General features: G+C 62.0%; 46 protein-coding genes (1 of these 46 only partly in view). 11 read left to right on the forward strand and 35 right to left on the reverse strand.

Annotated elements, in window-relative coordinates:
* The 9 genes from FGL95_RS22695 to drmD all read right to left on the reverse strand — a co-directional run.
* Positions 1-764 carry the 5' portion of a hypothetical protein gene (locus tag FGL95_RS22695; RefSeq protein WP_169591043.1) on the reverse strand. Its footprint begins 1,267 nt before the window's first position, so only the first 764 of its 2,031 coding nucleotides appear in the window; the start codon lies at positions 762-764; its stop codon lies off the left edge, out of view.
* Positions 765-1,332: 568 nt separating this feature from the next.
* Positions 1,333-3,597 carry a GmrSD restriction endonuclease domain-containing protein gene (locus tag FGL95_RS22700; protein WP_169591045.1) on the reverse strand — a complete coding sequence of 755 codons (2,265 nt, stop codon included), beginning with the start codon at positions 3,595-3,597 and terminating at the stop codon, positions 1,333-1,335.
* A gap of 21 nt (positions 3,598-3,618) precedes the next feature.
* Complete coding sequence (locus FGL95_RS22705) at positions 3,619-5,709, reverse strand: UvrD-helicase domain-containing protein (protein WP_169591048.1); 2,091 nt, start codon at positions 5,707-5,709, stop codon at positions 3,619-3,621.
* Between the two features lie 43 nt (positions 5,710-5,752).
* Positions 5,753-6,514, reverse strand: a complete 762-nt coding sequence (drmC, locus tag FGL95_RS33185) for a DISARM system phospholipase D-like protein DrmC (RefSeq protein ID WP_169591051.1) — start codon at positions 6,512-6,514, stop codon at positions 5,753-5,755.
* Positions 6,511-8,424 carry a DrmB family protein gene (drmB, locus tag FGL95_RS22715; protein WP_169591053.1) on the reverse strand — a complete coding sequence of 638 codons (1,914 nt, stop codon included), beginning with the start codon at positions 8,422-8,424 and terminating at the stop codon, positions 6,511-6,513. Before drmB ends, drmC begins: the two co-directional genes overlap by 4 nt.
* Positions 8,421-12,299, reverse strand: a complete 3,879-nt coding sequence (gene drmA, locus FGL95_RS22720; protein ID WP_169591056.1) for a DISARM system helicase DrmA — start codon at positions 12,297-12,299, stop codon at positions 8,421-8,423. Before drmA ends, drmB begins: the two co-directional genes overlap by 4 nt.
* The gene (locus tag FGL95_RS32055) at positions 12,272-12,922 is read right to left on the reverse strand and encodes a type IIL restriction-modification enzyme MmeI (protein ID WP_338079981.1); all 651 of its coding nucleotides are present in this window, start codon (positions 12,920-12,922) and stop codon (positions 12,272-12,274) included. Before FGL95_RS32055 ends, drmA begins: the two co-directional genes overlap by 28 nt.
* Positions 12,923-13,075: 153 nt before the next feature.
* Entirely contained in the window at positions 13,076-16,324 is a 3,249-nt protein-coding gene (locus FGL95_RS22725; RefSeq protein ID WP_206072191.1) for an Eco57I restriction-modification methylase domain-containing protein, read from the reverse strand.
* Positions 16,321-19,479 (reverse strand): DISARM system SNF2-like helicase DrmD, encoded by a 3,159-nt coding sequence (gene drmD / locus FGL95_RS22730; protein WP_169591059.1) that lies wholly within the window; start codon positions 19,477-19,479, stop codon positions 16,321-16,323. Before drmD ends, FGL95_RS22725 begins: the two co-directional genes overlap by 4 nt.
* Before the next feature lie 478 nt (positions 19,480-19,957).
* Here drmD and FGL95_RS22735 point away from each other — a divergent pair, with 478 nt between their 5' ends.
* Complete coding sequence (locus FGL95_RS22735; RefSeq protein WP_240963227.1) at positions 19,958-20,683, forward strand: EcsC family protein; 726 nt, start codon at positions 19,958-19,960, stop codon at positions 20,681-20,683.
* Positions 20,684-20,915: 232 nt separating this feature from the next.
* On the opposite strand, the gene FGL95_RS22740 is transcribed toward FGL95_RS22735, so the two are convergent.
* Positions 20,916-21,194 carry a hypothetical protein gene (locus tag FGL95_RS22740; RefSeq protein ID WP_169591064.1) on the reverse strand — a complete coding sequence of 93 codons (279 nt, stop codon included), beginning with the start codon at positions 21,192-21,194 and terminating at the stop codon, positions 20,916-20,918.
* A gap of 29 nt (positions 21,195-21,223) precedes the next feature.
* Entirely contained in the window at positions 21,224-21,922 is a 699-nt protein-coding gene (locus FGL95_RS22745) for an NrtR DNA-binding winged helix domain-containing protein (RefSeq protein ID WP_169591066.1), read from the reverse strand.
* Positions 21,923-21,984: 62 nt separating this feature from the next.
* Between FGL95_RS22745 and FGL95_RS33000 the strand changes: the two genes are divergently transcribed.
* On the forward strand, positions 21,985-23,898 hold the full coding sequence (locus FGL95_RS33000) for an O-acetyl-ADP-ribose deacetylase (protein WP_169591068.1): 1,914 nt from the start codon (positions 21,985-21,987) through the stop codon (positions 23,896-23,898).
* 66 nt (positions 23,899-23,964) lie between these two features.
* Positions 23,965-24,432: a 5' nucleotidase, NT5C type gene (locus FGL95_RS22755; protein WP_169591071.1), complete on the forward strand. Its 468-nt coding sequence runs from the start codon at positions 23,965-23,967 to the stop codon at positions 24,430-24,432.
* Here FGL95_RS22755 and FGL95_RS22760 read toward each other — a convergent pair.
* The 6 genes from FGL95_RS22760 to FGL95_RS22785 all read right to left on the reverse strand — a co-directional run bounded on the left by FGL95_RS22760 (position 24,415) and on the right by FGL95_RS22785 (position 28,740).
* A complete protein-coding gene (locus FGL95_RS22760; protein WP_169591207.1) occupies positions 24,415-25,344 on the reverse strand; it encodes an arginase family protein in 930 nt (309 codons plus the stop codon). The genes FGL95_RS22755 and FGL95_RS22760 overlap by 18 nt on opposite strands.
* A 238-nt stretch (positions 25,345-25,582) precedes the next feature.
* Positions 25,583-25,834 (reverse strand): hypothetical protein, encoded by a 252-nt coding sequence (locus FGL95_RS22765; RefSeq protein WP_169591074.1) that lies wholly within the window; start codon positions 25,832-25,834, stop codon positions 25,583-25,585.
* Between the two features lie 24 nt (positions 25,835-25,858).
* The gene (locus FGL95_RS22770) at positions 25,859-26,341 is read right to left on the reverse strand and encodes a hypothetical protein (RefSeq protein ID WP_169591076.1); all 483 of its coding nucleotides are present in this window, start codon (positions 26,339-26,341) and stop codon (positions 25,859-25,861) included.
* 12 nt (positions 26,342-26,353) lie between these two features.
* Positions 26,354-27,082, reverse strand: a complete 729-nt coding sequence (locus FGL95_RS22775) for a hypothetical protein (RefSeq protein WP_169591078.1) — start codon at positions 27,080-27,082, stop codon at positions 26,354-26,356.
* Positions 27,083-27,798: 716 nt separating this feature from the next.
* A complete protein-coding gene (locus FGL95_RS22780) occupies positions 27,799-28,503 on the reverse strand; it encodes a PE-PGRS family protein (protein WP_169591081.1) in 705 nt (234 codons plus the stop codon).
* A gap of 24 nt (positions 28,504-28,527) precedes the next feature.
* Positions 28,528-28,740: a hypothetical protein gene (locus FGL95_RS22785; RefSeq protein ID WP_169591083.1), complete on the reverse strand. Its 213-nt coding sequence runs from the start codon at positions 28,738-28,740 to the stop codon at positions 28,528-28,530.
* Between the two features lie 69 nt (positions 28,741-28,809).
* Between FGL95_RS22785 and FGL95_RS33280 the strand changes: the two genes are divergently transcribed.
* From FGL95_RS33280 to FGL95_RS22795, 3 genes are all read left to right on the forward strand, one after another.
* Entirely contained in the window at positions 28,810-29,088 is a 279-nt protein-coding gene (locus tag FGL95_RS33280; RefSeq protein ID WP_476726945.1) for a ScoMcrA-related endonuclease, read from the forward strand.
* A 71-nt stretch (positions 29,089-29,159) separates the two neighbouring features.
* The gene (locus FGL95_RS22790) at positions 29,160-31,589 is read left to right on the forward strand and encodes an AAA family ATPase (RefSeq protein ID WP_169591086.1); all 2,430 of its coding nucleotides are present in this window, start codon (positions 29,160-29,162) and stop codon (positions 31,587-31,589) included.
* On the forward strand, positions 31,586-31,933 hold the full coding sequence (locus FGL95_RS22795) for a hypothetical protein (RefSeq protein WP_169591088.1): 348 nt from the start codon (positions 31,586-31,588) through the stop codon (positions 31,931-31,933). Before FGL95_RS22790 ends, FGL95_RS22795 begins: the two co-directional genes overlap by 4 nt.
* Here the strand turns inward: FGL95_RS22795 and FGL95_RS22800 are convergent.
* Positions 31,907-33,049 (reverse strand): TY-Chap domain-containing protein, encoded by a 1,143-nt coding sequence (locus tag FGL95_RS22800; RefSeq protein WP_169591091.1) that lies wholly within the window; start codon positions 33,047-33,049, stop codon positions 31,907-31,909. The two genes, FGL95_RS22795 and FGL95_RS22800, sit on opposite strands and share 27 nt — an antisense overlap.
* 127 nt (positions 33,050-33,176) lie before the next feature.
* Here FGL95_RS22800 and FGL95_RS22805 point away from each other — a divergent pair, with 127 nt between their 5' ends.
* Both FGL95_RS22805 and FGL95_RS22810 read left to right on the forward strand, forming a co-directional pair.
* A complete protein-coding gene (locus FGL95_RS22805; protein WP_169591093.1) occupies positions 33,177-33,371 on the forward strand; it encodes an FmdB family zinc ribbon protein in 195 nt (64 codons plus the stop codon).
* A 106-nt stretch (positions 33,372-33,477) separates the two neighbouring features.
* The gene (locus FGL95_RS22810; protein WP_169591095.1) at positions 33,478-33,798 is read left to right on the forward strand and encodes a hypothetical protein; all 321 of its coding nucleotides are present in this window, start codon (positions 33,478-33,480) and stop codon (positions 33,796-33,798) included.
* 7 nt (positions 33,799-33,805) lie between these two features.
* Here the strand turns inward: FGL95_RS22810 and FGL95_RS22815 are convergent, their stop codons facing one another.
* Genes FGL95_RS22815 through FGL95_RS22830 form a run of 4 tightly spaced genes read right to left on the reverse strand, consistent with a single transcriptional unit; the run spans position 33,806 to position 41,938 of the window.
* Positions 33,806-34,978: a DUF2399 domain-containing protein gene (locus tag FGL95_RS22815; RefSeq protein WP_169591098.1), complete on the reverse strand. Its 1,173-nt coding sequence runs from the start codon at positions 34,976-34,978 to the stop codon at positions 33,806-33,808.
* Entirely contained in the window at positions 34,975-39,132 is a 4,158-nt protein-coding gene (locus tag FGL95_RS22820; protein WP_169591100.1) for a TIGR02680 family protein, read from the reverse strand. The genes FGL95_RS22815 and FGL95_RS22820 overlap by 4 nt, the downstream gene beginning before the upstream one ends.
* Complete coding sequence (locus FGL95_RS22825; RefSeq protein WP_169591103.1) at positions 39,129-40,460, reverse strand: TIGR02678 family protein; 1,332 nt, start codon at positions 40,458-40,460, stop codon at positions 39,129-39,131. The genes FGL95_RS22820 and FGL95_RS22825 overlap by 4 nt, the downstream gene beginning before the upstream one ends.
* Positions 40,457-41,938, reverse strand: coding sequence for a TIGR02677 family protein (locus FGL95_RS22830; protein ID WP_169591210.1), 1,482 nt, complete (start codon positions 41,936-41,938; stop codon positions 40,457-40,459). Before FGL95_RS22830 ends, FGL95_RS22825 begins: the two co-directional genes overlap by 4 nt.
* Positions 41,939-42,002: 64 nt before the next feature.
* Between FGL95_RS22830 and FGL95_RS22835 the strand changes: the two genes are divergently transcribed.
* Positions 42,003-42,287, forward strand: a complete 285-nt coding sequence (locus tag FGL95_RS22835; RefSeq protein ID WP_169591106.1) for a putative quinol monooxygenase — start codon at positions 42,003-42,005, stop codon at positions 42,285-42,287.
* Here the strand turns inward: FGL95_RS22835 and FGL95_RS22840 are convergent.
* The 5 genes from FGL95_RS22840 to FGL95_RS22860 all read right to left on the reverse strand — a co-directional run bounded on the left by FGL95_RS22840 (position 42,284) and on the right by FGL95_RS22860 (position 46,900).
* The gene (locus FGL95_RS22840; RefSeq protein WP_169591108.1) at positions 42,284-42,619 is read right to left on the reverse strand and encodes a 4Fe-4S binding protein; all 336 of its coding nucleotides are present in this window, start codon (positions 42,617-42,619) and stop codon (positions 42,284-42,286) included. The genes FGL95_RS22835 and FGL95_RS22840 overlap by 4 nt on opposite strands.
* Positions 42,616-44,214, reverse strand: a complete 1,599-nt coding sequence (locus tag FGL95_RS22845) for an FAD-dependent oxidoreductase (RefSeq protein ID WP_206072193.1) — start codon at positions 44,212-44,214, stop codon at positions 42,616-42,618. The genes FGL95_RS22840 and FGL95_RS22845 overlap by 4 nt, the downstream gene beginning before the upstream one ends.
* A gap of 182 nt (positions 44,215-44,396) precedes the next feature.
* On the reverse strand, positions 44,397-45,638 hold the full coding sequence (locus FGL95_RS22850) for an MFS transporter (RefSeq protein ID WP_169591110.1): 1,242 nt from the start codon (positions 45,636-45,638) through the stop codon (positions 44,397-44,399).
* Complete coding sequence (locus FGL95_RS22855) at positions 45,625-46,167, reverse strand: flavoprotein (protein WP_169591113.1); 543 nt, start codon at positions 46,165-46,167, stop codon at positions 45,625-45,627. The genes FGL95_RS22850 and FGL95_RS22855 overlap by 14 nt, the downstream gene beginning before the upstream one ends.
* A 259-nt stretch (positions 46,168-46,426) precedes the next feature.
* Positions 46,427-46,900, reverse strand: coding sequence for a cupin domain-containing protein (locus FGL95_RS22860; RefSeq protein WP_169591115.1), 474 nt, complete (start codon positions 46,898-46,900; stop codon positions 46,427-46,429).
* Between the two features lie 389 nt (positions 46,901-47,289).
* Between FGL95_RS22860 and FGL95_RS22865 the strand changes: the two genes are divergently transcribed.
* Together FGL95_RS22865 and FGL95_RS22870 are read left to right on the forward strand one after the other, a co-directional pair.
* Positions 47,290-48,405, forward strand: a complete 1,116-nt coding sequence (locus FGL95_RS22865) for a protein kinase domain-containing protein (protein WP_169591118.1) — start codon at positions 47,290-47,292, stop codon at positions 48,403-48,405.
* Positions 48,402-48,776, forward strand: a complete 375-nt coding sequence (locus tag FGL95_RS22870; protein WP_169591120.1) for a YchJ family metal-binding protein — start codon at positions 48,402-48,404, stop codon at positions 48,774-48,776. The genes FGL95_RS22865 and FGL95_RS22870 overlap by 4 nt, the downstream gene beginning before the upstream one ends.
* Here FGL95_RS22870 and FGL95_RS22875 read toward each other — a convergent pair.
* From FGL95_RS22875 to FGL95_RS22905, 8 genes are all read right to left on the reverse strand, one after another.
* Positions 48,768-49,331: an NADAR family protein gene (locus FGL95_RS22875; protein WP_169591123.1), complete on the reverse strand. Its 564-nt coding sequence runs from the start codon at positions 49,329-49,331 to the stop codon at positions 48,768-48,770. The genes FGL95_RS22870 and FGL95_RS22875 overlap by 9 nt on opposite strands.
* Positions 49,332-49,349: 18 nt before the next feature.
* Positions 49,350-50,537: a TY-Chap domain-containing protein gene (locus FGL95_RS22880; protein ID WP_169591126.1), complete on the reverse strand. Its 1,188-nt coding sequence runs from the start codon at positions 50,535-50,537 to the stop codon at positions 49,350-49,352.
* A 40-nt stretch (positions 50,538-50,577) separates the two neighbouring features.
* Positions 50,578-50,835, reverse strand: coding sequence for a DUF6188 family protein (locus tag FGL95_RS33190; protein ID WP_420838076.1), 258 nt, complete (start codon positions 50,833-50,835; stop codon positions 50,578-50,580).
* Positions 50,741-51,022, reverse strand: coding sequence for a colicin immunity domain-containing protein (locus FGL95_RS22885; protein ID WP_169591128.1), 282 nt, complete (start codon positions 51,020-51,022; stop codon positions 50,741-50,743). The genes FGL95_RS33190 and FGL95_RS22885 overlap by 95 nt, the downstream gene beginning before the upstream one ends.
* Positions 51,019-51,402: a type II toxin-antitoxin system VapC family toxin gene (locus FGL95_RS22890; protein WP_169591131.1), complete on the reverse strand. Its 384-nt coding sequence runs from the start codon at positions 51,400-51,402 to the stop codon at positions 51,019-51,021. Before FGL95_RS22890 ends, FGL95_RS22885 begins: the two co-directional genes overlap by 4 nt.
* On the reverse strand, positions 51,399-51,620 hold the full coding sequence (locus FGL95_RS22895) for an antitoxin (RefSeq protein ID WP_169591134.1): 222 nt from the start codon (positions 51,618-51,620) through the stop codon (positions 51,399-51,401). Before FGL95_RS22895 ends, FGL95_RS22890 begins: the two co-directional genes overlap by 4 nt.
* Before the next feature lie 190 nt (positions 51,621-51,810).
* Positions 51,811-52,500 (reverse strand): biuret amidohydrolase, encoded by a 690-nt coding sequence (biuH, locus tag FGL95_RS22900; protein ID WP_169591136.1) that lies wholly within the window; start codon positions 52,498-52,500, stop codon positions 51,811-51,813.
* Complete coding sequence (locus FGL95_RS22905) at positions 52,497-53,810, reverse strand: purine-cytosine permease family protein (protein WP_169591139.1); 1,314 nt, start codon at positions 53,808-53,810, stop codon at positions 52,497-52,499. The genes biuH and FGL95_RS22905 overlap by 4 nt, the downstream gene beginning before the upstream one ends.
* Between the last annotated feature and the right edge of the window lie 128 nt (positions 53,811-53,938).

Here is a 53,938-nt window from a genome sequence, read left to right on the forward strand (position 1 = left end):
CGATCCCAAGTAGAAGCCAGGCTGCCAAGGATAGGGCCAATGAGCTCCGCCGCCAGCCCGCTCGCCAGGGTCGTGGCGAATGCCGACGAGAAGCCCCTGTTCCTCGTGCACCAAAGGCGCAACGCATCGAGTAGTTGCTTCACGTGGGGAACGTCCTGCGGATCCAAATCGATTGCTTCAAAGAACGAGGTCAGCATGGCCCGGTCACCACCGCGGACGACAGCCTGAGATAGCGAATACCCGATCCTATTCAGGTGCGGATGGTTCTGTATCTTTAGCGGTCCGAACTCGCTAGGGCGCGACGCCATCCAAGCTCTGAGCTCCTCCCACATAGCGGGGAGCGAGCCGTACGAATGCGATAATTGTGTCGGATCCACCTTATGGCCGATTGAACTGAAAATAGCTTGGAGACGAGGATAATAAGCGCTTGCGGTCGCGGTTCGATCCCACTCCATTCTCGACGCCGCTAGTACGCTGAGAACAAGCACGGGCAGTGTTGGCGGCGGATTTGCCCGGTCGCCGAGCCGCCAGCGCGCCTGGCGTCGCTCGATGGAACTGAACAAGTCGTAGAGTTTGTTCCAATCGAGCTGTGATGCGACCGCCCGGGCGAGTGAAATGACAGGCTGCGGTTGCGATTTTCCGAAGGCCCTCTGAAGCTCCTGATCGTCCACGAAGAGCATGATTGGAGCCTTCGAGTTGGTTGGTCGCAGGTAAACAGACGCGAGCTCGGCCTGCCACCGATCGTAATGCCAGAGCTCGGTCATGCTGTTCCCCTTCGGCGCTCCGACAGCCTAGTAACCTATTGTTGTCATGCAACTTTGGCTGCCAGCGATAAGTCTCAACGGGCAGCGTTCGCTATCCGCTTTGCTGACCGACTTCAGTCGTGACCCCCCGGCGTCACCGATGGTAAAGCACTTTGCGCCTGGACATGTTCGACACGCTAAATGACGCACAGACGCCATGCCGTTCGCTTGGCCGCACGCCAGCGCGCAAGTAATCACGCTCGCTGAAATTCCCCGCTGATACTCACTGAAATTCCTCACCTGTGTGGCTCAGGGACGAGGGCGGGCCTTCTTCGATGGTGGCGGAGCTCTTACCCGCGCGGCGGATCCGCGCGACTTCCTATGGTGAGACCTGCGGCGTAGCTGATCGCGTAATTCTCCACGAACAGCACGATGTCGCCACACCTTCTCGGTCTAGTCGTACGATTAGGCTAGCTCGGTATCGAATGGAGGCTTCGTTCCGCCAGCAGGCTTCTTCTGCACGTACCGGCTTTCTCGGCGTTCGAGAAATGCACCTCGGTACTGTTCAGCCATGTCCGGCGGTTGTGTGTTAGACGTATCCGAACTGGTCGAGACGTCGATTCGCTATTTCGACTTCGTGTTCGTCGAAAAGGGAGGCAAACTCGGGCCTCACGACAATGGCCTCGACTGTGAGGTCGACACGCCCCCTCTCCCACAACGCGGCGAAACCATCGGAAACAGCAGGTGACGCAAGTAATTTCCGTGCCGTGGAGACCGGCCCGAGCTCGGCCAGCATGCTGCGGAAGTAGGTGGCGTTGTAATTGACTTCGGTTCTCGCGCGGTTGTATGCATCGACCATTCGGCGCCCGAACGCGGCGATCACTTCCACATCGGCGGCCGCCGCAACAGACGCCTCGGGTTCGGCCTCGGCAGGTTCACCCGCGGCAGCGACGCCTTCGTTCTCTACGAAGCCGAGCAGGGCATCGACCGACGTAAACACCTTGTAGCCGAGTTCCTCCAAACGCGGGAGGTCTGCCTCCTCCGGGTCGAGCTCGAGAACAACGGGATCGCCGACGCCGTGTTGCAATCCGTCTGGCCAAAATGCCTCAGCCATCGCAAGTTCGCGACCGCTGACCGGATCTGCGATCTCTGTATCGACGACAGGCGTGGCGTAGCCGCGCTCTTCGAGCTCTTTGATCATGTCTCGTATTTGGGCTGAGCGAGGATCGTCGGTTACCTCGGGTTCAACCTGTAAGGGCTGCAGGTCGGCTCGCGCAGGCCGCGCCGACTGGGCCCGCAGACTATCCAGGAACGACTGCGCTGACGCGGCAAGTAGCTCCCGTCGGGCAGCGAGAAAATCAAGATATCGATCAACGCGCCAAAGGTCAGGATCCGTTGGAATCCACTGTGATTCGAGGATGCCTGGATGCTTCTTCTGCACTTCAGCGAGGTAGTCGGCAGGGTCACGCATCCCAATCTTGAGGTTTGTGTCTTGCGTGAGGAAGCAGAAGTTGGCAATCGCGTTGATGTCATTGCGGTCGACATTGTGTTTACGTAGGAGCGCCTTCGGGAAGATGTGGTGCACTTGCAGCGACGTCAGCTTGCCGAGCAGTTCGGCGCGCAGTTCGAGACCGCTGCCGAAGTCCCGCGCGCCATCGACTCGAGTGAGCAAGTAGAGAAGCGGATAGAAGCGAGAACCTCGCGTCGAACCGGCGAAATCGTCAGGCTCGATAGACAGTTGCCCGCCGCGGATACGTTCGAGGGTTGCGATCAGGGCATCGACCCCGCCGCGTTCAACTGCCTCGTAGTCCTGTTGGAGATACGTTTCGGTCGAGCCACTGAAGCGACCCCAAAGCGCCGAGTGCACGTACCAGTACAAGACTTTGTCGCGATGGGCACTGTCGTTGAACCCTCCACCGTTCAGATGCAGCAGCCTCGATATCACGGGTGTCGCGTATCGCCCCATCAAAACCCGGTTGTGATCGAGCCCGAGGCGACCGGATGCCGCGTCGAGAAACGTGCCGATGTAATTGACGGACTTGCCCATCGCACTTTCGAACTCGGTCGCAGAGACCTCGCTCAGCGATGAGAACAACGCTCGGCCGGTCGCGACGCCTGTGGCATTGCGAAGTAGCCAGTCCAGAGTGAATGTGAACCCTGCTTTGTCCCAGCGGTCCAGGTTGTCGCGTAGCTCTTGGCGAGCGTCCGGCCACTGAGCACAGAGATTTGCGAGGGCCAAGTCGCCTTTGGACAGTTTGGTACCGCCGGAGTTGACTTTGTTGAAGATATCGACCACCTCGTCGACCGTCTTGCCCGCGCCGGTGATCTTCTCCTGGTTGAAGTTTCGGTTCTCGATTTCCTTGATTCGGTTCAGTCGTCCGAGATAGGTGTTGAGTGCATCCCGATCGAGGTTGGGAAAGGACGTGAGGTAGTCGAACGGACCCTTCTTGAACAGCTCGGTGACGTTCACCCACGTTGGGTCGCCGGTCATCTTCGTTGGTGCGTAGAACTCGAAGATCTGGCGCTCGACGTTGAAGTACAACCCGGTGAAGGCGTTCGCATCGCCCTCGAAGAACGGCGGGGGAGTTCCGCGAACGACTCCATACATCGAAGTGACGCGTTGTTGGCCATCAAGTAGGAGCTGGCGCGTTCCCGCGCCAGCCGCTTTCCCTCGGACTGTGATGTCGTCCGAGGTTGTCTCCCACATGAGGAGGCCTCCGACGGGGTATCCGAGGTAGAGCGACCGCATGAGTCCGCGCACCTGGTCCCGGTTCCATACGTATCCGCGCTGGAACTCGGGCAAAAGTACGACGCCCGAGTCGATTTCGTCGAGCAACGTCGAAAGGCGGGTCATGAGCACTCTCTCGTAGGCTTGTTAAGTGACCGGTGTAAGAAATGGACTCTGGGTTCCGTGCCATGTGACGAGCAATTCTTCGCGCGCGCGTGTGCATGCCACGAATAACAGACACCGCTCGCGTTGAAGGTCTTGAAGGTGCGTGTGCTCGTCCTCCTCCAAAGGCGTCACGGCACTATCGGCTGGCACTAGTTTGGCGTTAACGCCTGCAACAGCGAGGCATCGGAACTCGAGGCCCTTCATGCGATGCATGGTTCCCACGCTAACTGCGTTGTCGCTTCTGGAAGATTTGGCAAGATCAGCTGCCGCGACGCCGTGTGCCGAGAACTGGTCGCGGATTGCATTGCCTAGCCACTTCGCTCGGGTCGCGATGCCTATCTCTGAGGGCGCGATTCCCTTATCGATCCAGGCTTTTACTGACTCAACCAGGTGTCGGATTTCGCCATCCTGAGATGAGAAGCCTTTTGTTGATGGCGCAGTCCCGTGCAGATGTGACTTGCAGCCGGCGATCGAGTCGAGCCCACCCTCCATATCGTCTATGGGCTCGCCGTGCAATAAACCTAAGCTCCAGCCCAGGATCTCGGCGGTCGTCCGATAGTTGAGGTTGAGCTTGTTCGATCGGCCAGTCACCTTAATTCCAACGTCGCGAAGACTCACGCGATTGTCATAGATTCGCTGGTGAGTATCACCAGCGATGAAGATGTCGTCATTGGCTTCCGGAACGGCTGCGCGGAGTAGCCGCCATTGATCGGGGCTCAGGTCTTGCGCCTCGTCAATGACGATGTGCCGATACGGCTTCTCTGTTGCCTCATCCAAGATCTTGGTTGCTTCTCTGCGTATGGTCTCGTGCGTCCATGAGCCAGTCTCCACGAGCATTCGCTCGAATTCCCACATGGCTTGCCATGCCTGCGCGCGCTGACTCGAACCTAACCGCCGGCCGCGGCCGGTTCGCTTGGCGCTGAGGTAACCGGCAGCGCTATCGACACGCTGCGCGAGCACGACCTGACGCCACTCTTCAGCTAGGAAAACGGCTGTGAAGGGCGCCGCAAGGTTCACGACAATGCTTTGCCAGGCTGACTTCTCGCTGTCTCCGTCCAGCAACCTCGGTGCGCCGTGTTCGTCTCGAAAGACTTTGTGGGCGACTCGATCAACATTCTGCACATCGATTCTCGACGCAACTTCGGGCCTGTCGACGAGGAGATTCACACCGGCCTTCAATGTGTCGGAAAGCGTAGACGTGAAGGTCGTGACCAGCACCTGGCCTTCGTCCCGCTTGGCCAGCACGTGAGCGCGGTGCAGCGCAACAACCGTCTTTCCCGTCCCAGGGCCGCCGGTTACTCGCGCTGGGCCCTTGTAGCTAGCGTCGACGACCGCCTGCTGCGTGGGGTGGAGGTAGACCCTCCATGTCGCGAACGGGTGCTCGAAGACCGCCATCAGTTCATCAGGTCCGTCGACGAGCACAACTCGGTCTTTGCTGCGGAGGACGGCGGCGTCCAAGTCAGTTGTATCCACCGGCTCGTCCAAGATGGCAGCGCCCATGTCAGCCCACACCTCCTCGGGCGTGAGGCCTGCTGCGAGACCGAATAATACGTCCCATTGCGTCCCGGGCAGGAATGACTTAGCAGCGTCCAACTGATAAGTATTGGTTAGCGCCCGAGCAAAGGCGAGCGTCTTTTCGTCGATGCCGAGGCGTCTCATGTCCGCGTCGTTGACATCCTCGAACAACAGTAAGTCGGCAGTCTGCGCAAACGCCGCGAGTTGCGGAAGTGTGTCGTCGATGGCGACTTCATCACGAATCTCGATACCGCCAGTTGCGCTGTTCACCGAAACGCTTCGCCGTTGAGCCCACGCGTAAGCATCGTCGTGCGGAAGGACCTTGAGGAGGGTGTAGGTGTCGCCTGACTCGGGAGCCATGACAATTCCACGCATAAACTGATTGATTCGTATTGATCTGTATCGGTCGCTACGCGCGTTGATGATCCGTTCGAGGTGAAGGCCGGTATGCGTGCTTGCCTCGAACTCGGCGAAGACTTCTTGAACGCGCCGCTGAACTGATCGTTCGAGCGTTCCAAAATCGAGTAAGAATCCTCTGTCGATTCCTAGACTCGGCATCGCACACCCCCAGGTTGATCCTCGACGACGCATAGCGCCGTCATCATTGACCCCCCGAAGTCAGTGGCACGAGTATGCCAGAGATTCGTAGGGCGTCAACATGTTCTGCGGCCCGTGCTGGGGCATTTCCGCCGCGAACCAGCAGCCCGGCCTCGACATTCTTTTCCACACCCGATTGGGTCAGGTTCGCGCTCGATACAAATAGGAGACGCCGATCCGCAACCGCGAGTTTTGCGTGCATTTTCGATGTCGCCTCCAGGCGCTGGGCGCGTGGCCAATGCCAGAGGCGCAGGCCCGGAATGCGTGCGAATGCTGCCGCTGGTTCGGCGCCGGACATGGCACTTCCAGCGCCTTGAATCGTCTCGACAACTACTGAAACTGACACACCGCGCGACGTCGCTGCTGTCAGCGAAGTCCGGATCTGCTCGTGTGGTTTCGCGGAGTAAGTCATCAGGAGCAGCTCGGTCTTAGCGGTGTTGATGACTTCGATCAACACTTGGGCGGTCGCGCGGACTGGGACTCCGTATTCTGACGGGCCGCTCCAGACTGTCTCGACGGTATCGCTCGCTGCGTGCTCATATCCAGCCGCCAATCCGCGGAGAAATACCGCAGCGTGAGCCGGAGCAACGTCAGCTTCATTACGCGCCTGCAGAATTCGCGATATTGACTGACGAACTCGATCTCCGACAGAGTTAATCACGGCGTGGTCAGACGTGCCTGAAGACAGATGGCCGGCAACCGTGCGAATCGTTGCGACGCCGAGGGCGGGCGCTGCCGCCGACGCGATTCGTTCGAATTCGTTCACGGCAAATCCCGGTACAAGGCCAGCTCCGGCTTATCAATCGGCACCACAAACCGGCGATCCAGGAAGCGGTTGCCACGCTCGCAGGTTGTCTCGGAGAGAAATAGGCAGACGTGGCATGCCGCACCGTGCAAGAAGTCGGCGTGTGGCTGCGGTAGCCGTTCGGAACACAGCGGGTCGGACGAGCATCGGCACGCATCGGAAAGTGCCTTGCGTGTAAGCCGTACGAGACGCTCGGGTTCAGCCTGGGAGACCAATCCCCCGAGAGTGCCCTCCGCATCAGGAACGGCCGTGTAGATCAGGATGCCGGTGCGTGGGTCATCGTCGGTGCCCGCGTAGATACGTTCGGAAAGACTGGCCGAGTTATATCCGCAGTCGAGCGCGATCGCGCGAATCAGTAAGTGCGACAACGAGTGCAGGGCGATGTAGCGCGCGCCTGGCCAGTTCTTCATCGGGTCGAACGGCCCGCGAATGCGATCCGAATACCGGTTCTCGCGGAACCGCGCATAGGCGGCCCTGTGTCGATTCATTGCTGCTGAATCTTCGACGCGGTTCTCCCAGTCGTGTAGGAGTTCCTCAGGTACGCGAAGGAATATGCCCTCGCCGCGCACCTCACTCGCGGGTACCCATGTCGGATCGTCGCGTGAAAGCGGTGCGGGAGTGACGAGTTCGGGATCGTCTGGGTCCGGGGAGTCGAGGCGAGTAAATCCGACGAGTGCCCGCACTTCTCGGAGTCGCTCGGCTTGGACAACATCGGCGAACACCGTCTTGAGTTCCGCGGGTACGCCGTCAGGATCACGCCGCAGGGTGAAATCGTCCGTAGGCTCGGGAAATTGGTCAGCGGAGAACACATCCCACTCGGGTGTTCTGAGGTCTGGGTATCCTGCGGGTTCTTCCGTGCTGGTACCGCCCGATGCCCTCTGGGCAAGCAGTCGTTCGACGGTGTCCCAAATCTGGTCGTCGGTCCACCGATCGAGTTCCCGAAACGCGACTACGTTCGCGCGACCGTACTCGTACATGGACTTTGGCAACTGCGACACCTGGTCCCAGTACTTCTCGACTAGGGTCCCCAGCTCCCCGGCGGCAGTCCTGGGTACCGCCAGTGCCGAGAGGGTTTGGGCGAACCACTGATTCGAGGCGCCGATGACGAGCATCTTCGGTTGCTCTGTGCATCCGCCAGCCTGAAAGTGGTTTCCGAGGTGAGGGTGGCGGCCGCGGCACCGAGGAAGATTTTCTGCTCCCCGTGCGCCCATTGCCTGTCGAATGTTGCGATGTGCGCTGCAGTTGACGCAGCGGATCTCGACGTTCGCACCGATGTTGCCGCCGCGGTCGTCCATCTGCAGCCGGGGGTGGCTGACATCGGGGCATCCTCCACCCTGATGCACGAAATGGGTGTACGGAAACTCATCGAGATGTCCCGCAGTGCAGGCGAGTACGAATCGTGCCGCGACGGCGAGCGGTCGCTTGCCCGAGCGTTTGCGCGGGCAGTTTGTATGGAAGAAGCGCGCGTCATGCGGTCGGCGAGGCTTGTCGTTCTCGAAGCCGAATACTTGAGAGTCGATGGGCGCGAGCTCATTGCAGGCGCTGCATCGGAGCCACGCCGGGAAGGGGGTCACAGGCACTCCGACACGGGCGGCTGGTCCGCTCGGATCTGTATCGACTCCATCCATCCAAGGCGCCGGTCGCAGTTGCGTCACCCACCGCTTGCCGGGAAGGGCTCTGACGCCGGCAAGTAGGCGAGGCTCGGCAATCTCCTCCGACTCGGGAACAGCGTCGTAGCGCCAATCATCGAGGCCGCGCACAAGAACTGAAAAGTTCGGGAGGTCTACGAGCGAGCCAACTCCGCTTGTAAACATCAGATGGCTCGGTCTCACAGATCCGACTCGTCGACGATAACGCTCGCGGTCTGTCATGACTTCACCCCTTGGTCTGGCGGCTCGGCGAGTTCAGATCCGCCGAGATCGTCGCCAACGTCGGAATCGGCCGTGTCGGCGCTGGCACCATCGTCGGAGGTTGTGAAGGACCAGGCCGGGGCTCCGAACATCGGGTTGGTAAGCTCGCCGCCCCCAGGCAGCACGAGGTTGATCTCGTTCTCGGTCTCGCGCATCGAGAAGCCAACAGTTGTATCTGTCCACCGACCCTCACCAGCCTTGGTTAGGAGACCGACAAGGCGTTGCTGGCCATCGGATCCGGTGTCGTAACCCAAGCGGGTCGAGCCTGCCTTCCGTTGATTCCAGATGTCTGTGAGGCGCCGGATCCGCTCGGCCAGATAGCTGCGCCCGCGCGCACCGGCTATCGCATCGGCGCGAGTCAGCATCCGATCAACGACTTTGGCCACCTCTGTGCCCTCAAGATCCACGTCCTGCGCGTCACCGTTTCGAGAATGGCTGTCGGCGATGTTTCGAACTGCTGCAACGAAAGTGGCGGTGGTACCACGATCCAGTGCGCGACGCGTAAAGGGGGTCACTGACAGTGCTTCCACCTGCCGGTAAAAGGTTGCGTGGTAGTGCTCGAAGTCTTCGTAATGAGCAAGATCGCGCGGTCGGGTCCAGTTGTAGAGCGTGACGACCAGCCCAGGTCGCTTGGAATCGCGACCCACACGCGAGGATGCCTGGATGTATTCGGCGGTGTTTTTCGGCTGACCGGTGACCACCATCAACCCCCAGCGTGAAACGTCGACGCCAACTTGCAACATCGACGTCGCGAGTACAACGTCCACCGGTGTCGTATCTGCGCGACTCCGCGCACTCCATTTGTCTGCAATAGGGTGCGTCGCCGTCCGGTCTTTGTTCGCCGGCAGCTTCTTGTTCGCTTGCATGACGTCGCGAATGTTTTCGAGGATTGCGCGGCGGCGCTCGCTCGTATCGACGTCCGGATCGAAGCCGATTTCTAGTTGCTTGAGTACCTCGCTGATGTCTCCCGAAGAGATGCGGGATGTCAGTTCTTGCGTATTGAGCATCTGGGTGCCGCTGATAATTCGGTCGGACAGGCCGCGCGCGCGACCTCTGCGACGAACACGGGTTGTCACGTCGTCGTCGATGTAGCGCCGCATTCCCGCTAGCTCACGCGTGGCATTGAAGTAGCCGACCAATGTCATGTAAGGGTCGGCGGCTTGACCGTGGCGGTCGAACAAGGTCTGACCGGCCAGCAAAAGGACCTCGGCGAGCCGTATTTCAGCCGACTTGAGTCGCACACCGTGTGCGCAGACCCCGAGATAGCGGCGGCCGGGATTTTCCGCGGTGACCGGAATTTGGGCGGAGAAGAACGTGTCGGCGATGTCGATCACCTGCGGAGGGAAGATTTCCAGATCGCGACCGAAAACCCCGCGAACCTGGTCGGCGGCACGCTTAGTAGTCGCGGTCGATGCGACAATCTTTGGCCCAGTCTCGTTGCCCGACGGCGTCGTCCACGTTGTCAGTTGGTCGACTGCCGCCTCGAACAAGCCGACTGTCGTGCCAAGTGCTCCGGATATTAGATGCAGCTCGTCCTGGATGATGAGGTCAGGCGGCCGCAGACGAATTGTTGGCTCGCTCGCGACGGCTGGCAGATTGCCCTTCTTGTTGTGCCTTCCGCCGCAACCGATCTTTGCGTCGAGATCGTGGTGTCGATAGCCGTGCCGAGGGCATCGTTCCCGCACGCGCCCGAACAGCAGTCCAGCGAATCCGCGCCAAGGTAGCTGCGCCAGTTTGTCGACGGTCGCGATGACAAGACTCGGAAGATACCGGTAGATCTCCTCATCCACGGTGAGAATGGGTAGCCCCTCGGCGGATTGAGTGCGCGAGAAAGGACATGAGGTGGCGCCCTCCGCGTTACTGCAGAAGAGCAGCACTCGACGGGCATCCGCGCGGGCGAGTAGGTCGCGGTGGGCGAGGAGGCGGGTTCCACACCAAGGGCACCTCAGTGTCTGCAGCACGCTCGTGCGCTTGCCTTCGCCGGCCTCGCGAGCTTCGGCGATTTGGTCCTCGGCATCCTTGTACCAATTGGGGGATACGCCGCCGCCAACCCACAAACCGATGCGGAATGGCTCCTTTCCCCAAGTCTGCTCGTCTTCTTGACGGATCACTTCACATGCGCAGACAAGTGCTGCCGCGCGCTGAAACTGTTGCGCCGTTAGCAGCCGAAGTGTGTAGCGCATCAACACCGCGACTCCGGCTGCTCCACTTCGCGCCAGTTCGCCGGCTCCAATCACTTTTTGCATGCGCCGAATCGCGAACGTGTACGCGGTCAGCCCCAGGTACGCCTCCGTCTTTCCGCCGCCCGTCGGGAAGAAAAGCAAGTCGACTGTGGCGGTGGCTGCGGCTGCGCGTTCGGGATTGTCGGGGTCGGTGAGAGGCTGCAGGTTAAGCAGGACGAACGCCAACTGAAACGGCCGCCACATAGCGGCCTTGGGGCCGCGGCTGTTTACCTCGTCGAGTGCGTCAGCGTAGCCCACGGCAGAACCCTCCCGAATACGGCCGATCTCTGTCCGCCGTCTTTGGTCAGCCATGGCTCGGTTCGCGAAATGGAACGCACGCAACGCATCTGCGTGGCGAGGGTTGTCTGCGTCGGTGAGTAGCACGATGCCTGAGCGGATCCGGTTGGCGGCGCGACGGGCGTTGAGGATCGCTGTCTGTGCGGCGGGACGCAACGCATCCGGTAGATCGGCGACATCCGCTTCTTGCTTGTTTAGCCAATCATCGTAACCGTCAGCGAGTGGGGTGAGTCCGATGCGGAGGTTTTCGGCACTAGCCGTGGCGAGCTCGTCCATTCTCAATTCAACCGCGGCAAGGGGGCTTCCTTCCGTGACGTCAGCGTTGGTCGAGGCAACGTCATACGTAGGAAGCCATGTGGTTTCGAGTTTGTCGGCGCGTCTTGAGTTGTCGGCAACATACGCATGAACTGCGACGTTGCGGCCCGCCGCAAATTTGAGGTTCTTCCGGTAGAGCAGCCGCAAGTGCAGCTCTTCGGGGTCGTCGTCGCTAACCGGCGCGCTATCGAGTGGATCGTCTATGGGGAGGAACACTGGCGAGGCGCCGTCGAGAGCGGTGACGGAGAGTGCGGTCTGGAACAGCCAGGAGGTGTCCTTGTTTGTGGGCGCCTCAAGCTGGTTGTTAATGAGCGTCAACTCGACAGTGCGCGAGTACTCCTTCTCCCGGACTGCGACGGCGAGATACACACACGGTGTATCCGGATCGGTCGCCGTCAGTGGAATCCGCTGGTCGCCCTCGTCATCCACTCGGACTTCGCGTGTGAATGAGATCGGTTCGCGCCCCCAAACAGTTCGTTTCTTGCCGTCGTCGTCCTCGGTCTCGTGCTTGCCGTAGATTCCCCAGGACGACGTCACCGCGATCGCTCGGGTGGCTGCATCGAGGCAGAAGGACAAGCCCATCGAAGACGCCCAGATGCGGCCGAGATTCTGCGTTGTAAGGACTTCGGGAAGCTCGCCGCCCTCCTCACCTCGGGCATCGCCGCTCACACCCGCCTCAGTGTCCGCCATCTCGTTTGCATCGTCGAGGCTGGATTCCGGCTGATGGCGAGGGCCAAGCATTCCAACCAGGTAACGCTCGCGTGGTCCTGCCGAGCGAGGCGGGAACCGTTCGGTTCCGCCGTCCCAAGGACCCAATAAATCCCGCGCGATCAGCTCTTGCAGCTCGCTACGAACCTCGAAGCTCCCCGCATTTTCAAAGGCTTGTGGAATAGCCAGGGGCGGGAGAAGGTACTCCGGCTGTCCGGACTCTGCTGCGTCATCACTGGGGGCACCGATTTTGGAGTTTGGCGGCATCAGAAGAGCCTCTCTTCGTTCCCGCATCGTCGCTCTGTGTCGTGGAGGCCCTGCGCAACCTCGTCCGCGTAACGATCGTGGTTGAGCTCTAAAAGGCTGTCGAGAATTTCGCGTTGCGCCGCCGGGGCGACTGTGTATCGGACTTCACGCCCGATCTTATGGAACCCATGGTCGAGCCCGCCGACCTTCGCAACGCGGTCTGCCCACCCGTATGCGCGCACAATAGCCTCATCGATCGCGCGGTGTATGGCACGCAATTCCTTGATGTCGGCGTCGGTGCAAGTCGGATCGAAGACGAGATTATACGTTTTAGTCAAGCCGGAGCCTCGCGCAAGCAGTACATCTGCACGAAAGGTGTCGAGATAAGAGCCGAGATCTCGCATTTCATCGGTAAGAGCAGGCATGGCAAATGTCTGAAAGACGTCCGTAGGTATATAGCGAATTCGAGTTTCAAGCGTGGACCCACGCGATTCTACCCACAAAAAGTGGACGGAACTTGAGAGAATTGCGAGCATCGCGGTGTCGTCGGTGGCAAAAACTACGAGCATATGAGAAAAAACTTGCCCGGTTGGAGCCATCACCGGAATCACTGATCGACTCGTCTGCGCAATAACCACAACTCGGTCGAGATTAGCGATCGCACGCACCATACCGGGCCGTTTGTCGGCGTACTGCCAATAACGCTGTGGGAGTGGCTTCCGAAGAACGAACTCGCCATTTGCTTTTTTGCGTTGCCTTTCCGGGCGTACGTAATTATCGACGATTTCGAAAGCCGCTGGGTAGGTCTTTGCGCGACTCTCACTTCAGTCGTGAAAGTCGACAACCCACCGACTGCACGAGCATGTCGGACTAGTATTCAGATCCTGTCCGTTCAAGTATGGAAACAGCACTTCTCTGTACTTGGGATCCTGTCCAATAAGGGCTCGCGCTGCCGCTGGCTCCATGGTGAATCCGAGGCCGAGGACGATGCTTCCCTGGAATGAGATCTCCTGATTCGACGACAACCGGAACGGCTGACCGTTTACCCGTGACGACGCGTCTAGAGCACTGGTAATGCCTTCGACGGCGACTCCATCCAGCACAAACTTGGCGCCATTACCCACGGGTGCTCGGGTCGTCCACACGGCACAAAACTCCAACGCTGCGGACTTTGACGGCCACGGCCTACTTTTAATTGCCTGTCGTATGGACACCCCGTTCCTCACCAGTTGGTCCAATCCAACTTCGCGCGTATCGCCTTGCGACAGAGTGTTCGTCGCGATCAGGCCTGCCTGCCCGCGACTGTTTAGAAGGACATGTGCGCGCAGTGCAAAGTAAGCAATCATGTCGGCGTTACCTTTGACTCCACCGCCGATGGCGTTTACGAGGTAGTCCCGGTATGCGGTGCCCATCGGCCCGGTGATTCTCTTGCCTCCGAGAAACGGAGGGTTTCCGATCACTGCGTCAAATCCGCCGCGTTCAAATACCTCGGGAAAGGTTAGCGGCCAATGAAGAGGTTTGCGATCGAATCCACCCACGGGCTGGTCCGTTCGCAGCCATTTTGCCAGCTCCGCTCTCACCTCCGCTTCGTCCCGATCGGCACGTTCGGCCTGGCCCGCGGCCGCGATGGAACCGTCTCGCAGTCCACGTTCTCCGGTGCGTGCGTGTGCCAGCGCTGATCCGACGCAGAGGTCGGCGAATATCCTAGCCCTGCCGGTTGTTAGGTGTAATCCGTGCAAGATCGATCGCTTGCGGTTCAGACCCTCGAGCGTCGTGCCGTCCACCGTGGACACCAATCGCCGTGTCTCCGCAGTCTCGGCTACGAGCTCGCGTATTCCAGCAGTGAAGTCGATCAGTCCGCGCTTGTGGATCTCTCGTCCAGCTTGTGGGTCCATGTGCATGTACTCGAGCTGTTCGATGGATGTTATGCCAAGCAGCGAGTCACCGCTCAAAAGTCGATCATCGAGAAAGGTGAATGGCCGGCGGGAATCCATGGAGACCAGCCAAAGGGAGAGCTTGGCCATTTCGACGGCCATCGGATTTATGTCGACCCCGTAGAGGCAGTGCTCGATGATCTCTCGACGAGACTCCACCACAACGTGGTCGTCTTCAGCAACAATGTTGTCGACCAGGATCCGGCCGCTTGCCCGTTCGTCACCTTCCCGGGTCCAAGCCTCGATCAACCTGTCGCCGAGGTAACGGGCGGCCGCAACCAGGAACGCTGCTGAGCCCATCGCGATGTCGGCAATTTTCAACTCAAGAATCTCGGAGCTGGGTTTGGGCTTCCAGTCATCTCTTGCCGCGGTTTGGAGCGGGCCTGGTTCGTAAACAAGGGGCTCGAGCGCGCCCTCGACAACCTGTTCCGCGAGAAAGCGGGGGGTGTAATGCGTCCCTGTGTTCTTACGTAGAGGCGACTCTGTGACGTATAGCTCTCCCGGCATCACAACAACAGGGAGCCCGCGAAGGTCGGATCGAATGATGCCGTATAGCGGCAGTAGGCGCTGGGCCAGTGGATAGTCACCGCGCACCATTGAGAGGAGCCGTTTACGAGCATCCTCGTATTCTGTGCCTGACATGGGCGCCAGACGTTTAGCTAGGGCAACGGGTGATCCGATTCCCGACGGGTTGTACTTCTCCGACAGTTTTGCAGCGAAAGCTGAGTTGTCGCCGCATAGCGCGGCGAGGCCTTCAAGGTCTTGCAGCCGAACCTCTTCTTCGACACCCTCCTTGCCGATCAACCCAAGTACTACGTCGTCGGCGCGAAAGCCGTCAAACGAGAGCAGGCCCTCATAAACGTAGCCGATCTGTTCAACATCTAGGGCGCGAAACGACAGCGTTCGGCGCTCGCGAAGTTTTCCCTTTCCAATTTGAACAAACTGCACGGCACGCAACATGTGCAGCACTGTGCGATCGTCGATATTCAGGGGCAACCACGCGAAAGTATCAGGGTCGAACAGTGATCCGTCGTGCCCGTGCATCGTCAGACGCGGATGGTTCACACCGTGATAGACAGCGCCGAAAAGTGCGAGTAGCCGGTGCCAGCCGAGATACGTGTGTTCCAGATCGTCTTCGGATCCATCGAGCGCACGCTCCTCCAGCTCAGCACACAGGCGAGCGGCCGAGTACGCCGTCGAGTAAAGGTCGTTATCTGACGGGAGTAATCCGCGTTCCTCGGCAAATAGGAGGAACACGACTCGCATCATCACCGATACGGCCCCTCGGTACACGTCGTGCGCATCGATCTGACTCAGGCCGGTCTCGCCCCGTCTCCTCAGCTCACTATCTGCGCGGCCAATTGCCGCGACCAGCAACTCGACGGCCTGGCGGACCTGCACACCGAGCGCTTCGGTGATCTCTTCTTGAGAGTCCTTACTCCGCTCCAGAAGTGCACCGAGGCGCTCATTGTCGGGTACTCCAAAGGCCCTGCGCCGGCATAGCAAGGAAACGAATGCACGAACCACATCTCGCTCGCCGGCATCGCCCCAGGCGACAGCGTCGAACACCGCTGTCGTGGTCACGCCACCCCGGGGAGCCCACACCAACGCCCACCATCGCCCGTCGGTTGCCATGCCGAGTTCGATGTCGTGGTGACGGCACAGCCTTGCCAAGCGATCTACCGTTGTGGCAGACCAGGGCTCACCCTGAATGCGCGCGGTTGGAGCGGTACCCGATTCGCAAATGATCCCGAGAATCCGTGTAGTGGTCGGCTTCGCGTCTTCGTCCGGCTCCACGAGTGCGAACGACGGCGTCACCAGACTGTCGTGCTCTGGCACCTCCATCTGCAGAGCGTCGAGATCGCGTGTGAGGAGCGTGTCGCCCCAACCGAGGAGATCGTGGAGCACGTAGTCGATCCAGGCTTGCTGGCCGCCGCGCGCGTCGGCCTGCCATTCACTGTGCGCTCGCCGAAGGCGTTCTCGTTCGGGCTTTTCCAGCGCATCAAGTGTCGGCCATGTCTGCCGAAGTACTGATAGCGAGAGGAACGGGCCGCTTACCTCTATTAGCCCGAGCCAGTCGCGGTGCTGTTCGGTGCTGTCGGGAACCCTAGGCCGGGCGGGTCGGTGGTATGCGCTCATCGGGTGGCCTCTTTTGCGGGAATGACGAACACGACGGCGACAGGAAACCTGTGCGGATCTTGATGGCGGTATCGAGCGGAAACGGCATCCAGCTCACGGTCGCGCTCGAACTTCAAAGCATCGAGGCGCTGCTCCCAGTTCTGGCGGTCGCGTCGGTATTGTGCTCGCTCATCTTTGGACTTCTCCAAATCGGAGCGGCTAAAGAGGGCTTCCTCCTCCGTGTATTCGTCGGTGTTAAGCGCCGAACGTAGCGTCGCGGAGAATTGTGCGATGACCGAATTGATGCGATCTCGCTCGTCCTTCTCGCGCTGTTCTAGTTTGCGTTGCAACGATTCCAGACGCGTATTGCTACGCCATTCGATCGCGCCCAGCAAGCCATCGGAGATTCTCGGCCATCGCTCGCTGATCCTGTCCCATACTGCGTCGGATGCCTGACGGCCGTCAGTCATTGCACGATCGAGGATCCCGCCGAGGGTGGTCAAGTTCTCCAAACGTCGGAAGCGCGCTGATTGTGGTGCCCACCCGCCAGCGTAAAGCACCTCCTCGTGAAGGCGCAGTCCATCCGCACCGACCAATACGAATCGCGAATATGCGCCCACCAGAACATCTTCGAGCTCAGGATCGTCGCTGACGACTGCAGTGACTCGCCGAAGGCCCACCTGGTCATTGGAAACCGCAGCCCGGAGCAGTCGTGTGGACATCGCCACGAGCGGGTGGTTCAGATGGGCCATGACCACGTCGTCACGAATCACGTCGTCGTCACCGCGCATCACGTTCTGGTCAAAGGTAATTGGTAGTTGGTGAATCTGCCCATCACGTCCAATTCGAGCGTGGTCGGTGAGCCGCTCGGCCGCTCGCGACCACGAGCCGGTTAGTGTCGGCACGTCGAACATCCCATCCGCCAGATACTTCTCGTCGAGGTGCACGGCCAGTGGTTGCTGGCGAGCGAGATTGAACGCTGTGTCGACCACCCTTTTCACCCGTTGTGGTGTGATGCCAAGCTCCTCCACGGTTTGCCGCAGATTCGAATGTAAGCGCCGAACTTGGTCTCGTACATTCGACTCCGCGGCCAAGCGAGCCTTCTTCTTCCCAGCAGATTCCACGTCGAAAGTGGTTATCTCACCGAGCATTCGACGTTGAACCGCCTCGGAAAGAACGGCGTTGACGGAACCGAGGTCTTCTTCCATTCGAGCCACCTTCGTGGCGACGCGGGACAGGAACTCCAGATCAGCTTCGTACGAATCGACGGCCTTCTCCCAGCCCGTCCCGACGAAATGCCGGATGTCAGGCGTCCTGGTTTGCCCATAGCGGTCGATGCGCCCGATGCGTTGCTCGAGCTTGTTCGGGTTGAACGGAATGTCGTAGTTGACCAGGCGATGGCAATGACGTTGCAGGTCAATACCTTCACTCGCTGCATCGGTCGCGAGCAGGATGCGCACGGTGCTTCCTGGCTCGCTTGGATCGCGTTGAAACGCGAGGCGGAGCATTTCGCGTTCGTCTGTTGCCATACCGCCGTGCAGGGCAGAAACTCGATCAGCGCCAAAGCCGTTCTGCCGCAATAGGCTCATCAACCACAGCTGCGTGTCCCGGTATTCGGTGAATACGACTACGCGTTCGTTCGTCCATGCCTTTCTGTCCGGCCGGCAGACCGCCTCCAGATATCCGATAAGTTCTTTCGCCTTCGCGTCGGGCCGCGCTTCATGGGCAAGCGCCCAGTCAAGCATTCGACGAAGCAGCGCGAATTCGTCGTCATCGGCGTCGGGCTGCATTGGCCGGACACGGTTGACAGCATCATCTTCGGCCTCTACCAGTTCGGCATCGTCGTAGGTGGCGATGTCGTCGAAGAATTCGTCCAACCACTCTGGTGCCTCGTCGCCAATTGGGGCTACCGCTTGAGCGCGGGATCGGAGGGTTCCGCTGTAGACCTGGACGGTATGTGCGAATGCCGCCGGGCTTGAGAACAGCCGCTTCTTGAGCAGCAGCGTCACCAAGTCCGTGGCTCTGCGGCCGCCATTCGTCGTCAGCTTCTTGCGACGCAACCGGGCAAACCGCGTGAGCTCCGCGTGGATCTGCCGCTCGCTCTCGGGGTAATCGACAAGGATGGCTCTCGCCTCGCGGGCAACGAATCTCGGCGAGCCGTCGGCGTTAACGATGTCACGCTTGAGCCGCCTGACGACGGTGTCCTTGATCGCCTGGGCGTCGGGTTCGACGCCGCGCGCGAAACGCTGATCGTCGAGGATCTCCAACAGCGCGGTGAAGGACGCCTGATATCCGTTGTGAGGAGTCGCCGACAGGAAGAGCCGGTGTGTGAAATGTGGTGCCAGGCGACGGATCAACTTGGTCTGTTGCGAGTCGACCGCGTAAACCTGCCGAGGTGCGGCCGGCGCAACGTGGTGAGCCTCGTCGAGGATTAGTAGGTCGAACGTTCGCGGATATGTCGGACCGTCAGCCGGAATTACCTCGTCAAGGAGGCGCTGTGCCTTTGCCCCGCGAAGCCACGGCAGGCTCACGATCGCCTGAGAGTGGATGTTGAAGGGATTCGCCACGCTTCCGTACGTGCGGCGAACGCGCGCGCATTCTTCCGAATCGATGATCGTGAAGTTGAGGCCGAACTTGTCGGCCATCTCGTCGTGCCATTTCAGTGTCAGGCCCGCCGGGCAGATGATCATGATCCGTTTGGCGCGGTGGCGCAGTAGCAGCTCTTGTGCGACGAGCCCAGCCTCGATTGTCTTGCCTAAACCCACGTCATCGGCGAGCAAGAGGTTCACACGTGGAGCGTCGACGGCGCGCGCGACAGGTTCGAGCTGGTAGTCCTCAATTGCGACGCCCGAGCGGAAGGGCGCCTGGAGCGTCTTCACGTCGGCGGATGTGACCGCGGACCAACGCACTGCGTCCAAGAACGCCGCGAGTTGCTCGGGTGGATCGAAGCCGTCTCTAGTGACTTCGGGGAGGGACCCGCTTGGGAGCACCGCCGTGCCTGGCTCGACCTCCCAGATCACCTCAAGCGTGTTGCCGTATTGGCCGTCCTCGACGCTCTGAAGGGCGACGACAGTGTTGGCGTCGGCTGGATCAACTTCGCTGACGATCCATTTCTGACCTCGAACGGAAACTAGCGCCCCTGGCTCTGGGATCGCTGGAGCGAAGAATGCTGACATTTTGCTTTCCTTACCGAATTCGCACTGCCGGGCGGCGTCCGCGAGAGCCGTTGTGGCCGAAGGCCCTTCCGCTGCACCACATTGTCGTCGCGGGCGAGTAGCCGCGCATCGCGCCCCCTTTGCAAGGCCCCGTTCAGACACAACCTACCGACCCGAGCTGCGAAATTCGGATATTTCCGTTAGGTGAAGACATCGATTGTCGCTAACCTGGCAACGCGCGCAGATTGCTCGCGCCAGTTGTTGAGCACTGCGACCTCCAAGCTGGGAGCGAAAGGAACTTACAGCGCCGCTGTCTACTTTCATTTCGTCAGCCGCTGAACATACAACGGGGTACCGACAGTCTGGGCAGGTTGGCATAGCGGGCAATTAGGTGTCATCCTTCACCCTCCCCGCCGCGGTCAGTTGAGCGCTGGTGGGTGTTAAACCGACCCGAAACTGAGCTCGCCGTAGGGCACGCGCCGATCGAATGGAGAGAATCATGGCATGGGACGCGAGCAACACGGCGAGCACGGATAGCGCCGTCCAGGCTCGTGCCGAGATGCTGGTCGACAAGATTCTGACTGCTGGCATCGACGGTGTCGGCCCTTGGAAGGGCGCGCAGCATGTTGCTGATGAAGCACTTGCGTCCTCATCGAACCCAGACGATGCGATCAAGCGGCTAATCAGAACTCACCGGCGCCAAGTTGGTGTGTCAGGTTTCGTGACGAGTGTTGGCGGGCCGCTCGCCCTGGTAGTCGGGATGCCTGCCGACGTCGTCTCCTTCTATGCCGCTGCAGTTCGCATCACCGCGGCCATCGCGCACATTCGCGGATACGACCTCGATACCGAGGAGGTCAAGAGTGTTGTGCTTGTCTCGCTCCTCGGAGCTGGCGGTGCGGCTGCCATAAGCGAGGCCGGCGCGAAGATCGGAACAAAGTCTGCGATGGCTGCGATTCAACGCGTTCCTGGCCGGGTGCTAATTGACATCAACAAGAAGGTCGGATTTCGCCTGGTGACGAAGTTCGGCCAACAGGGTGTAATTAACCTCGTCAAGATCGTCCCGCTCGTAGGCGGCGGCGTCGGTGCAGGTGTCAACGTCGCGGGACTGAATACCATTGCAAGGTATGCGAAGTCGAACTTTCCGGAACGCGGCGCTTCGGAGCTGATTATCGTCGTCGACGACGACGAGGACGAGGGGCAGTCCGGTGGCGCGGTCGGCGGCTAGCGTCGTCGCGAGCTATTTGGAGTCCTGCCCTTGCGACTGCCTTTCAGATGCCAGGAAATGCCTCTTCAAGCAGCGAAACCAGCTGTAGTGCGATCCTACGATCGACCTGAATGGCCTGATGTTCTCTAGCGCGGACATCCGTTGGTCAGAACCGGACGTCGACAAAGTGCAGAATGTTCCGCCTTCACCGCTGTGAATGACACGGTAGACCAGCGACTTCGTTGTTGTGCTGTCAAATGTTCTTGTGTCCGAGTTCAATTGAGGGGATGCGCGCTAGGGCTTGCATCGTAGTCTGGGTTTGATACTCGGGATCCGGGTTGTGTGGTGCGGACATCGTCGCCGCGATCATCGATGCTTCGTCTGAGGCTTCCTGGAAGATTGGCGGCGTTACGTCGCTTGTGAAATCGAATTGAGCATTTTTCGCGGCGCATATCGGCTGAAACGAATCGAACGGGCTTTTCCAAGGGCGAGCAAAATCGAAGTCGATACGTGGGCCCTTCATACGGCTCATAATCGAATCCGTGAACCGGGAGAACACGGTCATCCGCGACGGCGACCGTAGTCGCCATAGAATAGGCTGGCGGCTGATCGAGGGAGCAGGCAGTTTGGTAGTCGCCGAAATAGCTCCGCCGGCCGCCCCCCGCCGACTTCCAACTGGCCAGCACTGACTAACCCATCCACCAACTGTCGGCGAAAAGTGTCCTTGGGCAATGGGCGTGCGTAAATCGCCTCGTACAGCTGGCGTAGCCCCAAAACGGTGAACGCTTCACCGAGCAGTCTGTCCGGGTCGACCGCACGCGCGTATCGCTCCCGTAGATCGGCGACTGCGAACGTCACCATCTGTGCGTGGTCGTAGGCGAGGTCCTCGACCGGTACGTCGTTGACAATCGAAATGAGTGTCGAGTCAACCGGAAATCGATCCAGAGGCAACGCCGCCCCGTGCGCAACCGATATCACCCACCCGCGGTAGTCCCGCTGCGGATCGTCGAAGACTCCGAGCTGGTGAAACTCGATTCCGAGCAGCCCAGCTTTCGCAGCAAGCGCTCGCACTGCTGCCCTCTGTGTCGTCTCTCCAGGATGGACAAACGTGCCGGGTAAGGCCAAGCCGTCGCGCGGAGATTTGACGACAAGGACCTTCAACTCGCCATCGGCGACGGTCAACACCGCCACGTCGACCGCGACTGATGGGCGCGGATAGTCTTCCAGAGACTTGCCGCTCGCGTCACGCCATTTCGTCACGCTTGCAGCTTAGCTCAGTCTTGATCTATAGTTAGCGCAAATTCGATCTAAGGGGCGGAATGATGAAGCTTTCGGAACTGCAGACACATCGGGCTGCGGGCGTTCTGCTTGGAACGGCGGCTGGTGACGCACTCGGGGCGGGATACGAGTTCACGCATCCGACGGCTGGAAATGCCATCGATATGATCGGCGGCGGACCGTTCAACTGGGCGCCGGGGGAGTGGACCGACGATACCTCGATGGCGTTGGGTATCGCGTTGGCCGCGGCGGACGGTGCAGATATCCGCACCGGCCCGGGATTGGACGCTGTCGCAGCGCGTTTCGTCGAGTGGTTAGATACAAACCCCGCTGATATCGGCAATCAGACCAGAACCGTCTTGCAGCATCGCTCTCAGTCGGCCATCGAGATGCAAAGGCACGCGGGCGAACTCCAGGGGCGTACCGCTGGAAACGGTTCCCTGATGAGAACGGCGCCTGTAGCCCTCGCCTACCTCGATGACGCACAGGCGTGTATCGATGCTGCCGCCGCGATCAGCTCGCTCACGCACTACGACGAGCGCGCGATTCAGGCGTGCAAATTGTGGTCGTTCGCGATCAGACACGCTGTCTTGGAAGGGAATCTGGACGGCGTAGGTCTGTTTCTCGATCAGGCGGAGAAGGATGTCGCAGACTTCTGGCGTCCGTTGATCACTCAGGCTGAGATCGGCGAGCCGAGCGACTTCGCGAACAACGGTTGGGTAGTGCACGCGCTACAGACTGCTTGGTGGGCGATCACCAAAGCCGATTCCTCAGGGCCCCAACATCTCCAAGCCGCTCTCGAATTGTGCATCCTCGCGGGCGGGGATACAGACACCACGGCCGCGATCGCTGGCGGGCTGCTCGGTGCGCGGTGGGGAGCATCGGCGATTCCCGCGCGCTGGCGCCGAATCCTGCACGGATACCCGGGACTTCGGGCCGACGATCTGGTTCGGCTCGCTGTAAAGGTCGCCAACAAAGGTGGCGACGATCGCGAAGGCTGGCCAAGCGTCGGCGTTGTGGACTACTCGAAATTCAGGACGAATAACATCGCTACACATCCGCACGACAGCGGCGTCACAGTGAGCGGTGCTGATTTCTATCGCGACAAGAAATACGACGCCGTCGTGAGCCTGTGCCGGGTGGGGCGCGCGCCGATCCGCGGAGAACACCTTCAGTTCTGGTTGATCGACTCAGGTGACGAGCGCAACGCGAACCTGGAGTTCGTTCTCGACGATGCCGCGCGGACAGTTCAACAACTCCGTGACGAGGGCAAAACTGTTCTCCTGCATTGCGTCGAAGGTCGTAGCCGGACTCCTTCGGTCGCTGCACGCTATTCGATCTTGTTGGGTCGCAACCCTGAAGACGTATTGAAAGTGATGCCGTGGGCGAAGCCGAAGGAGTCGCTGTGGAGCGTGGCGACTCAAACAAAGCCGGCGCGACCGATCGTCGACGTCGTCGAAGGCGACATCACAACGATGCACGTCGACGCGATCGTCAACGCTGCGAACCGCCGTCTCCTTGGTGGCGGGGGCGTGGACGGTGCGATCCATCGCGCGGGCGGGCCAGCGATTCTCGAGGAATGCAAGGTCCTACGTGCGACGTCGCTTCCTGACGGCCTCACAGTCGGCGCCGCCGTGGCAACTACAGCGGGTAAGTTGAACGCGAAGTGGGTCGTTCACACTGTTGGTCCGCGCTACTCGGGGAGCGAAGACAGGTCGGAACTGCTGCGGGCGGCCTACACGCGGAGTCTCGCACTCGCAGACTCACTCGGTGTTGGGTCGATCGCGTTCCCATTGATCTCAGGTGGGTCGTACGGATGGCCGAAAGCTGACGCTATTGCACAGCAGGTCAAGGCAGTGACGACCTCACAAACGTCCGTCAGTCGCATCACGCTTGTTGCCTACTCGTCAGAGCTGGCACAGTTGACGCGCAAGTTACTCAAGAGCCAGCGAGATTAGGGAGCGTGTGGGAACGTCGACCACTGCCTGCAATGTGCGACCGGTAACCGTCCCAGGAGGACCGCAGTGCCAGTGAAGAAGATTCTGTACGTCGACCTCGATAACACGTTGGTGCACTTTCAAACCGGCATCGACAAAATCAGCCGGGAACTCTTCGAGCGCCACGAGAACGATCTCGACGAGGTGCCGGGAATCTTCGCGTTGATGGAACCATTGGATGGCGCACTCGATGCGTACCGGCTACTTGCAACGAAGTTCGACACCTACATCCTTTCGACGGCGCCGTGGAAGAACCCGACCGCGTGGCACGACAAGTTGGAATGGGTCCAGAAGCACTTCGGTTTCGAAAGCGACTCGGTGGCATACAAACGGCTCATCCTCTCGCACCACAAGAACCTCAATCGCGGCGACTTTCTCGTCGACGATCGCCACGCGAATGGTGCAGCCCAGTTCGAAGGTGAATGGATCCAATTTGGCTCCGCGCGATTCTCAGATTGGGACGCTGTGACCGAGTACTTACTGCCGCTGGCCTAGCCAAGTCGTAACTGTCACCGCCGCCTGTGCGGCAGCGGTCAGGGTGAGCCGGTGAAGGCCGACCAAGCCGGTCTCATCGAGGTTCGGACCGAGGTATCCGCCCGCCAGCACAAACGCCACTGGGATGCCGCGCTGACGGAACCAGTCGAAAACCAGCGCCTCCCGGCGGGCGAGTATCTCGCCGGTGATGCCGTCGAGGCCGCCGATCGGGCAGTCCTGGAACGGGTCCATTCCGGCGTTGTAGAGGCACAGGTCGAATTTCGCTGACTGCGTCGCGCTTTCGGTGCGTGACAGCGCTTGGCGACATGCGTTTAAGTACTCGCTCGCATCGGTCACGATCGTCAGTTGCGCATTGTCAGTATCGGCGTAGGAGTCGAAGCTGTCGACCGACACATCGATCTGCCGGATCCGCGAATCGCGGGCGATCAGCGACGAGGTGCCGCCGCCGCAGTGTGCATCCAGATCCAGAACTAGCACAGACTTGGCTGTGCCCTCATCGATCACCGCTTTGGCTGCGATTGCCAATCCGTTGAAGGTGCAGAACCCGGTGCCGCGGTCGCGGTACGCGTGGTGCAGTCCGCTGGACAGTGACCCCGCGACCCCGTCGCACATAGCCGCACGCGCGGCGTCGACCACTCCGCCTGTGGATGCTGCCACCATCGGCCACAACCCCTGATCCCAGCCGAAGCCCTGCGACTCGGCCAGAAACCGAGGGCTGCCGGTGCGTACTGCGCTGACATATATGTCGTCGTGGACCATTGCGATCTGATCGGCGGTCAGCGGCGTGGGAGCGATCAGTTCGACGCTGTCAATCGGCTCGGTGGCCAGCGAGTCGGCGATCCACCCCGACTTGCGGGTGGTGGCGAAGGCGTGGGCAGAACCCGCATAGTCGGGGCTGTAGAAGACTTTCATGTCGGTCACTTCATTCGTTTGTTCTGATGGGCAGTGTATTTCGCGCGTCGATCGATTATTTGGTATCGGAGTTGCAGAGCGGCCGAGACGAAACTTCGACGCAGACAGGCGTCTGGGTATCGCGGTCAGCCGGTGAATCTCGCCGACGATTTCGGCGGGAGTGCCGCGCGCTTGACGTCGATCGCCAACTCACGCAAGTACTTTGAGCTTAGGGCTGGAGCTAGGATGGAGGCCTACCTCAAGATTCATTCGTCGATTCGCCCGCGGCACGTGACAAAATGTCGTACTGATCATCATCGATCCGTTGTCTGTCCCAGGCAACGCCGACCCAAAAGAAGCTGTCATCGTCGTAGACACGTGGGTCGGCGGTCTCGTCGGGGTATTCGTTTGAGATCTTCCGGAAGGTCTTTGATCGCAGCGCCTCTGCGACCTGTTCGATAGTTAGCTCGCCCGCAACGAGTTGCGCAACAAGCTCTTTGGTTGTACTCACTCTATTTCCCTCTTTCGTTGTCGGTCATTGCAGCGTGGGCCTCTTCGTCGGTCCCCGGGTACCACTCGGTGTGCACGAAAACGATCCCGAACGCCTCGCCAAGTTCCATCGGCATCCACGCGCGAGTCCGCCAGTTGTAACGCCACGCGGTTGTCCAGCTTCGGAGATCCGTGCCAGCAGGTCGACCTCGGGGCCGTTGTACTTACCGAAGTAGTGCAGCGGCTTCGCTGTTTCGAGTTCCTGCCGTAGCGCTTCACGCTCTTGTCTTCCGCGTCGCAGGTCATGATCGGTCATTGCGGCCTTCATCAGGAATTCGATCCGTTCGTCCAGTCCCATCTCCGAAGCGCACTGCTCCTTCAATTCTTCGAGCTCGCGCCGCCCGATAGCCCTAGTGGCGGCGATCCGGGCTGCATCGTCCTCAGGAGTCCAGCTGTCCGTTTCCTCGTAAGCACCGATCTGACGCTCGATGCAGTACGGCAGATAGGAGTGTGAAATCTCGTGGTTCATTGCGGCGTCGAACTACATCCAACGCGGGTCCGTAGTGATGTCGTTCGTCCTCGGCTCCGCCCAGAGTGCCGGCTGCCCGAGGTCACGGGTCGAGGGAAGTTGCCCGGCGGCCGCAGCGTCGTCCGCTGCGAGACCATCCATGACGTCGAACAAGTCGCCGGACGGCGTTCCACCCTTTGCTGCAGCGACAATCGGTTCATCAGAGTTGTGCGACCCGAACGGCAACAATCCGAAGTCGCCGAGCTCGGTACTCACGGTCATGACTTTGAACGCGCGTATCGAGCGGATTCTGAGCAAGGTTGTAAGCGCTCGGTCGAGGTAGTCCACCCACACTTCCGGATGGTGGTGCGCGTAACGTGCGAGGACAATTTCACCGGCGGCCACTAACTCCAGTCCCTCAAACTCCAGGTGAAGGTCGACGAGCCTTTCCGCGAGTCCGACCAGTGTGTAGTACTCCTTCCCCGAGCTTTCCGACGTCGCCCTCAACACTGCCTCGCAGGGTGATCGGTCACTGGGGTCAACTCGGAATGGGCAAGTGATTGAATACATCACCTTGATGGCGTCCCCGACGCCGTGCCTCGGCCATGTCGGCTGGTCGAGGATGTGCAGTACCCCCGCGAGAATAAGCAGGTAGTGAACATCTTCGCTGATGGTGTCGGTATCGGGAGACAAGACAGGGTCGTCAGTGTCTTGTTCCAGATGGATCTTCACCTCGTAGTCGAGGCATGCATTATCACTCATTGTCTTATTCGCTTTCGACTATTCGCCTGGAAGGCAATTCGTACGCATTCGCTCACGCTGCCATTGCCCGAGGCGAACCATGCTGATGAGGCAATCTTTATTAAATGCCTTCCTCTTGAATGTAGAGCATCTATCGGAAATTGGCAAGCCATTGTTTGCGCAGGTCAGCGGCTCGCTGGTCGGATGTCATTTAGCAAATAGCAATTAGCAAATAGCGATCGAGTTGACAGACTAAGAATCCGCAATTAGCAATTAACGACCGTGTATTAAGGTCGTTTCCGGGTTTGCGAATAGTGCTGGCATTGATTGCCCATCTACCGCGCCTGGGTATGGAGTTGAGTGCGGTCGCATCAATCCGTGGGGTTCAAGATCGGGCCGCAGCCGTGTACGCGGGCGGGTCAAGGAGATGGGTTCCCGAGGGACCGTCGGATCACGGCCGAACGGCGGCATCTTCTTCTATCCCTATGGGCTGCGGTTTTCGCCGTTCCAGATATGGATCAACAACGCTGGGCAGCTGATGCCGTACGGCAACTGGTGGCAGTACAGCGGAATTCATCGCAACCATTCTGGTTTCGCGGAACTGGCGTGGATCTCGACGCCTTCGGGCTCACCGCCGTTCGCTGCGCCGAGCAGATCAACGACTCTCCTATGCAGCAGCGACATCCAAGCCTTAAAGACTCGTCCGCGCGTCAGGACTGAAAGTGCCACAGAGGTCGTCAGAGAAGCTCCGCCGGGAGGTCCAAGACGGGGAACAACGTCGTCAAGTCGATGAGTTTGATGTGCGCGCCGACCCCTGATGTGAAGCCCCTTATTGTGACGGCGTCCGCCGGGCCGAAGCGCTTAGCAAACCGTTCCCTTGTGTGCGGCGACGACCGCCCAAGCGCCGACTCAGCGGTGGTATTCGAACCTCGCAGAAACTTGATCGGTCTTGGGCCTACGACATACATCTCCGCTTTGCGGTCGCTGTCGTCGAGCGCCAAATGCACCATGTCCGCGAAGACACCGCGTTTACGCATCGTGTCGGCGCCCTTCCACTGCGAAACTTTGAATTCTGCGATTCTGCGATCGGTTTCGAGGTCGAACGGTCTCGTCCGGTCGTTACCGGCAGCCAGAGATGGACGCACTATTACGTGCTCGCCGGGCTCGAGAATCAGCGGCAGTGTCCGTGCGATGACGGTTGCGTGTATGACGTCATTGATCCGGCCTAGCCGGGCGCGGACTGCGAGAGCCGCGTCTAGAAGATCTTCACTGAAGGCATGATCGTGAACGACGGAGGCCGAAGATTCCGACGTAGCACCGACGAACGCGGCTTCGGCAGCCGCCATGTGCGCGGTCAGGTCTCGGTCGTCGAGAAACTTCAACAGTGTGGTGATGGACGCTGCGATCCCTCCGGGATCGTCGGTCGCCGCGGCGTTGTCCACAGCAGAATTTGCGGCTGGGCTCGGCTAGTATGTAGTCGTTGAGAACCCGAGCTTTCGCAGTTCCCTGATTGCGCGGTGTGACGTGAACGCAGAGCGCGGAAGGCCGCTGACGAGCTGATATGCCTGCTTCGGCGGATACCGCACGCCGTTGACGTCGACCCAGTGTTCGCGGATCGGTTCGGGTGTTGCCTCTGCGATCGCCTCGACTGCGGCGCGTGCGTCGGGTTTCTCGCTCATATCGCCATTTGATCATCTGAGCGGGCAGGTCGGCGCAGCACTAGTGTTCGTCGCGTGCAGCTTTCGGATGTGACGCGTGAATCGGTCGTCAAAGCCATCGCCGAGTACGACAAGCTTGGTCGCGAAGAATTCCTCGAGCGCAATGGATTCGGTGAGGCTAGAGACTACTTTCTAGTTTTCGGCAGCCGCAGATACGACTCGAAAGCGATTGTGGGCGTTGCGTATCGACATGCGACGGGCGAATCAAGGCGATCGGGCGACTTCACCGGGGGCAAGAACGTCGCGAAGCGCCTTCGCGACCTTTGTTTCGAAGTCGACGAGGGGACATCTCAGTCGGCGAAGTCTTAGCCTGCGGCCACAAAACATCGACGAATGTCAGTGCGTTCCCTTACGCTTCGCACGAAACCTGGGGAGGCCCTATGACCACGGTGGAACGTCCGCTGTCCGATGTAGTCTTCGAGCTCGCCGATGCCGACAGCTCGCTCGACGAACACGCGAAGTTGACTGTGCTTGCCGCGTTGGAGGGGCGTCAAGCTCTGCGTGATCACCTCGACCTCGCGCCAACCGGTCGAACGGCCGTCACCGTGCTCCCGACCAGGAGCACAGCCGAACCGACGGGAGCGTTCCTGACGTCGATCTCGGTCGCCGGCTTTCGGGGAATCGGACCAACAGCGACCTTGCCGCTGCATCCCGCACCTGGGCTGACCGTGGTGAGTGGGCGGAATGGGTCGGGTAAGTCGAGTCTCGCTGAGGCGCTGGAGTTCGCTGTCACTGGCGGGAGCTATCGGTGGCGCAAGAAGTCGACTCAGTGGACCGGCAATTGGCGCAACTTGCATCAGGATTCGCCTTGCCAGGTCCGAATCGGGCTCGCTGTCGAGGATGGAGAGCCGTCCGTGCTCGGTGTCGACTGGTCGCCTGGAGCAAACCTCGACGAGGCAACCGCGTGGCTGCAGGTCGGGAAGGGGAAACGCCAGCCCGGTTGGGACGGACTTGGTTGGCGCGACACCGTAGAGAAACATCGCCCGCTACTTTCGTACGACGAAATAGGTGGCTTGTTCGAGGAAGGTCCGTCAGCGCTTTACGACGCGTTGGCGAAGTTGCTTGGGTTGGAAGAGATTTACGACGCCGAGAAGCTGCTCGCCGATGAACTCGCACTTCGCAGGACCACGCGGAAGTCGGCAGCCGATGCCTTGAAGGATCTGAAACTTGCCCTCGCTTCATCCGACGACTCCCGTGCAGCTGATGCCGTTCTGCTTTTGAAGAAGCGCATCGTAGATCTGGACGCAGTGGGCCAGCTGGCGAGTGGAACCGCTGCGCGCGCGGACGCCACAATCGGCCCACTCCGGAAGATTTCGACAATCACCGTCGCCGACGCGGTGGAAATCACCGCAGGAGTCGAGCGACTCCGCCATGCGCTCGCCGAGACTGAGCGGCTCGCTGGGACGGCGCTCGAACTCGCGGAACAACGATCAAAGCTGTTGAGTGGGGCTATCGCGCTGTTCGATTCGCAGGGCGAAGGCGAATGTCCAGTCTGCGGCGAGGGTCGACTGACTGCCGACTGGAAGCAACATGCGACCGAGGAGCTCGCGGGCGGCCAATCCGTACTTGGTGAGATTCGTTCAGCACGAGCGGAACTCGATTCCAGTCGCCGTGGACTCCGAAGTCTCACGACCGGTGTCGTTGATGTTGCCCCAATTGGGGGAGTGGACCTCGAAACGCTCGAGCGGTATCGCAACGCCGTGTCGGCAGTAGCCGCCATCTCTACCGACTCCGATCTCACGAGCCAAATGGAAGCCAAGTTCGCCGAGCTTCGTTCCGCCGCAACGGAGTTAAAGGACGAGGCGAAACGAGAACTTGCCGACCGCGAGAACCATTGGGCGCCATTGTCGGAAAGCCTCGCGACCTGGATTGGTCTGGAGCGCGCCGCTCGCACCGCGGATCCTGCTGTCGCGGCGCTAACGACCGCCAAGAAATGGGTGACCGAGCACGCGGCCGACCTCCGCAATCAGCGACTTGCGCCTCTCGCCGACCAGGCTCGCAAGATATGGGCGGAGCTGCGTCAGGAGAGCAACGTCGACCTCGGCTCGATCACGCTTACCGGTACACGTACGAGCCGAAAGGCGATGCTGGAAGCGAGCGTCGACGGCCAGCCAGCGGGAGCGTTGTCCGTGATGAGCCAAGGAGAATTGCACGCGTTGGCCTTGGCTCTGTTCATCCCACGCGCGACGACCCCAAGCAGCCCTTTCAGATTCATCGTTCTCGATGATCCAATCCAGGCGATGGATCCTGCCAAGATCGACGGGTTTGTCAAAGTCCTTGCCTCGCTGGCGAAAACACGGCAGGTCATTGTGTTCTCGCACGACGACCGCCTGGCTGCGACGATTCGCCAACTCTCCGTCGATGCACGGCTCGTCGAGGTAACTCGAGGAGCGTCGTCGACTGTCGCAGTTGCCGAGACGCTCAATAGCGCCGTTCGATACGCGAGAGACGCGTTCGCACTGCTTGCAGACAAGCACGTGCCCGATGATGTTAAGAACCGCGTGGCCCCAGGTCTTTTCAGGCTGGCTATCGAAGCGGCGGCGCGAGATACGTTCTACGCGAAGCGATACCGCGCGGGCGTGAAACGAGAGACCGTGGAATCCGAGTGGGAGAATTCCAAGACAACGCGGAAGCGAATCGGTCTTGCCTTGACCGATGTTCCCGGCGGTGCAGGTTGGCCGGAGGCGCAGATCTATCGCAGAAACGCACTACGCATATGTGGGAGCGGAGTTCACAGTTCGACGCCGCTATCGACCAGAGACGCGAATGACCTGAGAAAGACCATCGCGGACCTTCAGAGCATCCGATGAGCACTGCGGCGGCGGTGCTGCTTCACAACGCCGAACTACTGCTCGACGGCACGATGGCGACGACCCAACCATCAGCCCGGCTATCGGCTTTCCTAGCGCGTCAGGCCTTGGAAGAGCTTGTTACGCAACGCTGTAAGGCGCTGGACGCGGAAATGCGGGGCACGACGGCCGCGTCGAAACTGGTGGTGCTCCGCGCCCTCGAGGACCCAGAGATCGCGGTCTCTGCGACAACTGCGTGGAATGGCCTGAGCAGTGCCTGCCACCACCACGCCTACGAGCTGTCACCCACGAACGACGAGGTGCGCCACCTATGCCGACTAGTCGCGGACCTGCTTGCTCGTTGAGTTGGCGGAGTGCCGTCGAATCGCGACGCCGCGCGACTTGGGCAACACAACCACCCGCAACGCCGCGCGCAAACTTTCGTGCGTGTGCACCCACGCCTCGGCTTCGTGGTGGCACGCTGCGGCTTCGTCGAGGTCGTCGGCCTCAGCGGCCGACCGACGCCACGACATCTCCTGCTCCGACGTGATGCGGAGGTAGTCGAGGATTGCGTCGCGGTCGTAGTCGCATACCGCCGCGACCTCGTGCGCGTCGAGGAGTCCCTCGCGATCCGGATCGAGGTGAAGCAGGACCATGAGTGCAGGCGGGAGTCCTGGATCGACTGCGAGGTCCGCAACGATCGCAGGTGCGCCCTCGCGCATGAACTGAATCCATCGGGCGAACGCAACGGCCAGATTCTTGGCGGCGAATACCGTCGATTCGACGCGCAGGACTCCTACGACGGTGTCGTCGACGACGGTCATGGTCACGTCGGGCCACTGCGGCGCATGTTCGGTGATCACGGCGGTGGCATTGGTCGCCTCGCCGAGGACAACCACGAACTCGAGGGTCGGCGCGTCCTCGCGCACACAGAGCCACGAGGGCACTCCGCCGACCGACAGCGGGATGTCGCCATGGACGTCCACGACTGCAGGTTCGCCGACGAGGTCGCTGACTGTGGCCGCCGCGAGCTGCCGCAGGTGATCGCGACCCCGCGATTTGATGGCAACGACGGGCGCCGGCTCGTGCGGACCGTCCTCGGTCAGGAAGGCGGGGTGTGGCACTTCCCACAGGTCCCGAAGCAGGTCAACTGCGAGTGCCGCGACCTTGTCTGACAGCCGTCGACCCACCTCGAGTACATACCGACCGTTCTTTCGACTACGCCAGCCGGCGGCCACGAGAGCGTCGAGGTCGGCGATGTCCATGACGTCGAGGCGGCGTCCAGCTGGGATTTCACACCTCAGCCGGTTCGCGCCCGTCACGCTGAACACGACGTGAGGCGAGGGGTAAATGACGTCATAAGTGCAGGTCAAGACCAGAGATTGCCCCTTCGAGAAGGAATCAAGACGGTCGGCGAGGGCACGCCGGAACTCGACCCATGCCGCGTCGATGTCAGCGTCGAAACTCGGACGATCAGACATGAGCGGCTCCTTGGACTCGTGGGACGCGAGGAGCACGCCATGGCTCGGACTCGCCCCTACAGACTATCGAGAGGGCCCGACAATTTCAGATCTCGGGCGTTCACGCACACCCGGCTATCCTGCTGTCATGCCTCGTTACGAATACCGATGCCGAAGTTGCGGCGACACGTTCGACGTGACCCGCTCGATGTCGGAATCGTCGGTCGCGACGCCGTGCCCACAGGGCCACGACGACACCGTCAAGTTGCTCACGACCTTGGGTCTCGCCGGCAAGGCAACCCCGGCCGCGGCGCCGCAAGCTCAGGCTGGCGGCGGCTGCTGAGGTGGGGGTTGCTGCAGCTGATCCGTATTTGTCGTACCCCTATGTGATCCTGTAGAGCTCGGATCGACCGGGCATCGCCTCGGCGGTTTGAGCATGGGAGAACATCATGCGTAATTCATTGTGGCTCAGTGGGATCGCAACAATCGGAGCAGCTCTGCTCCTGGCCGGCACTGCCTCTGCGGCACCTGCAACCTCCATTCGCAAGGACGGCACGTACCGCGTAGGCGTCGACATCGTCGCAGGCCTGTACCACTCCGATGGGGGTGGCGATTTCTGCTATTGGGAGCGCAAGTCCGGCTTTGGCGGCACGTTCGACGAAATCATCGCCAACGGGCTCACCGAAGGCGGACCGGTTTCCGTCGCGATCGCGCCGTCGGACGCGGGTTTCGAGACGAGTGGCTGCGGTACCTGGGTGTTGCAGAGCTGAGGGGGTGTCAGCGCAAGTCATCGAGCAGGACGTCGATGAGGCGCTCTTCCATCACCGCGCGACCGGCGTGGCGCATCTCGGCGGCGAGGGTCGGGTCCCAGGGCGATTCGCAGGGGCGATCTTTCTTGAACGCCTCGGATTCGCCCGCGCCCAGACCGCTGAGGTAGGTCGCGGTATCCATCCGCCAAGGTGTGGCGCCGAACTGCTGGATGGCCTTCGCAGTGGTGCGGAGTCCGGTCCAGTCGAAGTCGCCGCGCCAGTGGATGGTGCCAGTTGCTTTGGCCAACAACGCATTAGCGGCCATCGAGGGCTGGCCTTGGGTGCATACGAGAGGACACGAAATTTTCGACAACATCGCCGCTGAGACAACGGCGGGGTTCTCGCAGACGTAGATGTGCGGTGCGTCGACAACCAAAGGCCACCGGGTGAGCTGGGCGAGCGTCAGCGCGACGGGTCCGCCGATATCAGCGCTCGCGTTCAAGAAACGAGCCAGGGGATGGTCGCCGACCGTCCGCAAGCCGACAACCAGGACCGTCGACGATACTGCGTCGACGGCAACGCCGAAGTGGGCCCAGAGTTCTTTGCGTTGGGCGGTCGTGGTTGGTTCGGGCACGTCGAGGTCGGCGGCGAGGACTCGCAAGACCAGCCGCCGGACCGCACCCTCGCCCAGCGACTTCGAATTGCCGGTGGCATCGGTGGCGAGCTGGGTCAACGGCACGCCGGATGCGGGTAGCCGAGCCAGCACTGCGGCGGCGTCGCGCAACGCTCCTGACTTGATGAGGCCCAGCCGGTTGCGTTCTCCAGCAAGCACTTCAACGTAAGACGCCCACCGACTCCCAGCCAACAATGCTTCGACCTCAGCGAGCCCGCCTTCCAGCTCAGCCAAAGCCGAGGCCTTCTCCGCCGACCGATCCACCAACGGACCGAGCGTCTCGAGCAAACCCACGCCCCCATTGAGCGGGCTCGAAAGGAAGGTGTTCAGCCCGCCAAGCGAGAACGTCATCGTCTTCGCACCAACAGCCGACCGTCCAGTGATCGCCTGATACAGCCGATGCAAGTCCGGTGCCTCAGCAGCAGCCTTCACTGCGAAATCACCCTCGACCCGAAGACCGTTGCGCTGCAACCGGGCACGAGCGCGCCGGAGCACGAGTTCGAGCTCGGACGTCCCGATCCAACTCATGCGAAGTCGAGCCCACCTTCGATGGCGCGGGGAACACGGCGTTGCCCGGGGGAGCCGAGTGCGGCGGCGAGGTCCGAGCCGTCGTGTTCAGCGAGCAGCTCGCCGTCTTCCCAGACCAACAGTGTTGCGCTGACGGTGTTCTCGGCCGCCGAGTGGGCAAGGTCGTAGTGAGCGCAGCCGGGGACGTCGGCGTAGGTGATCCACAGGTCGTAGCCGGTCATGAAGAGGTCCAAGTCGAATTGCACGCTGAGTCCGAGCAATTCGCTGCGACCGTTGTCGTCGACGCCGGCGAACGCCTCGTCGAGCGCGAGCAGTCGTGGTGCCTGCGGATCCGCCGAATCGAGCATCACGTGCGCGGCTGCGAACAGCGGAAGGTGCAGCGACACAGACTGTTCGCCACCGGACAGCGCGCTGTGCCGGGCGACGGTAAGGCGCTCCTCAGTGCCGTCGCCAGAGATCAGCGTGAACGAGAACACGCGCCACCGACGGTAGTCCAACGTGGTGGACAGAATCTCGGGGTACGACCGCTCCGGATGCGCAGCCCGCGCCGCGCGGATCTCGGACGCGAAATGCGCGCGGATGGTGGCCAATTCGTCGTGGCCGAGCATGGAGGCGTCTCGGTCGAGCAGCTTGGAGACCGATCGGGCGTGGTCCGTCAAGGTGTCGGCGAGTACCCAATGCACGCCGATCGTGTTGCCCGACGACATGCGCCGTTGCTTCATCTCGGCACCCATGCGGGCGATCAGGTCGCGAGCGTCGACCGTCCGTTCGTGAATCTGCTGTGCCAACCCGGTCAACAGCGCGTCTTCGAGGATGCGCCGTTCGGCATCGGTGAGCAGAGTTTCCTGCTCGCGTCGGGCGCGATCGATGCGGTCGGCGAAGTCTGCGATCGACGAGGCGCCTTGCTCGTCGACGACCTGCACGACAGTCAGACCGTCGTCGTCATCCCAGCGCAACGCGAACTCTTGCCCCGACTTCGCCAGCTGCGCATCGAAATCCTGCAGCGCAGCGGTGACGGCGCTGCGGGTCGTCTTGCGGGCGGCGTCGCTGATCCGCACTGACTCCGTTGCAGTGAAGAGGTTTTGGAACAGCTCCAGGACCTCGGGAGGCAGGATCTGAGGAGTGGCATTGGGGCCGGCCGCCTCCGTCGCCGCCATCATCTGCTCGACGGTCGACCACGCCGCCTCGGTGCTCGGCCAGCGCGTGTCGGTGCCCGCGCCGAGCAGCGCGAGAATGTCGCGATGGGCGTACGGCGCCAGCCGCTTTGCGTCGGTGACGATCTCGGTGAAGGCAATGCGCAGACCCTCGACCGCAGTCTGATAGGCGCCGTCCGCCTTGCCGACTGCTTCGCCGCTTTCGCGGTCCGCTTTCCGTGCGGCGCGCTGCTCGGCTTTGCAGGCGTCGATCCGAAGGCGCGCTCGTTCGAGTTCGGCATCGATCTCTTTGGCGCTGGCTCCCAACGATTCTCGCAACGTCTCCAGGCGGTGCTGTTGCTCGCTGTATCCCTCTTGCGCCTCGGCTGCCTCGATCGCGAGTTCCTCGGCGAGCGAGGTCGCGTCGTCATTGCGGTCTGCGGCTTCACGTTCGCGCTCGGTCGCTCGATCGTGTTCGGACCGACTTCGCAGAACCGTCGTACCGGTGTTCTCGAAGTGCCGAATGGCAGCCGCGAGCGCATCGAGTTCCCGGGCTCGGCGCGGCGCCCTCCGCTCGACCGACGCAGTGCGGAGCCGCTTTTCGGCAAGCGACAGGTCGGCAACCGCCTGGTCAAGCTCACGATCGGCGTAGCCGGCGGATTCCGACCGCGACCGCAACATCACCGCAGCTTCGGCGACCTTGCGCAAGGCAGCCGTCACGGCCACGGTCCGGGGTAGGGCCTTGGTCGCGATCCCAATCTGCGCGAGTCGATCTGCAGCCGCGGAAGCTTCCGCCGAAGCCGCCTGCTCGTCGGCCGCAGCCGCAGCGATCAGCCTGTCCAGTTCGGCCAACCGCAACGAACGTCGATGAGCTCGCGCCGTCGCCCCGATGAATTCAGCGTCGGACTTGCGATGGCGACCCTGCGAAACCCCTTGGGCAAAGCGACCATCGACGCCGACGCGAACCTGAGCGTCGAGGTCATCGATCGAAATGGAAGCCAATACAGCCGCGACCAGGTCGCGCGGCACGGCGATGTTGTCTTCGACGACGAGAACGTCTGCAAGCGTGCGGCCCGGGGGGCGCTTGCCCGGAGGCAACGCCACAAGGAACTGCTCGGATTCGATGTCGGGCGGCAACTCGGGACCAGAAGAAATCCACCCGTCGAGGATGTTAGCGGCATGCAACGCAGCCTCGAGGCCAGCGGCGTCGGCGTCACTGACCGAGTCGGCAAACCGCACCAACTGCCACAACGGCGCACCGGAGAGTCCGTCGCGCGATTGCGTGCGAGCCGCGAAAGGTGGCGGCGCATCATCACGTTCGGCTGCGACCTCCGCGCGTTCGGCCGTCCGGGCGCGCACCTGCGCAGACGCTTCCGCGGCCCGGCCAAGTGCCTCGTGCCGCCGCGCCCTCGTTGCCTCGACCAGCGGCTCGACCCGCTCGGCGAGTACGTCAGCCAACGCCACCGCGTCGTCGTCGCCGGCATCCCCGAGCACAGTTGCGAGAGCCTCGAACAGCCCGTCGCGGACCTCGTCGAACGTCGTACCGTGTTGTTCCCACCAGCGCCGCAACGCATGTGCGGTGTCGGCGCGCGCGAGTTCGACGGCCGCCTCGGCCTCCGCGACCGCGGCGACAGCGGCAGTACGCAACTCGTGTGCACGCGCGGTCGCCCGTTCGGCCCGAGCCCGCTCGGAGCTGGCGGTATCGACGGCGGCCAAGGCGGTGCGAACGGCGTGGACGTCGCCATCGCGCTCTTCGGCGTGGCCGCGGATGGCCGCAGTCAATTGGTCGGCGCGTACGTGGGCGGGCAATGGCGTCCAGGTGATGCCGGCATCTTCTGCGGCAGCGAGCAATTCGTCTTCGGCCCGCGCTAGTCGGACCGCTGTTGAGCGCGCAGCCGTCGCGGCTCGTTCCGCCTCCGTTGCCCGCTGACTCGCGACGTCGCGCGCCTTGACCGCCTTGTCTTCCTGCTGGCGAGTAGAGGTTTCGAGCCTGCGGACCGCGTCGGCAAGGTCGTCGAGCTGCTGCTTGCTTTCGTACGCGCTGGATCCGTGCAGTGCGTCGCGGTTGGCAACGGCCTGGTCAAGTGCGTGGTCGGCGGCTTCGAGGCGTTGCTCGGCGGCGATGCGCTCCTCGGTTCGGCGCTCCCGCAACTGACGCGCGGCAAACAGGGCCGTGCTCGTGTGGTCGACGGTCGTCAGCCGCCGCTGAACCTGGTCGACGTCCGTCTTCGCCTGCACCCCAAGGTAACGCGTGTAGACGCCGACGAACTTCCTTGTGGCGGTATCGGCTTGGACCAAACCTTCGAGCGAACGCCCGACCTCTTCCATGTCGCTGAACGACCGGGCGGCGTCGGTGACAAGCTGCTCGTCGAGCGGCCGCAACCCATCGGTGAGGGCTTGCGACAGACCCTTTGGATCGAGGTTCTTCGCAAGCTGCGGACGGCGAAGCGTCAGAATGAGATTGATCAACTGATCGAATCGTTGTTGGCCCAGCCCGAACATCCGCGAATCGATTGCGGCGCGGTAGTCGACGGGCCGATCTGTGATGGAGTCACCGCCGATTTCGTCGGCCAGTTGCTTGCGGGTGAACGGGCGATCGTCGGGTCCGAGCAGCGAGAAGTCCACGCCCACACGTCCGTCGGTTACGAAGTACCAACGCGTCACCTTGTCGCTCGACCGCGTCGCCCGCATTCCGATGCCGATCGTCACGGCTTCCGGGTCGGACCGACTACCTCGCGCGAACTCCATCCAGACGTACGAGTACGCCGAATCCTGCTTGCGGTACAACAGGTTCGACTTCATCGTGCGCTCTTCGCCGGCGAACGGATTCAGCCGCCTCGGCTCGATGCGCCCGTCGAAGACGAACGGGAACAGGACCTCGAGTGCCTTGGTCTTGCCCGAGCCGTTTGGTCCGCGCAGAACCAGTCGCCCGTCGGCGAAGGAGAATTCCTGGTCGCGGTAGTCCCAGAGATTGACGATTCCCGCGCGGGTGGGGACAAACCGGGTCCGCTTGTCGGTCATTGATTCTCCTCGAAAAGTGCGGGCTCGCTGACCCGCGACCGCACGGTGACGACTGCGCCGCGATAGCGGGCGAGGGCGGGCAACGCGAGCAGTCCGCCATCGACTGCGTGGACGAGTCGCAGCTTGTCCAGCAATGCGACGGCGCCGGCGAGCAAGCCCCGTGTATCTGCTTGCCATTGGGCGGCAAAGGTTTTCCCGTACAAGTGTGTGAGTTGTGTGACCGTCTCCAGCAACCACGATTGTTCGACGAAGACATGACGCACGCCCGCGACCCCAGCTAGCGACCGCTCGTCTGGACTGTCGGCAAGCGGTTCGAACACCGTGGATTCCGGTATAGCGGAATCGAGTTGGGCTGCCAACGCGACGCTGGCATCGGTCATAGGGAACCGTCGAACATCCTCGAGGTCGACGTCGAGGACTCGGTCGGCGATCTCTCCGGCGAGCAACAAGGCGACCTGGGCGACCGTTCCTGTGCTCGGGAATCGTACGTCGGACATGCGGCCTGAGGTGTCGATCAGCGCGACCCCCTCGGCTCGGCGTTCCGTCCTCAAGCCGGTAAACAGCTCGACATCAGAGACGACCTCCGACAGCAACGGAACTTCTTCCGCCGCAAGATCTTCCGTATAGACCACGGGCCGCTCGACGAGTGCACGCCGGACCCGTCGAGCCGCCTCTGCCGGATCCGCAGGGGACTCGTCGTCGAGGGCATCGCCGGCCAGCAAGCCGCGCACACTGTGCAGGTGCTGCAGCACTCGTGGCGGCCGAAACAGAGCGTGCACGACCGAACGGTCGATGTCATACAACGCTTCTCCGGCTTCGGGATCGCTCGCCCAACCGCTGGCGTCGCCGTCGGCCAGAGTAATTGCGCCGCGCGTCGCAAGCCACCCGACCGCATCGACGAACGCATCGCGGTCGCTGGCACGGTCCGTAGCGAGGTCGAGGCCTTCGATCTGCAGGGTGTCGGCCGCGACGTGATCGGCCAACTCCGACAACGTGATCTGATCGCCGGACCGTCCCAGCGCAGCCAATGCGAGGGCGAGGTAGGCGTACCGGCGCCGGTCGAACACGCGCTCGGTCGCGGTCCGGGCGGGTTGACTGGCATCGAGCCGGTCGATGACGGGGAACAGCCGCGCCGTAGTCTCCGTGACCTCGAGCCGGTAGCCGAACAGGTGGGCGAGGTCGTCGCGCAGTTCGGTGGCCCACCGCCGGACAAGCGGCAACGCGATACGGTCCGGATACGTCCGCGTCACAAGGTGATTCGACAAAATGACGCGCGCGGCACGCTGGTAGTTGTCGAGCGCGAGCGCGTCGATACCGTTCGCTGTCATCGGACGCTCAGCTTGCGATTGTTCAAATGCAGCAATCCTCTGGCGGTCTTGATGACCGTCGACCCCTCGCATTCGCTGACCGTCAGAGTCACTCCGTGTTCGGCCCCCTTTGAGCTGCCCACCCGGCCGCTCACGGGCACCCACGCCGTCGACGCGATGTCGAGCAGACGCAGCAAAACCTCGGTTTCGCGTTCGTCGAGCACCCGCTCGTACACATCGGCTGCGGCGAGTGAACGAGCCGCGGCTGCACGGGCTCGCTGCACTTCGAGTTGCGCCTCGCGTAGCCGTCGAATACTGCCGTCGTTCCGCTGGATCTTCGCGGGCGCGCCAGGGGAGGGGAGTCGGCCGGTTTCGGCCAGCGTCCGAGCGATGTCGAGCGGCGGCGCGACCCACCACGATTGCGTCGCAGAAATGATGTCGGTGTCCTGGTGTTCCATTGCCAGATGCCGAGGACGACCCAAACCGAACACCGCACCGAAGAGCGCATGCGCACTGTCCGTCGTCGGCGCGGCCGCGAACCACCCCGCTAGGTGCCGCAACGCCGACTCGCGGCTCACCCCACCTTTTCGGGTCTCCGTGACCCTGCGCAGGAGTGAGAGCACGGCCGCGATCGCGCTCATCGTGGCTTCGCGCAGGCGGTCCGACTCGGTGAATTCGTTCTCGGCGGCGACGAACCAGTTCGCGAGTCCGGACCAGCGGGCGCGCCAGTCTGCGGCACGTTCGTCGACGGTGAGCAAGATCCGTTCGTCGTGTGTCGCGGCGTGGGCAATGAGCGCGTCGAGGTCGGTGTCCTCGACCTCTGCGATGGCTGCCGCGAGTTTCGGGGCGAACCGCGCGAGGTCGAGGCTGAAATCGCGCATGTGCATGAGGAGGGCGTCTTTGTGGGCGAGGAACGACTCGGGCGTCACGTCGGTGGTCCGGACGAGGTCGCCGAGCGAGAGGTAGAAGTGCGCTGCCCGCGTCGCCATGTCGGACAGAGCGGTATCGAGCCGGTTGAGTTTGCGGTAGACGAGCTCGCCGTCGCCCGCACGATTCGCGGCCGCGAGGTCGGTCAGGTCCGCGAGCAGGTCCGGCAGGACGAGGCGGGACAGTGCTGCGTCGTCGAGGCGTGCGCCCAGCACCTCCTCGACGGCGCGATAGGCCTGATAGCCGGCCTGCGCGAACTGGTAGACGTAGTGCCGGTTGCGGTACTCGGCCAGCGTCGCTGCGCGGGTGCCGTCGTAGCTTCGTTCCAGGACACCCCAGTGGTGCAGCTGTTCGAGCAGCGGGGTCACCTCGGCGGCGGTCGGGGCCGACTCGTCCTCCGACGCTCGTCGCAGCATCTCGGCGATATCTGCGGCATGCAGCAAGACGACGTATGCCGACTGCGCACTGTCGAACGCGCGCAAAACCCGCAGGTAGTCGGCCCGTTTCTCAGCCGTGGCGAAGGAGAAGAGACGGAGGCGATCGTCGCGGAGATGCTCGTCGACGGATTCCATCACCGCAATAGGGTAGTCAGTCGCTCGGACCGGACGTGTCGGACCCGTGCGCCATCATGGACCCATGATCATCGTTGCCGGCCACCTTCGCGTCGATCCTGCCGATCGTGCGAGCTACCTCGACACCTGCCAGGAGGTCGTCACGCTCGCGCGCGGGACCAAAGGTTGTCTCGACTTCGCGCTGTCCGCGGACATCGTCGACGCCGACCGCATCAACATCCTCGAGCGTTGGGAGACGCTCGAAGATGTGCAAGCGTTCCGGGGAGAGGGGACTGGTGACGACCTCGGCGCGCGGATCCTGGGAGCCGACGTCCGCGAATTCGAGGCGTCGTCGGAGACCAAGCTTTAGAGAATCCTCGGCGGCAGCTCGCCGTGCGGTAGCACCGGACCGACCGCGACCAGACTGCCCGCCACCCGGCCTTTGCCCCAGCCGATCTTCTCGCGGTAGCGCCCGATGTGGTCGTCGTCGACGGAGTCGCGATCGTCCAACGGTGTCGATTGCGGATGGACGTACAAAGCGTCGGTCGGGCAGTAGGCCTCGCACATGAAGCAGGTCTGGCAGTCGGATTGCCTTGCGATAAGGGGGATTCCGGAGTCGGTGCGGTCGAAGACATTCGTCGGGCACGCGTCGACGCACTTGTCACAGCCGATGCAGGCGTCGGCGATGAGGATCTCGATCACGACACTGCCGCCAGATTGCCAACGGCGGCATCGGAAGTCCAGGTCCATACCGAATCCAGTCCACCGGAAAGGACGTGATGATGCTGCTGTGGATCGGCGTCGGGGTAGTCGTCGCGCTTGCTCATGCCGCGGCTTTCCGTGCGCGCCAGGCTCGACGCATACATCCACCGTCCGACCGCGGTGATCGCCGCTGCCTGCCGAGCGCGGATGCGTCCGTCACCGTCGCTCGCACCGAGATCGTGTTCGACGTTGTCCCACAACAGGTTCAGCTGGTCGGCGGCAGCGGTGAGGCGCGTTCCGTGTCGGAGATAGTTCTTTTCGAACGGAATCAGCTCGTCCTGGGCGGACGTAATCACTTCAGCAGCGGTCAGTTCGGATTTCGACGGCCACAACGCCACTCGTCCGGCGCCTCGCAGTTCGCTCAACGCCGGAACACGCGTGGACAGAGCCTCCCGTGCCGCACCCCGCCCGGCCCACGTCCCCGACGACATTGCCCATGCCGAGTTGTGGCTACCACCGCCGGTGAACCCGCCGCAGATCCGTTCGCGCGTGGCCGCATCACCGGCAGCGAACAGTCCTGGCACGCCGGACCAGCAGTGCGAGTCGACGATATTGATCCCGCCCGTCCCACGAACTGTTCCCTCCGCGAGCAGGTCCACCTCGAACCGGTCGGTGAACGGGTTGATGCGCTGACGGTCGAAGGGGAGGAAGAAGTTCGGCTGACCGAGCCGCATCTGGCGCTGGACGTGCTCGTCGGCACGATCGATCTGGGCAAACACAGGTTCCGACAACAGGGTTCGCGCAATCACCGAACGGCCCTTCAACGACCCAGCGCCGTCGATCACCCGACCGTCTGCGTGGAAGAACGTCGCGTAGCCGTAGTAGGCGGTCTTCGTGACCGTCGCACCTTTCGGCACGATAGCGTACGCGTTGGAGAACTCCATGCCCGAAAAGTGCGCTCCCACTTCGGCTGCCATCAATGCACCGTCGCCCGTGTTGACGTTGGTACCGAGCGCCCTCGAAAGGAACGCGCAACCTCCGCTGGCGAGAACGACTGCGCCAGCAGAGATTCGATAGTCGCGTCCCAACTGCCGCTGATAGCCAGCTGCACCTCGGACCGCGCCGTCGGCATCGACCAGCAACTCCAACGCAGGGGAGTGGTCGAGGATCTGCACCCCAAGTCGCTTGACCCACGCCCGCATTCGGCGCATGTACTCCGGACCCTGCACGCCGTTGCGGAGCTGTTGGCCCGTGTCCGGATCGATGGGAAACGGGTACTTCCCTTCTACCGCAAGACGATCCATGTTCGTGTACGTCTGGTCGAGGACGCGATCCATCCACTCGTGATCGGCCAGGTACCCGCCAAGCGCCTCCCTGCTGGCCTTCGCCTCCGCACGCTTGACCGGATCCGGCGCGACGTACCACACGCCGGTCCCCGCAGGAGCCGTCGCGCCACTCGTTCCGCAATAGCCCTTGTCGACAAGGACCACATCCGCACCGGCCTGCCGTGCATGGACCGCCGCCCACGTAGCCGCTGGTCCACCCCCGACGATCAGGACATCGGTACTCGTCTCCCACACTCCGCTCACCGGCATGCACGAAGGCTAGAAGCGGGCGAGCCGATCGCACAGGTTTCCAATCAGTCCGATCGCTATCCGCGCTACGGTGCTTGGATGCGGGTGAAACATCAGGTCAAGCCGCTGCGGGGGGCCAGACTCTCTACAACGACGACGGGCGTTCCATGGCGCGAAACGCTCAGTTGGCCTGAACCGCCAAGTCAGCCAACGGGCACAGGCTCTTTGGCGCCCGACAGCTGCCGGACCGCGGGAACGGCGAGGGTCCCGATACACGCGGCGATCGCCACCACGGACAGCAGCAGCATCCCTTCGCGCAGTCCGATGAACGCCGCGAGCGGCCCCAGGGCGACGTAGCTTACGGGCGTGAATAGTGAACAACTGAAGTCGTCGATGGACCTGACTCTGGAGAGCACTCCCAGCGGTATCCGTTCCTGCAGAACGGTATTCCAGTAGACCAACGCGATGGAGAATGCTGCCCCGGACACCGCGCTATACAGGCCGATAATCGGCAGCCCTGCGCCGCTGACCAGGACCGCCGGCCGTGCCGCCGCGACAGCGAGCAGAGTGGCACACGCAGCAACCGGGTAGGCGGCGGGCACTCGCAGCGCGAATGCGCCTCCGAGTAACGCCCCACCCGCGAACGTCGCCATGATCACGGCCCAGCCGTCCGGGCCACCGAAGTCGAGCAGCGCGACCTGCGGACCGAGCACCAACACGGCCGGCCACGCCAAGGCGCTGAACACCGTGAAGTTCACAATCGACGTCCACAGCCAGGTCCGCGAACATACCTCGCGCCAGCCGGTTTTCAGCGCCGGGAACAGGCGCTCCGGTTTCGTTCGTTTTGCAGAGTGCATTTCCCGCCCGCCCGTCCGGCGGACACCCATCAGGGCAACGGCGCTGACCGCGAAGGTGGCGGCGTCCATTGCGACGGCCGCGCCGGGTCCGACTGTCGCGATGATGATGGCGCCCACTGCGGGGCCCAGGACGCGGGTCAGGCTGGTCGACATCGAGATCAGGGCGTTTGCCTCGCGGAGCGACTCAGTCGGCACGAGTTGCGGAAGGATGCCCCCTAATGCGGGCGTGAACAGTGCTTCCGCACTGCCGTAGATGGCCTGCAACGCGATGATCTGCCACACGTGCGCGGTTCCCGCTATGAGGAGGGCGGCCAGCACGGCCTGTGAGCCCGCGCGTGCCACATCGGACGCGATCATCAGCCCTCTGCGCGAAAAACGGTCCGCGAGTACGCCACCGAGCAGAAGGAGACCAGTCAGTGGTACGAAACGGGCAGCAAGCACAGCGCCCAGGGCGGCGGGCGAGCCGCCGATCTCCAGCACGACGAACGTGATCGCCAGCATGGCGGGGGCGTCGCCGGCCATCGACGCGGTCTGCGCTACGAACAGCAGGCGAAAATCACGCTGCCGCAGCACTTCACGCGCGCGCATCGAGCCAGTCGTTGACCATGGGGACCGCCTTTTCCGGGCCGAGCATGGAAACGCCGTCTCCATGGCCGCCGCGCCACATCTCGTAGACCACGCGTGATTCCGGGTCGATGACGGTGTCGCCCGATTCCCGCAGGGTTGCCACGTGCCGCTGGATCACGGGCCGATCCCACATGGCCTTGTTCATATGAGGGAACCAGAGGCACGGCGCCGGCGACGCCAACAGCGCGGTGGTCGCGGGCGTCGAGGCCAACCCAAGCGCCGTCGCAGCCACCAGGTGTGCGGTCCCTGGGAGCACGACAATTGCCTTGGCGGTCATGGCGAGTTCTACCGGGTTGAGAGTCGGGCTGTCGGAGGTGATCACCTCGTCGGCCAGCCAGCCGATCACCTCACGTGGCACGAACCGTTCCGCGCTCTTGGTGAGCAGGACGACGATCTCGCTCTGCGTTTTGCGGAGCTCGCTCAGGTAGAGCGGCAAGACGAGCGAAGCGCTGGACCCCGCGGCGATAACGACGAGCGCTCCATGGCGCATAACGACTCATTTCTTGGGTGGGCGGGCATAGTTGCAGGAAGGGGATCGCCCGGCAATCACGGGCGATCCCCTTAACCAAGGACAATCAGCAGGTCTGGCCTCCAACGGCGGTTTCAACCATTTCGACACCTCCATTTCGGTTGGGCGAGCACGAGTTTGAGGTCCGGCTGGTGCCGGGGATAATCAGCAGGTCTGGCCTCCAACGGCGGTTTCAACCATGACGACACCTCCATTTCGGTCGATCGAGCGCGGGTGGTTGTCAGAACCGACAGTTGCCGGGGTCTGGTTCGCTGACGCCGGGCGACATCCCCGCCGGCGTGATCAGTACGACGTTGAGCGTCAGCGGCTTGTCGGTCTCGTTGCGCACGGTGTGCACATGATGTGGATGCTCGACCCAGCCCTCTCCGACGGTGAATCTGGCTGGCTTGCAATCCTTGTCGTCGGCTTCGTATCGAGTCGCGTTTCCGTCGGCGACATTCACGAGCACGTCACCAGGATGGGAGTGCCAGCCGACGCTGCCGCCGGGATCGACGATGAGGACCGAGAATTGGACGTCGACGGGGCCTGTCGGGGTGATGTGAATGCCGTTGGGTACCAACGACTTGCTGAGCACTTCGCCGTTGACTCCGACGTTGGGGACAGCGTGGGCGGGCAGTGCCGCGGAGGTCAGAGAGAAGGCCGTCAGGGTCGCCGCGCCGATGTAGACGATCAACCGCCGAACGTTTCGTGCCATGCGGGCCTTCTTTCAAAACCATTGGTGCTGACTTGATTTCGTTGCATTTTGCTGGGAATAACGTTAGGTCGGTGCATGTCGTGCCGATACGTATCCGAGGGTGCGGCTTGGCCACCCTTGTGCTCGGACTTCACACCAAGGGTGGCTGTCGATCCACCGTCAACCCACCGGTCCGGGATCCGTCGAGATCAATCTCTGTGACGTGGGCTTCGAGAATCCAGGGTCGGATAGGTGATCATCGTTGCCGGCCACCCGCGCGATGCGCACGCGCGAGCGACCCGACGATGAAGACATCCGTACACACCGGCGTACTCCGAAGGCCAATAGTCGGGGCACCGATCGCACAGGTTTCCAATCAGTCCGATCGCTATCCGCGCTACGGTGCTTGCATGCGGGCGAAACATCAGGTCAAGCCGCTGCGGGCGGGCCAGACTCTCTACAACGACGACGGCGTGCCCTATGAAATCATGAGCGTGATCGGCAAAGGTGGCTTCGGCCAAGCCTATTCGGCATTTCGCATGTCCGACGACGGAAAGCGACCCGTCGCGCAAGTCTGCGTCAAGGTCTGCCAAAGTGCCGACGACTGGCATGGGGAAGCGTTCTTCGGGAAGATCGTCCGCGGCAACGACCGGGCGGTGCAGATGCTCGACTCGTTCGTCGCATCGACCGGCAGTGGCCGTGACCAGGTACGACGCCACGTGCTCGTCTTCGAGTACATGTCCGAGGGGACGGTGGACGATGCGGTCCGGGGGTCCGGTGGTGTGCCGTGGCGCGAGACGCGGGTGCGCAAAGAGATCGGCGGCGTTCTGCAACTGCTCGCGCAGATGCACAACGTCGGCGTCACCCACCGCGACCTCACGCCTGCGAACGTCTTCCTCCGCGACGGGCATCTTGTCCTCGGCGATTTCGGCATCACGCGAATGACGTTGGACCCCAAGCGTGCCGAGGTCACTGCATTCACGCCGGCCTACACGCCGAGGGTGGTGTGGTCGCGGGGGCGGTGGGGTCCGGCGGAGGACGTTTTCCAACTAGGTCTACTGACGTGCACGCTCCTGACCGGCGAGGTCTGGACCGCGGAACGCGTCAACACGCTGCGGCAACTCGACGTCGCCGACGACCTCAAGTGTTGGATCTGGCACGCCACCGCCGCGAGCGCCAAGAAGTACCTGGACGCTGCCGATGCGAGCGAAGCGTTGTCGTCGTTGAAGAGCGTCACAGTGCTTCCTGGGCGGGCGCCGACGTCGATGTTCGGGCAGAAAGTCGTGTTCACCGGCAAGCTCGACCACCTCACACGCGAACAGGCGACCCGACTTGTCACGCAGGCCGGCGCGCAAGTGCAGAGTTCGGTCGGTGATACGACGACACTGCTCGTGCGCGGACCAGTTCGTAACGCGCTCAGCGAATTCGAAGGCCGCAAGCTGTTCGCCGTGCGGGAGCGGCGGCGGCTCGGCCAGCCGATTCGGATCATCACCGGTCGTCAACTGGAGCGGTTGGTCGCCAAGTGAGCAACGCGTGCCCTTGCCGCTTCGGCGAGCCGTTCGATCAGTGCTGTGGACCGCTTATTGCACGCGAGAAGACGGCGCCGACCGCGGTTCAGTTGATGCGGTCGCGGTATACGGCGTTCGCGGTGGGCGACGTCGACTACTTGTTGTATTCCTGGGACCCGTCGACGCGGCCATCAGATTTGGAGCTCGATCCGGACCAGCGCTGGCTCTTCCTCGAGGTGCTGAGGACCAGTGCCGGCGGATTGCTGGATTCCGAGGGCGTCGTCGAGTTCCGCGCGCACTACAAGACTGCGGGACAACGTGATTCGCTGCATGAGGTCAGCAAGTTCGTCCGTCACGACGGCCGTTGGGTGTACTTGGGCTCAATCTGATTCAGCGAGCTTTGCGCGCACTGCCATGAGTATGAATCCCAGCTTGTTCGTCCCGGGCCACTGTGACGGCTTGCCGAGTCGCTCGTCCTCGGCGGAGATTCCTGCACCCCAGATTTTGTCGACAGGACTGGCCTCGACAAGAATCCGGTCTTTCGTCGACAGCAGGTAGTCGCGCAACTCTTCGTTCTGGCCGAACTTGGCGAGGTTGGCGCGGTAGACGATTCCGTGGCTGACGCGCGCCCATTCTTGCGCGTCGAATCCGGCCACTCCGCGGCCGAGTTTCTTGATCTTGGACGGATTGGTCGCACCGAGAATTACCTGAGCGCTGCGGGCGTCGTCGAATGTGGTTGCCTTGCCCCACATCATGTATTGCTCGGCCGACGAGAACCGGTGGTGGTCGCTACGGAAGTAGCACCGGTACCACTGACTCAGGCATTCGGGCCCGATGCGACCTGAGTCGGATGGCTTCGCATTCAAGAACGGCAACATGGTCAGGCGAGCACCTGCGGCTTCTCGCCTGCAGAGTGCTTTGTAGTCAGCCGTCGGGTCGGTCATCGGTCAAGGCTACCGGCGCTACAAGGGCTCATCGAACAACGTCGGCTCGACAGGATTCGAGAACAGCTCCAACTGCCGGTGACGATGGACCGGCTTGGTCAGCAAACGTAGAGCGGTGCTGAGCGATTCGGCGGTCCGCTCCCACGCATCGGCTTCGTGAGTGAAGGTGTGCTCGTCGTCGACCTTTCCTCGCTGCCGTGCTGCCAGCGCCGAATTTCGCCAGGCGACAACCTGTTCGGTGCAGATATGGACATACTCGGCGACGGTCTGACGGCTGTCGTTGCAGGCAAGCGAGATGACGGCGGGGTCCAGCCCAAGTCCGTCGGGGTCGAGATCGAGGATCGCGAGCAAGCCGGGCGGGAAGGTGCTGTCGCGGGTCGACGGGCGGCGCCTGCCGAACGCGTCGTCGGCGCTCAACATGAACTGGTGGAAACGCTCCAGCTCCTCGATGAACTGACCCGATTCGAACGGCTCCGCCGGCATGACCGCGACCGCGCGAATCATCTTGCGCATGATGAACAGCGGCACCTGCCAGTCGCGTTTGAGTTCGGCGACCAACTCGGCGGTGCGATCGGGGTCGTGACCGTTGTGTTGGAACATCGCCCACATCTCGATCTCCGGCGAATCTTCACTGATGACAACGAACATGACGAGCTTGCCGAAGTAGACGTTGAAGTCGCCGTCGTCGTCGATGACGTAGTCGAAGCCTGCGGCCGTGAGCGTTCGGCCGATCAACGCGCGGAGGTGCTCGGGATCGAAGGGCGCGGGCTCGCTGACGGTCTCGGCGTTCACCATGACGGTCAAGAACGATGGGTGCGGCACGTCCCACACATCTCGGAGGGCTGACACCGCCAGCGTTGCCAGCTGATCGGCGCGCGAAGTGTCGAGGTCGACGAAGTAGGCGGGGGAGCCGAGCGGACCCGGGTTTGGCTGGTGAAAGCCCAGGTCAAGGAGCGTTGCTACGTCCTCGTCGCGCAACCAACGGTCCTTGCGGAGATACGGATTCGACGGAACCTCACACCGCACCACGCCACCCCAGCCAAAGAACTGGGCGCAGGGCGACAGGTCCGCATCCTCGAACCCGCACTCCACGACCAGCAGATCGTCGTCGGACATGGCAGCAATACGGTCCGCAAGCTGGTCGCGAAACGCAATCCATGCCCGCTGCACTTCACGATCGAAGTTGTCGACATCGCTGTTGGTCATGGCAGACAACCTAGCGGTGACCACCGACACATTCCTTCTATTAATCAGCGATGGATCGACTAGACCAGGTCGTCAGCCCGCCACCAGGTGTGCAGACCGCAATGATTCCGCTAGGCCCCGCGAGCGTCCACGCCTTATACGAATTGTCCGGCCGGACCACCAATCGCACGTCGTTGCCGAATTCGATTTCTAGTGTGCCGTCTTCAGATGTTGTGGCCGACAGATTCGTAGACTGCCCGCGCGCGATCCCGAAGTTGGTCGTCGTCGAGCCCGCCGACCTCGGCGCGAAGGGCTGGATCTGCGACGTAGTCGTCGACGTCTGCGAAAAGGGAATCGAGCAGAGCAAACTGCGATTCAGGCCATCGATCTACGTCGTTCTTGAATGCAATTAGGTACTCCAGCTCAAATTCCTGAGCGGTCGAGGTGCCCGTGACGAATCGGCCGATCATCGGTAGCAGACCTCCGCCACGATCACCGCGCTTCAATTCGGCACCACGGATATCGTGCATCGAATCCCCGGCGCCTGGCCGAGGCGAGCGTCCGCTGTGACGAGCGAGCAGCCCAACTGTTCAGCCACGGCGACGTACGACGCGTCGTAAGCGGACAAGTTGTCCCTGAGCTCCCAGATTCTGCTGAGAACAGCATTGATCGGATAGCGCGTCATCCCCAGACGACTCCACACGTCCAGTGCGGCACGGCCGTTGCTTTCGCCTAAGCGGCCGGAGAGGACGCGGCGGCGGAGTGCGCTCGCAACTTCGGGGTCAATGAGGTGCGGGACGTGAAGTTGTTCTTGCTCAACCATTTTTCTGGATTCACCTGCGTTCAGCAGGGCTGCGACCGCAGCCGAAGCGTCGAGGACGATCATCGCTCGTTGCGTTCCGCGACGATGTCATAGACGAGTTCCTTCGGGTCGACGCCCAGATCGGGGAGCTGACCCAACAGCGCTGGATTGTCCGCGCGCCGCGACACCTCCGTGAGCTCACGTACCGCCACGGCCGCGACCGACGCGCCCGAGGCTGCTGCCAACCGCTCTAGGCGGTCCACCACCTCGTCGGGAACGTTGCGCAGGTACAAAGTCCTCATGTTGCATAATGCTAGCAAATCTGTTGCTTCATGCAGGCCCTGCTCGGTTTTGTCTCCCCAATTCATGCCCTGAAGCTAGCGGTGAGTACCGACAACGATGACTGATGCTTACCGAACCTTGCGACCCTAAGGTTCGGTAACGGCACCGGCTGCCGAACCCTACGAGTCGCAATGGCGTCCGAGCGATCAGTCAGCTCGGAAACGCCGCCAACAACTGGTCAGACGAGGCGACGGCACCGAATACCCCGCCTTGCATGGTGACCATGTGCAAGGCGGCCGCGTGGTTGGCGGGGTCCGTGGCTCCCGTGCAATCGGAGAGGATGAGGCATTCGTAGCCGCGGTCGTTGGCTTCGCGCATCGTGGTGTGGACGCAGACGTCTGTAGTGATGCCGGTCAGGATGATGTAGCGAATCCCGTTGGTGCGCAACACCAGATCGAGGTCGGTGGCGTAGAAGGCACCCTTGCCTGGCTTGTCGATGATCGGCTCACCGGGCAGCGGTGCGACCTCGGGAACGATCTCCCACCCCGGCTCACCTTTGACCAGTATTCGACCTTGCGGCCCCGAACTACCTATCTCCGCACCGATTTGGGCCGAACGCCACCGCTTGTTGGCGGGGAGGTCGGAGAGGTCGGGGCGGTGACCTTCGCGGGTGTGGATGATGGTCATCCCGGCCGCACGAGCCGCAGCCAGCACCCGCGCAGTCGGTTCGAGTCCGGCGCGGGTCAACGACAGGTCGTAGCCCATCGCATCGACGTATCCGCCCACGCCGCAGAAGTCGACTTGCCAGTCGATACAGATGACGGCCGTCGCCGACGGATCGATCGGGCCGTCGAACGGCCACTTGTACGGTGTCGAGTCGACAGTCCCGAGGAGCGTCATGCTGCCACCGCCTTCGATCGCACCGCATACCGGAAGCCGACGAACGCAATGGCGCCGACGACCATGCCCACCAACGCATCCGACAACCATGGTGCGTTTTCATGGGCGGCCAGCGCTGCGGCAGAACCCACCGCCCACGCTGCGAAGGGCGGCCACTTGACCGCAGCGTCAGAGCCGGACCACGCGACGAGCTTGGGCAGCACAAGCTGATCGAGGATGATGACGATGCCGATCGGCGGAACGATCACGCCGAGCAGGTTCAACCACTGCTCGAAGTGCGACCAGATTCCTGCGACCGCGAGTGCCACGCCGATCACGCCGAGGATCAGGGTCAGCGGCCGCATCTTGTTGCCGCTCAACTGTCCCCAGCCGACTGCGCCGTTGTACAAGCAATGTGCGCACACCGAGCCGAGATTCACGAAGACGAACACGACGGCGAGCGGAACGAGTAGTCCGCCATGGTCGATGAGGGTGCCGAGGAAATTGCCGCCATTCGAAGCGGGGTTCGTCGCAGCAGCGAGCGCGACGATCAGCCCGCCGACGAACAGCGCGATGCCGTTGGCGATCGGGAAGGCTGAGAAGGCAGCCCAAAAGCCTTGGCGCCCATTGCGGGACCAGCGAGTGAAGTCCGAGGTCATGGTGCCCGAGTCGATGAAACACGCGACCACCAACGTGATCGCCGCGCCCATGCTCATCGCAGCCGTGCCAGCACCGCCGGAGTAGGACAGCGCGTCGGAGAAGCTCGAATTACGCAGTGCTAGAACGATCGCCGTCACGCTCAACGCGATAAACAGCGGCGCCGCGATCACGCCGATCACCGAAAGCGCGCGGATGCCGAGCAGCGTGATCAGGATGTAGCCGACGCCGGCGCCGAGGGTCGTCCACTCCTCGCTCCAATGCATGGTGTCCGCAAGGATCGCTCCCGTCAGACCCGTTTGGAACGCGAACCAGCCGATGACGATCGTCGCCAAGAAGCCGGACGGTACGACGTAGCCCTTCTTGCCGAACGTCTCGATTGCGGTGAGCGCGAAGTTCTTTCCCGTCTTGCCCGCGAGGTAACTGAGCGATCCGACGTAGGACATCAGAACTAGGTTGCCGACGAGGATCGCCAGCATCCCCTTCCAGAATCCGAGCGAATACACGACCAACCCGCCGAAGACCGCACAGGTCAGAATCATTGGGAAACCGACCCACACAGCCGATACCGACGCGAGGCTGCGTCGCGCGGTCAGTGGGACCGGAACGTTCTCATATTCTTCGGCCAACGCCGATTCTGCGCCGTGCTCGACGGCTTCCGCTATTGCGGTCATGACAGGGACCCTAAGGTTGTTGGTGTCTGGGGTTGGTGCCCTGGATGCCCAGGGCGGTGGGGTGTAGCTGATGATCGGATGCCGCTTTTGTGGCTCGAAAGGAGTGGCTGCCCCGCCGTGCTGGACGC

The sequence above is a fragment of the Antrihabitans stalactiti genome (assembly GCF_012932915.1).
In the GTDB taxonomy this organism is placed as follows: Bacteria; Actinomycetota; Actinomycetes; order Mycobacteriales; family Mycobacteriaceae; genus Antrihabitans; species Antrihabitans stalactiti.

Excerpts from the sequence above, each read along its gene's own strand:
- FGL95_RS22800 (WP_169591091.1), bottom strand. The coding sequence starts at position 33,049 with ATGTCTGATCGTCCGAGTTTCGACGCTGACATCGACGCGGCATGGGTC.
- FGL95_RS22850 (WP_169591110.1), bottom strand. The coding sequence starts at position 45,638 with ATGCGCGCGCGTGAAGTGCTGCGGCAGCGTGATTTTCGCCTGCTGTTC.
- FGL95_RS22825 (WP_169591103.1), bottom strand. The coding sequence starts at position 40,460 with ATGACAGCGAACGGTATCGACGCGCTCGCGCTCGACAACTACCAGCGT.
- FGL95_RS22785 (WP_169591083.1), bottom strand. The coding sequence starts at position 28,740 with ATGAGCGAGAAACCCGACGCACGCGCCGCAGTCGAGGCGATCGCAGAG.
- FGL95_RS22855 (WP_169591113.1), bottom strand. The coding sequence starts at position 46,167 with ATGCGCCATGGAGCGCTCGTCGTTATCGCCGCGGGGTCCAGCGCTTCG.
- FGL95_RS22775 (WP_169591078.1), bottom strand. The coding sequence starts at position 27,082 with ATGAGTGATAATGCATGCCTCGACTACGAGGTGAAGATCCATCTGGAA.
- FGL95_RS22725 (WP_206072191.1), bottom strand. The coding sequence starts at position 16,324 with ATGAGCGCATACCACCGACCCGCCCGGCCTAGGGTTCCCGACAGCACC.
- FGL95_RS22700 (WP_169591045.1), bottom strand. The coding sequence starts at position 3,597 with ATGACCCGCCTTTCGACGTTGCTCGACGAAATCGACTCGGGCGTCGTA.
- FGL95_RS22815 (WP_169591098.1), bottom strand. The coding sequence starts at position 34,978 with ATGAGTTGGATCGGGACGTCCGAGCTCGAACTCGTGCTCCGGCGCGCT.
- FGL95_RS22810 (WP_169591095.1), top strand. The coding sequence starts at position 33,478 with ATGCGTAATTCATTGTGGCTCAGTGGGATCGCAACAATCGGAGCAGCT.
- FGL95_RS22740 (WP_169591064.1), bottom strand. The coding sequence starts at position 21,194 with ATGAGCCGTATGAAGGGCCCACGTATCGACTTCGATTTTGCTCGCCCT.
- FGL95_RS22790 (WP_169591086.1), top strand. The coding sequence starts at position 29,160 with ATGACCACGGTGGAACGTCCGCTGTCCGATGTAGTCTTCGAGCTCGCC.
- FGL95_RS22760 (WP_169591207.1), bottom strand. The coding sequence starts at position 25,344 with ATGAAAGTCTTCTACAGCCCCGACTATGCGGGTTCTGCCCACGCCTTC.
- FGL95_RS22865 (WP_169591118.1), top strand. The coding sequence starts at position 47,290 with ATGCGGGCGAAACATCAGGTCAAGCCGCTGCGGGCGGGCCAGACTCTC.
- FGL95_RS22875 (WP_169591123.1), bottom strand. The coding sequence starts at position 49,331 with ATGACCGACCCGACGGCTGACTACAAAGCACTCTGCAGGCGAGAAGCC.
- FGL95_RS22795 (WP_169591088.1), top strand. The coding sequence starts at position 31,586 with ATGAGCACTGCGGCGGCGGTGCTGCTTCACAACGCCGAACTACTGCTC.
- FGL95_RS22890 (WP_169591131.1), bottom strand. The coding sequence starts at position 51,402 with ATGATCGTCCTCGACGCTTCGGCTGCGGTCGCAGCCCTGCTGAACGCA.
- FGL95_RS22905 (WP_169591139.1), bottom strand. The coding sequence starts at position 53,810 with ATGACCGCAATAGCGGAAGCCGTCGAGCACGGCGCAGAATCGGCGTTG.
- FGL95_RS22835 (WP_169591106.1), top strand. The coding sequence starts at position 42,003 with ATGATCATCGTTGCCGGCCACCTTCGCGTCGATCCTGCCGATCGTGCG.
- FGL95_RS22770 (WP_169591076.1), bottom strand. The coding sequence starts at position 26,341 with ATGAACCACGAGATTTCACACTCCTATCTGCCGTACTGCATCGAGCGT.
- FGL95_RS32055 (WP_338079981.1), bottom strand. The coding sequence starts at position 12,922 with ATGGTGCGTGCGATCGCTAATCTCGACCGAGTTGTGGTTATTGCGCAG.
- FGL95_RS22830 (WP_169591210.1), bottom strand. The coding sequence starts at position 41,938 with ATGGAATCCGTCGACGAGCATCTCCGCGACGATCGCCTCCGTCTCTTC.
- FGL95_RS22845 (WP_206072193.1), bottom strand. The coding sequence starts at position 44,214 with ATGCCGGTGAGCGGAGTGTGGGAGACGAGTACCGATGTCCTGATCGTC.
- FGL95_RS22880 (WP_169591126.1), bottom strand. The coding sequence starts at position 50,537 with ATGACCAACAGCGATGTCGACAACTTCGATCGTGAAGTGCAGCGGGCA.
- FGL95_RS22820 (WP_169591100.1), bottom strand. The coding sequence starts at position 39,132 with ATGACCGACAAGCGGACCCGGTTTGTCCCCACCCGCGCGGGAATCGTC.
- drmB (WP_169591053.1), bottom strand. The coding sequence starts at position 8,424 with ATGACAGACCGCGAGCGTTATCGTCGACGAGTCGGATCTGTGAGACCG.
- FGL95_RS22705 (WP_169591048.1), bottom strand. The coding sequence starts at position 5,709 with ATGCCGAGTCTAGGAATCGACAGAGGATTCTTACTCGATTTTGGAACG.
- biuH (WP_169591136.1), bottom strand. The coding sequence starts at position 52,500 with ATGACGCTCCTCGGGACTGTCGACTCGACACCGTACAAGTGGCCGTTC.
- drmA (WP_169591056.1), bottom strand. The coding sequence starts at position 12,299 with ATGCGGGAACGAAGAGAGGCTCTTCTGATGCCGCCAAACTCCAAAATC.
- FGL95_RS22895 (WP_169591134.1), bottom strand. The coding sequence starts at position 51,620 with ATGAGGACTTTGTACCTGCGCAACGTTCCCGACGAGGTGGTGGACCGC.
- FGL95_RS22805 (WP_169591093.1), top strand. The coding sequence starts at position 33,177 with ATGCCTCGTTACGAATACCGATGCCGAAGTTGCGGCGACACGTTCGAC.
- FGL95_RS22860 (WP_169591115.1), bottom strand. The coding sequence starts at position 46,900 with ATGGCACGAAACGTTCGGCGGTTGATCGTCTACATCGGCGCGGCGACC.
- FGL95_RS33000 (WP_169591068.1), top strand. The coding sequence starts at position 21,985 with ATGAAGCTTTCGGAACTGCAGACACATCGGGCTGCGGGCGTTCTGCTT.
- FGL95_RS22735 (WP_240963227.1), top strand. The coding sequence starts at position 19,958 with ATGGCATGGGACGCGAGCAACACGGCGAGCACGGATAGCGCCGTCCAG.
- drmD (WP_169591059.1), bottom strand. The coding sequence starts at position 19,479 with ATGTCAGCATTCTTCGCTCCAGCGATCCCAGAGCCAGGGGCGCTAGTT.